General features: G+C 67.9%; 55 protein-coding genes and 4 pseudogenes (2 of these 59 only partly in view). 27 read left to right on the top strand and 32 right to left on the bottom strand.

The features are described from left to right. The 6 genes in view from AB0I54_RS36515 to hsaA are tightly spaced (at most 50 nt apart) and all read right to left on the bottom strand, a layout consistent with a single transcriptional unit that may run on beyond the window. Positions 1–443 carry the beginning of an amidohydrolase family protein gene (locus AB0I54_RS36515; RefSeq protein ID WP_363300566.1) on the bottom strand. 859 nt of this gene lie to the left of the window's left edge, so only the first 443 of its 1302 coding nucleotides appear in the window; the start codon lies at positions 441–443; the stop codon falls past the left edge of the window. Between the two features lie 11 nt (positions 444–454). After that, on the bottom strand, positions 455–1411 hold the full coding sequence (locus tag AB0I54_RS36510) for an amidohydrolase family protein (protein WP_363300565.1): 957 nt from the start codon (positions 1409–1411) through the stop codon (positions 455–457). A 50-nt stretch (positions 1412–1461) separates the two neighbouring features. Next, complete coding sequence (locus tag AB0I54_RS36505) at positions 1462–2400, bottom strand: VOC family protein (RefSeq protein ID WP_363300564.1); 939 nt, start codon at positions 2398–2400, stop codon at positions 1462–1464. Further along, positions 2397–3398 (bottom strand): fumarylacetoacetate hydrolase family protein, encoded by a 1002-nt coding sequence (locus AB0I54_RS36500; RefSeq protein ID WP_363300563.1) that lies wholly within the window; start codon positions 3396–3398, stop codon positions 2397–2399. The genes AB0I54_RS36505 and AB0I54_RS36500 overlap by 4 nt, the downstream gene beginning before the upstream one ends. A gap of 2 nt (positions 3399–3400) precedes the next feature. Then, on the bottom strand, positions 3401–3913 hold the full coding sequence (locus AB0I54_RS36495; protein ID WP_363300562.1) for a flavin reductase family protein: 513 nt from the start codon (positions 3911–3913) through the stop codon (positions 3401–3403). Positions 3914–3959: 46 nt separating this feature from the next. Then, on the bottom strand, positions 3960–5129 hold the full coding sequence (gene hsaA, locus AB0I54_RS36490; protein ID WP_363300561.1) for a 3-hydroxy-9,10-secoandrosta-1,3,5(10)-triene-9,17-dione monooxygenase oxygenase subunit: 1170 nt from the start codon (positions 5127–5129) through the stop codon (positions 3960–3962). 162 nt (positions 5130–5291) lie between these two features. On the opposite strand from hsaA, the gene AB0I54_RS36485 reads away from it, so the two are divergent. Then, complete coding sequence (locus tag AB0I54_RS36485; protein WP_363300560.1) at positions 5292–6140, top strand: IclR family transcriptional regulator; 849 nt, start codon at positions 5292–5294, stop codon at positions 6138–6140. Between the two features lie 30 nt (positions 6141–6170). On the opposite strand, the gene AB0I54_RS36480 is transcribed toward AB0I54_RS36485, so the two are convergent. The 5 genes from AB0I54_RS36480 to AB0I54_RS36460 form a co-directional block, all read right to left on the bottom strand. Further along, positions 6171–6752 carry an NAD(P)H-dependent oxidoreductase gene (locus AB0I54_RS36480; RefSeq protein WP_363300559.1) on the bottom strand — a complete coding sequence of 194 codons (582 nt, stop codon included), beginning with the start codon at positions 6750–6752 and terminating at the stop codon, positions 6171–6173. A 54-nt stretch (positions 6753–6806) separates the two neighbouring features. Then, on the bottom strand, positions 6807–7169 hold the full coding sequence (locus AB0I54_RS36475; protein WP_363300558.1) for a DUF1304 domain-containing protein: 363 nt from the start codon (positions 7167–7169) through the stop codon (positions 6807–6809). A 336-nt stretch (positions 7170–7505) separates the two neighbouring features. Further along, a complete protein-coding gene (locus tag AB0I54_RS36470; RefSeq protein ID WP_363300557.1) occupies positions 7506–8339 on the bottom strand; it encodes an alpha/beta hydrolase in 834 nt (277 codons plus the stop codon). 130 nt (positions 8340–8469) lie between these two features. Continuing rightward, the gene (locus tag AB0I54_RS36465; protein ID WP_363300556.1) at positions 8470–9318 is read right to left on the bottom strand and encodes an alpha/beta hydrolase; all 849 of its coding nucleotides are present in this window, start codon (positions 9316–9318) and stop codon (positions 8470–8472) included. Between the two features lie 192 nt (positions 9319–9510). Continuing rightward, complete coding sequence (locus AB0I54_RS36460; protein WP_363300555.1) at positions 9511–11163, bottom strand: phage/plasmid primase, P4 family; 1653 nt, start codon at positions 11161–11163, stop codon at positions 9511–9513. A gap of 56 nt (positions 11164–11219) precedes the next feature. Here AB0I54_RS36460 and AB0I54_RS36455 point away from each other — a divergent pair, with 56 nt between their 5' ends. Then, a complete protein-coding gene (locus tag AB0I54_RS36455; protein ID WP_363300554.1) occupies positions 11220–11687 on the top strand; it encodes a MarR family winged helix-turn-helix transcriptional regulator in 468 nt (155 codons plus the stop codon). A gap of 44 nt (positions 11688–11731) precedes the next feature. On the opposite strand, the gene AB0I54_RS36450 is transcribed toward AB0I54_RS36455, so the two are convergent. After that, positions 11732–12286, bottom strand: coding sequence for a hypothetical protein (locus AB0I54_RS36450; RefSeq protein WP_363300553.1), 555 nt, complete (start codon positions 12284–12286; stop codon positions 11732–11734). Between the two features lie 221 nt (positions 12287–12507). Here AB0I54_RS36450 and AB0I54_RS36445 point away from each other — a divergent pair, with 221 nt between their 5' ends. Continuing rightward, positions 12508–13389, top strand: coding sequence for an AfsR/SARP family transcriptional regulator (locus AB0I54_RS36445; protein WP_363300552.1), 882 nt, complete (start codon positions 12508–12510; stop codon positions 13387–13389). Here the strand turns inward: AB0I54_RS36445 and AB0I54_RS36440 are convergent. From AB0I54_RS36440 to AB0I54_RS36425, 4 genes are all read right to left on the bottom strand, one after another. Further along, entirely contained in the window at positions 13367–13528 is a 162-nt protein-coding gene (locus tag AB0I54_RS36440) for a hypothetical protein (protein ID WP_363300551.1), read from the bottom strand. The genes AB0I54_RS36445 and AB0I54_RS36440 overlap by 23 nt on opposite strands. A gap of 213 nt (positions 13529–13741) precedes the next feature. Then, positions 13742–14143, bottom strand: coding sequence for a DUF6009 family protein (locus AB0I54_RS36435; RefSeq protein WP_363300550.1), 402 nt, complete (start codon positions 14141–14143; stop codon positions 13742–13744). Continuing rightward, on the bottom strand, positions 14140–15663 hold the full coding sequence (locus tag AB0I54_RS36430; protein WP_363300549.1) for a phage/plasmid primase, P4 family: 1524 nt from the start codon (positions 15661–15663) through the stop codon (positions 14140–14142). The genes AB0I54_RS36435 and AB0I54_RS36430 overlap by 4 nt, the downstream gene beginning before the upstream one ends. After that, positions 15660–16403 (bottom strand): bifunctional DNA primase/polymerase, encoded by a 744-nt coding sequence (locus tag AB0I54_RS36425; RefSeq protein WP_363300579.1) that lies wholly within the window; start codon positions 16401–16403, stop codon positions 15660–15662. Before AB0I54_RS36425 ends, AB0I54_RS36430 begins: the two co-directional genes overlap by 4 nt. A 458-nt stretch (positions 16404–16861) precedes the next feature. Between AB0I54_RS36425 and AB0I54_RS36420 the strand changes: the two genes are divergently transcribed. Beyond that, positions 16862–17449 carry a sigma-70 family RNA polymerase sigma factor gene (locus AB0I54_RS36420; protein ID WP_363300548.1) on the top strand — a complete coding sequence of 196 codons (588 nt, stop codon included), beginning with the start codon at positions 16862–16864 and terminating at the stop codon, positions 17447–17449. Between the two features lie 53 nt (positions 17450–17502). On the opposite strand, the gene AB0I54_RS36415 is transcribed toward AB0I54_RS36420, so the two are convergent. Then, entirely contained in the window at positions 17503–18210 is a 708-nt protein-coding gene (locus AB0I54_RS36415; RefSeq protein ID WP_363300547.1) for an AAA family ATPase, read from the bottom strand. Positions 18211–18282: 72 nt separating this feature from the next. Continuing rightward, positions 18283–18774, bottom strand: coding sequence for a MarR family winged helix-turn-helix transcriptional regulator (locus AB0I54_RS36410; protein WP_363300546.1), 492 nt, complete (start codon positions 18772–18774; stop codon positions 18283–18285). 123 nt (positions 18775–18897) lie between these two features. On the opposite strand from AB0I54_RS36410, the gene AB0I54_RS36405 reads away from it, so the two are divergent. Continuing rightward, entirely contained in the window at positions 18898–20124 is a 1227-nt protein-coding gene (locus tag AB0I54_RS36405) for an amidohydrolase family protein (protein WP_363300545.1), read from the top strand. A gap of 74 nt (positions 20125–20198) precedes the next feature. On the opposite strand, the gene AB0I54_RS36400 is transcribed toward AB0I54_RS36405, so the two are convergent. Continuing rightward, positions 20199–21347 (bottom strand): FAD-dependent monooxygenase, encoded by a 1149-nt coding sequence (locus tag AB0I54_RS36400; protein ID WP_363300544.1) that lies wholly within the window; start codon positions 21345–21347, stop codon positions 20199–20201. Positions 21348–21474: 127 nt separating this feature from the next. On the opposite strand from AB0I54_RS36400, the gene AB0I54_RS36395 reads away from it, so the two are divergent. The 5 genes from AB0I54_RS36395 to AB0I54_RS36375 all read left to right on the top strand — a co-directional run bounded on the left by AB0I54_RS36395 (position 21475) and on the right by AB0I54_RS36375 (position 26427). Then, positions 21475–22380 (top strand): LysR family transcriptional regulator, encoded by a 906-nt coding sequence (locus AB0I54_RS36395; protein WP_363300543.1) that lies wholly within the window; start codon positions 21475–21477, stop codon positions 22378–22380. Positions 22381–22524: 144 nt separating this feature from the next. After that, positions 22525–23463, top strand: coding sequence for a VOC family protein (locus AB0I54_RS36390; protein ID WP_363300542.1), 939 nt, complete (start codon positions 22525–22527; stop codon positions 23461–23463). Between the two features lie 34 nt (positions 23464–23497). Further along, a complete protein-coding gene (locus tag AB0I54_RS36385; protein WP_363300541.1) occupies positions 23498–24439 on the top strand; it encodes an MBL fold metallo-hydrolase in 942 nt (313 codons plus the stop codon). 17 nt (positions 24440–24456) lie between these two features. Beyond that, positions 24457–25272 (top strand): 3-keto-5-aminohexanoate cleavage protein, encoded by an 816-nt coding sequence (locus AB0I54_RS36380; RefSeq protein WP_363300540.1) that lies wholly within the window; start codon positions 24457–24459, stop codon positions 25270–25272. Positions 25273–25281: 9 nt separating this feature from the next. Continuing rightward, complete coding sequence (locus AB0I54_RS36375) at positions 25282–26427, top strand: alpha/beta fold hydrolase (RefSeq protein ID WP_363300539.1); 1146 nt, start codon at positions 25282–25284, stop codon at positions 26425–26427. 399 nt (positions 26428–26826) lie between these two features. Here AB0I54_RS36375 and AB0I54_RS36370 read toward each other — a convergent pair whose 3' ends face one another. Beyond that, positions 26827–27804 (bottom strand): amidohydrolase family protein, encoded by a 978-nt coding sequence (locus AB0I54_RS36370; RefSeq protein ID WP_363300538.1) that lies wholly within the window; start codon positions 27802–27804, stop codon positions 26827–26829. 200 nt (positions 27805–28004) lie between these two features. On the opposite strand from AB0I54_RS36370, the gene AB0I54_RS36365 reads away from it, so the two are divergent. Then, complete coding sequence (locus AB0I54_RS36365; RefSeq protein ID WP_363300537.1) at positions 28005–28940, top strand: MerR family transcriptional regulator; 936 nt, start codon at positions 28005–28007, stop codon at positions 28938–28940. On the opposite strand, the gene AB0I54_RS36360 is transcribed toward AB0I54_RS36365, so the two are convergent. Beyond that, positions 28932–29513 carry a helix-turn-helix domain-containing protein gene (locus tag AB0I54_RS36360; RefSeq protein WP_363300536.1) on the bottom strand — a complete coding sequence of 194 codons (582 nt, stop codon included), beginning with the start codon at positions 29511–29513 and terminating at the stop codon, positions 28932–28934. The two genes, AB0I54_RS36365 and AB0I54_RS36360, sit on opposite strands and share 9 nt — an antisense overlap. A gap of 144 nt (positions 29514–29657) precedes the next feature. Between AB0I54_RS36360 and AB0I54_RS36355 the strand changes: the two genes are divergently transcribed. The 3 genes from AB0I54_RS36355 to AB0I54_RS36345 all read left to right on the top strand — a co-directional run bounded on the left by AB0I54_RS36355 (position 29658) and on the right by AB0I54_RS36345 (position 33499). After that, a complete protein-coding gene (locus AB0I54_RS36355) occupies positions 29658–31235 on the top strand; it encodes an MDR family MFS transporter (protein WP_363300535.1) in 1578 nt (525 codons plus the stop codon). Next, positions 31232–31954, top strand: coding sequence for a hypothetical protein (locus AB0I54_RS36350; protein ID WP_363300534.1), 723 nt, complete (start codon positions 31232–31234; stop codon positions 31952–31954). Before AB0I54_RS36355 ends, AB0I54_RS36350 begins: the two co-directional genes overlap by 4 nt. An 864-nt stretch (positions 31955–32818) precedes the next feature. Then, a complete protein-coding gene (locus AB0I54_RS36345; protein WP_363300533.1) occupies positions 32819–33499 on the top strand; it encodes a 4'-phosphopantetheinyl transferase superfamily protein in 681 nt (226 codons plus the stop codon). Between the two features lie 117 nt (positions 33500–33616). Here AB0I54_RS36345 and AB0I54_RS36340 read toward each other — a convergent pair. Together AB0I54_RS36340 and AB0I54_RS36335 are read right to left on the bottom strand one after the other, a co-directional pair. After that, positions 33617–34033, bottom strand: a pseudogene (locus AB0I54_RS36340) (integrase core domain-containing protein); the annotation flags it as partial. 394 nt (positions 34034–34427) lie between these two features. Continuing rightward, a complete protein-coding gene (locus tag AB0I54_RS36335; RefSeq protein WP_363300532.1) occupies positions 34428–35159 on the bottom strand; it encodes a DUF4232 domain-containing protein in 732 nt (243 codons plus the stop codon). Positions 35160–36116: 957 nt separating this feature from the next. On the opposite strand from AB0I54_RS36335, the gene AB0I54_RS36330 reads away from it, so the two are divergent. The 4 genes from AB0I54_RS36330 (at position 36117) to AB0I54_RS36315 (ending at position 40408) form a co-directional block, all read left to right on the top strand. After that, positions 36117–36425: a CU044_2847 family protein gene (locus AB0I54_RS36330; RefSeq protein ID WP_363300531.1), complete on the top strand. Its 309-nt coding sequence runs from the start codon at positions 36117–36119 to the stop codon at positions 36423–36425. 9 nt (positions 36426–36434) lie between these two features. After that, positions 36435–37385 carry a serine protease gene (locus AB0I54_RS36325; RefSeq protein WP_363300530.1) on the top strand — a complete coding sequence of 317 codons (951 nt, stop codon included), beginning with the start codon at positions 36435–36437 and terminating at the stop codon, positions 37383–37385. Continuing rightward, positions 37382–39442 (top strand): tetratricopeptide repeat protein, encoded by a 2061-nt coding sequence (locus tag AB0I54_RS36320; RefSeq protein ID WP_363300529.1) that lies wholly within the window; start codon positions 37382–37384, stop codon positions 39440–39442. Before AB0I54_RS36325 ends, AB0I54_RS36320 begins: the two co-directional genes overlap by 4 nt. A gap of 417 nt (positions 39443–39859) precedes the next feature. Beyond that, positions 39860–40408 (top strand): carbonic anhydrase, encoded by a 549-nt coding sequence (locus AB0I54_RS36315; protein WP_363300528.1) that lies wholly within the window; start codon positions 39860–39862, stop codon positions 40406–40408. Here the strand turns inward: AB0I54_RS36315 and AB0I54_RS36310 are convergent. The 6 genes and pseudogenes from AB0I54_RS36310 to AB0I54_RS36285 form a co-directional block, all read right to left on the bottom strand. Beyond that, the gene (locus AB0I54_RS36310; protein ID WP_363300527.1) at positions 40337–40849 is read right to left on the bottom strand and encodes a hypothetical protein; all 513 of its coding nucleotides are present in this window, start codon (positions 40847–40849) and stop codon (positions 40337–40339) included. The genes AB0I54_RS36315 and AB0I54_RS36310 overlap by 72 nt on opposite strands. 400 nt (positions 40850–41249) lie before the next feature. Beyond that, positions 41250–41576, bottom strand: coding sequence for a DUF1048 domain-containing protein (locus tag AB0I54_RS36305; protein ID WP_363300526.1), 327 nt, complete (start codon positions 41574–41576; stop codon positions 41250–41252). 1 nt (position 41577) lies between these two features. Next, on the bottom strand, positions 41578–41934 hold the full coding sequence (locus AB0I54_RS36300) for a DUF1048 domain-containing protein (protein WP_363300525.1): 357 nt from the start codon (positions 41932–41934) through the stop codon (positions 41578–41580). Next, the gene (locus AB0I54_RS36295) at positions 41931–42257 is read right to left on the bottom strand and encodes a PadR family transcriptional regulator (RefSeq protein WP_171164436.1); all 327 of its coding nucleotides are present in this window, start codon (positions 42255–42257) and stop codon (positions 41931–41933) included. Before AB0I54_RS36295 ends, AB0I54_RS36300 begins: the two co-directional genes overlap by 4 nt. Positions 42258–42401: 144 nt before the next feature. Further along, positions 42402–42554, bottom strand: a complete 153-nt coding sequence (locus tag AB0I54_RS36290; protein WP_363300524.1) for a hypothetical protein — start codon at positions 42552–42554, stop codon at positions 42402–42404. 83 nt (positions 42555–42637) lie between these two features. After that, positions 42638–42764 (bottom strand): annotated as a pseudogene (locus AB0I54_RS36285) (transposase family protein); the annotation flags it as partial. Between the two features lie 245 nt (positions 42765–43009). Here AB0I54_RS36285 and AB0I54_RS36280 point away from each other — a divergent pair. The 6 genes and pseudogenes from AB0I54_RS36280 to AB0I54_RS36255 all read left to right on the top strand — a co-directional run bounded on the left by AB0I54_RS36280 (position 43010) and on the right by AB0I54_RS36255 (position 52179). Beyond that, on the top strand, positions 43010–43543 hold the full coding sequence (locus tag AB0I54_RS36280) for a SigE family RNA polymerase sigma factor (RefSeq protein WP_363300523.1): 534 nt from the start codon (positions 43010–43012) through the stop codon (positions 43541–43543). Beyond that, positions 43540–44433 carry a hypothetical protein gene (locus tag AB0I54_RS36275; RefSeq protein WP_363300522.1) on the top strand — a complete coding sequence of 298 codons (894 nt, stop codon included), beginning with the start codon at positions 43540–43542 and terminating at the stop codon, positions 44431–44433. Before AB0I54_RS36280 ends, AB0I54_RS36275 begins: the two co-directional genes overlap by 4 nt. A 135-nt stretch (positions 44434–44568) precedes the next feature. Further along, positions 44569–45527: pseudogene (locus AB0I54_RS36270) on the top strand (IS481 family transposase). Positions 45528–46083: 556 nt separating this feature from the next. Further along, positions 46084–46599 carry a hypothetical protein gene (locus AB0I54_RS36265; RefSeq protein WP_363300521.1) on the top strand — a complete coding sequence of 172 codons (516 nt, stop codon included), beginning with the start codon at positions 46084–46086 and terminating at the stop codon, positions 46597–46599. Beyond that, positions 46592–47218: a hypothetical protein gene (locus tag AB0I54_RS36260; protein ID WP_363300520.1), complete on the top strand. Its 627-nt coding sequence runs from the start codon at positions 46592–46594 to the stop codon at positions 47216–47218. The genes AB0I54_RS36265 and AB0I54_RS36260 overlap by 8 nt, the downstream gene beginning before the upstream one ends. A 602-nt stretch (positions 47219–47820) precedes the next feature. Then, the gene (locus AB0I54_RS36255) at positions 47821–52179 is read left to right on the top strand and encodes a Tat pathway signal protein (protein ID WP_363300519.1); all 4359 of its coding nucleotides are present in this window, start codon (positions 47821–47823) and stop codon (positions 52177–52179) included. A 320-nt stretch (positions 52180–52499) separates the two neighbouring features. Here the strand turns inward: AB0I54_RS36255 and AB0I54_RS36250 are convergent, their stop codons facing one another. Beyond that, complete coding sequence (locus tag AB0I54_RS36250; protein ID WP_363300518.1) at positions 52500–53120, bottom strand: SMI1/KNR4 family protein; 621 nt, start codon at positions 53118–53120, stop codon at positions 52500–52502. Between the two features lie 375 nt (positions 53121–53495). Between AB0I54_RS36250 and AB0I54_RS36245 the strand changes: the two are divergent. Continuing rightward, a pseudogene (locus tag AB0I54_RS36245) lies at positions 53496–53653 on the top strand (IS256 family transposase); the annotation flags it as partial. A gap of 7 nt (positions 53654–53660) precedes the next feature. Continuing rightward, positions 53661–54314, top strand: a complete 654-nt coding sequence (locus AB0I54_RS36240; RefSeq protein ID WP_363300517.1) for a class I SAM-dependent methyltransferase — start codon at positions 53661–53663, stop codon at positions 54312–54314. 46 nt (positions 54315–54360) lie between these two features. Here the strand turns inward: AB0I54_RS36240 and AB0I54_RS36235 are convergent, their stop codons facing one another. Together AB0I54_RS36235 and AB0I54_RS36230 are read right to left on the bottom strand one after the other, a co-directional pair. Then, positions 54361–54705, bottom strand: a complete 345-nt coding sequence (locus AB0I54_RS36235; RefSeq protein ID WP_363300516.1) for a hypothetical protein — start codon at positions 54703–54705, stop codon at positions 54361–54363. A gap of 673 nt (positions 54706–55378) precedes the next feature. After that, the gene (locus AB0I54_RS36230; protein WP_363300515.1) at positions 55379–55618 is read right to left on the bottom strand and encodes a hypothetical protein; all 240 of its coding nucleotides are present in this window, start codon (positions 55616–55618) and stop codon (positions 55379–55381) included. Positions 55619–55867: 249 nt separating this feature from the next. Between AB0I54_RS36230 and AB0I54_RS36225 the strand changes: the two genes are divergently transcribed. Then, positions 55868–56121: the start of a hypothetical protein gene (locus tag AB0I54_RS36225; protein WP_363300514.1), read on the top strand. Its footprint extends 742 nt past the window's final position; only the first 254 of its 996 coding nucleotides appear in the window; its start codon is at positions 55868–55870; the stop codon falls past the right edge of the window.

Genomic DNA, 56121 nt, shown 5'->3' with positions numbered 1-56121 from the left:
GATTCCCGCAGTGCCTGGACAGCGGCGTCAGCGTGCTCCGGGGTGTCCTGGATGTTGGAGATGTCCTGGACGGTGGTCACGCCCGCTCCGAGGGCCGCGCGGGCACTGAGGAGGTTTCCCAGATAGACGTCCCTGGGTGTGACTGCCCGCGCGGTCCCCAGGAGAAAGCCGCCGAAGTAGTCTTCGAGCGTGTGATGCGGGGCGAAGCCGCGCATCACCGCCTCCCACATGTGCCGGTGGGTGTCGACGAATCCGGGGATGACGATGCGGCCGGCGCCGTCGATCTCCTCATCGGCATCCGTCACCTCGATCCGGGTTCCGACGGCGCTGATCCGGCTTCCTTCGATCAGGATGTCGCCCTGCTCCAGGTCCCCCACTTCGGGGTCCATGGACAGGATGGTGGCTCCGCGGATGAGCAGCCGTCGCCGCCGGGTGTCGGACATGGTGGGCTCCTTCACTTGATGCCGAGCAGGCGTTCGGCGTTGAGGTGGGCGATCTTTTCGCGGTCCTCGGCGCTGATCGGCGCAGATCGGAGGAACTCGACGGCATCTGCGGTGGACTCGTACGGGTAGTCGACGGCGAACATCACGGCGTCGGCGCCGATGGCGGCGATGGCACCCGTCAGGGCCGCGTGGGACCACACTCCGCTGACCGTGATGTGGACGTTGTCGCCGAAGTACGCGGAAGGCGCACGGAGCAGGGGGCGCTCGCTCTGGCACGCGTAGCGGGAGTCGAGCCGCGCCAGCTGGAAGGGCAGGCCCTCACCCATGTGACCGAGGATGAGCCGGGCTCGCGGATGCCGGTCGAAGACTCCGCCGAGGACCAGCCGCAGCGCGTGCCCCGCGGTCTCGGCGCCCCACGACCACAGTGGTCCGACGAGTTCCGGCCGGCCGGCCAGCACGTTCCAGGAATCGGTCGGCGGGGCGCCAGGATGCAGGTAGAGGGGGACGTTCAGTTCCTCGACCTTGGCCCAGAAGACGTCGTAGCGGGGCTCGTCGTAGTAGTGGCCGTTGGTGTGGTCGTTGACCAGGGCGCCGCTGAAGCCCAGTTCGTCGACCGCCCGGTCGAGTTCGGCGGCGGCCGCCTCGGGATCCTGCAGCGGAACGGCGGCGAATCCCTGGAAGCGGTCCGGATGCCGGGCGATGACGTGGCCGAGGAAGTCGTTGGCGTGGCGGGCCTCGGCCACAGCCTCCGCCGGATCGGTCAGTCCCTGGACGCCGGGCACGGTGAGTGAGAGAACCTGCATGTCGATGCCGTGCTCGTCCATGAGCGGCAGCCGTTCCCGGGTGAAGTCCACCAGGCGGCGGTTCCACAGGTCCAGCCAGTCCTTCCCGGTGGATGTCCTGGTGACCGGCTGCCGGGCGAGGAGCTCCGGCACGGCGAACGCTTCTTCGAGCGCGATGAGTTTCATGGGGGCTCCTGAGCTGGAGGCGGGAGGGAGGGCGCGCGTGCCCGGCGGCGTCAGACGGGAGGGGCGACGAAGACGCCGCGGTCGACGTCGTTGTGCTGCTCCTTGGCTATGACCTCGTTCATCGGGTTGGCCGTGCCCCACTGGTCACTGACGTCCTCGTCCATGAACGTGTAGTTGTGGGGGTGCCAGGTGTCCTCGTCCAGCTCCTCCATCTCGGTGGTGTACTCCACGGTGTTCCCGTGCGGGTCGAGAAAGTAGGAGAAGGTGTTGTCCCCGGCGAGATGCCGGCCAGGCCCCCAGGTCATCCGCGCGCCGGCGCGCAGCAGCCGTCCCGTGCCGCGCATGAACTCGTCCAGCCCGCGCATCTCGAAGGAGATGTGGTGCAGGGAAGTGTGCGGTCCCGCGGAGATGCCGAGAGTGTGGTGCTGCGAGCTGATCCGCATGAAGTTCATGACGTCCCCGGTGCGCGGGGAGCCGATCACGTCGGACAGCGCGAAGCCGAGGTGCTTCTCGTACCAGGCCCGAGTCGCGGCGATGTCCGGGGAGTTGACCACCACGTGCGACAGGCGGACGGGGATGGACTCCTTCTCCTCGATCCGGCGGTGCTCGCGCGCCTCCACATCGGCGGAGATCTCCACCGTGCGGCCGTCGATGTCGAAGAACCGGAAGCCGTAGCCGCCGCCGGGTGTCCGCAGCGTGTCCGGCTCCGACAGCAGGGACACACCCGCGGCGAGCAGGCGCCCGGCGAGGGTGTCGACGTCGGCCCTGGTCGCCGCCGCGAACGAGATCAGGTCCAGGCGCTTGTCCTCGGCCCGACGCAGCCGTACGACGTACTGCTCGGGTGAACCCTCTGCGGCGAGGAAGGAGATCCCCGAGTCCTGGGCCACCGGGACGAGTCCCCAGGTGTCCGAGTAGAAGGCGAACTGGCGGTCGTAGTCGGGGACCGCGAGGTCGACGTGCCGGAGATGGGTCAGCAGGCGGTGCGTCATGCCGGGTTCCTTCCAGTGCCTTCGGCCACGAACCGGGTGCTCTGCACCCCGAGTCCGGTGATGGTGCTTTCGATCACGTCGCCGTCACGAAGCAGTCGGCCCCAGTGGATGCCGTTGCCGGCGGGGCTGCCTGTGAGCAGCAGATCTCCGGGAAGCAGTTGGGTCGTCCGTGAGGCGTAGGAGACCAGCGTGGCGACGTCGAAGATCATGTCCTTGGTCGAGTCGTCCTGCTTCACCTCGCCGTTGAGCCTCAGGGTGACGCGCAGGTCGTCCGGGACACCGATGTGCTCCGCCGGTACGAGAAACGGGCCGAGCGGGGTGAAGCCGGGCGGGTTCTTCGCGCGCCGCCAGTCGACTCCGATGGGACCGAGGTCGTCGCGGAACACGGCGTCGCGGGCGGTGAGGTCGTTGGCGATGGTGTAGGCGGCGACGTGGCCGAGGGCGTCCTCGGGGCTGACGCGGTAGGCGGGCCGGCCGATGACCGCGCACAGTTCCAGTTCCCAGTCGGCCTGCTGGGTCCAGCCGGGCAGCAGGACGTCGTCGTAGGCACCGGTGAGGGCCGAGGGCAGGCCGGTGAAGACGTAGGGCTCACCCTCGGCGGCGCGACGGTCGACCGCGGCCACGGCCTCGGCACGGACGTCCTCGGGGGAGCGGGAGTCCTCCGCCGCCAGGTGAGCCATGGTCAGTTCGATGACATGGCTGCGATAGTTCGCGCCGGCCTGCAGAATCTGCCGTGGCCGCACAGGGGCGTGCACGTGAAGGCATGCGAGGGGCAGCCAGTCGTCCGAGTGGGGCCCCTCGGCGAGGCGGCGCCATTCGGGCAGAGCGCTGTCCCAGTTCTCCAGCAGTGCGAGGGTGGTGGGTGCGCCGGCCGGCGCCGGCAGCGCGCTGAGGTCGCGTACCCGGTCGCCGACGACCAGACCGGGGAAGGGCGCGGATCCTTCGAGGGAGAAGGTGCCGAGGGCGAACGGGCCCGTGAAGGCTGGGTGCTGAGTCATCGTCAGAAGGATCCCTTGCCGTAGGAGCCGCAGTAGAACAGCAGCGGCGCGCCCTCCCTGCGGACCGCGAGGTCGATCACCTCGCCGATGACGACCACGTGGTCGCCGGCCTCGTGGATCGTGCTGATCCGGCAGTCGATGGTGGCCAGTGCGCCGTCGATGTGGACGGCGCCGTGCTCGGAGGTGTGCCAGGGAACGGCGTCGAACTTGTCGGGGTCGCGGCGGCCGAGTGCGGCGCACACGTCCTTCTGCTCCTCGGCGAGGATGCTGACGCCGAACCGGCCGGTGGGCTCGATCTGTCCCCAGCTCGTCGATCCCTTGCCGATGCACACCAGGATCAGCGGCGGGTCGAGGGAGAGGGAGGAGAAGGACTGACAGGCCAGACCGGCCGGCCGGCCGCTCTCGTCGAGGGCGGCCACGACTGTCAGCCCCGAGGCGAAGCGCCCCATGGTGGTACGGAACTGGTGCTGGTCGATCTCGCGACTGGCGGCCGTACCGGTTGTGTGATTGGTCATGATTTTCCTCCTGCGCGGAGATACGCTCGTTGCTCTCGCCGCGGTGTCACAGCATCGGGTCGCTGACGTCGAAGCCGAAGGCCTCCCGGCCGAAGAGCACCAGTGCCTTCTCCGGGTCGTTGGTGATGTGGCCCCGGCCTGTGTGCACGTCGCGCCAGGCACGCTGGAGCACGTTGTCGCCCGTGCGCATGGCACCGCCGCCGGCGTTCTCCATCAGCAGGTCGACGGCCCGCACCGCCCGTTCCGTGGCCAGGACCTGGTCACGGCGCAACCGCGTCCTCAGCCGCATGGGCGGCTGTTCCCCGCGCTTCACACACTCGTAGAGGTCGGCGACGTTCCGGCTCAGCTGCAGCCACGCGGCGTCGATCTCACTGGCGGCCCGTCCGGCGCGGACCTGGGCGAAGGGGTCCTCGGCGACGGGGGCACCGCCCGACGCGCGGATGCGGGTCCGCATGGCGGTCATGTACGCCTCGTAGGCCGCCTCGGCCATTCCGACGATCGGGGTGGTGATGGACGTGGTGAAGACCGAGCCGAGCGGAAGGCGGTACACCGGCTCGGAGTTCACGGCGTGTCCGGGCCGCTTCCACGACGCGATCTGCTCGGCGGCGAGGGTCCGGTGAGCGGGGACGAAGACGTCCTCGACGATGATGTCGTTGCTTCCGGTGCCGCGAAGGCCGACGGTGTCCCAGACCGGGTGGACGCGGTAGTCCGAGGCGGGCAGCAGGAAAGTCCGCATCTCCGCGGGATTGCCGTCGTCGTCACGGACGATGGCGCCGAGCATGGCCCAGCCGGCGTGGTCGCTGCCGGAGGAGAAGCTCCACTTTCCGGACAGCCGGTAGCCGTCGGCAAGACGGGTCACCTTGCCCATCGGCGCCAGCGAGACGCAGATCCTGGTGTCCGGGTCGGGGCCCCAGACGTCTTCTTGGGCCTGCGGCTCGAAGAGGGCCAGCTGCCAGGCGTTGGTCCCGAGCACGCCCGCGACCCAGCCCGTGGAACCGCAGGCACGGCCGAGCTCACGCAGGCAGACGAAGAAGCTGACCGGGTCGGCCCCGAAGCCTCCGAACTGCCGTGGCTGCAGCAGGCGAAAGAATCCCGCCTCCGTCAGCTCCTTGATGGTGGTGTCGGAGACACGGCACCGCGCCTCGGCGTCGTGCGCCCGCTCGCGTATCGCTGGCGCGAGCCGGCGTAGCGATGCGAGTACGTCTTGTTCACTCATGCACCTTCTCCAGGACGTGTGGTGGGGGAATGCCTCGTCGGCGGTGAGCTCTTCGGAGATTACGGATGCACCGGGCGCTCTGAACTGCCTTTCTTCCGCTGAGCGGAAAGGCGCTATTCTTCCGGTGAGCGGGAAGCAGAGTTCTGAACCCAAAGGACGTTCATGCCGTCTCACGCGGGCACGCCGGGACTGCCTCTGCTGGAGAAGGCGGCACGGATCCTGAGCGCCTTCGAAGGCCGGCGTTCCACCCTCACTCTCACCGATGTGGTGCGCCATACCGGGCTGTCGCAGACCACCGTGCACCGTGTGATGGACCAGCTCGTCCAGATCGGGTGGCTCGGAAAGGACGGCCGCAGGTACTACCTGGGGCTGGGGCTGCTGGAACTGGGCGCGTTCGCCTCCCACCACAACCGGCTGCGTCGTGCCGCTCTGCCCCACCTGATCGCCCTGCACCAAGCCACCGGCCAGTGGGCGCACTTGTCGGTACTCGATCATGGTGAGGTTCTCTACCTGGAGCAGATCGGCGACCCCCGGCATTCGACCATGCCGTACCAGGTCGGCGCGCGGCTTCCCGCCCACTGCACCGCGGCGGGCAAGGCTCTGCTGGCCTTCGGTGACACGGCGGTTGTGCAGGACCTCGCCGGGGATCTCGCTCCGCGGACCCGGCGGACCCTCACCAGCGGTGACTCGCTGCACAGCGAGCTGGCCGCGGTGCGCGCCGAGGGTGTGGCCTACGACCGCCAGGAGTGCTTCAGCGGAGTGACCTGCGTGGCGGCACCGTTGAGAGGGTCAGGGCGGGCCCTCGCCGCGATCTCGCTCTCAAGGGCGGGCGAGCACGCGGACCTGAAACGCATGGCCCACCAGGTCGCCCACTGCGCGCGGGCGACCTGGGCCTCGCTGTTCGACTCGAGCCGGCGTTTCGAGGAGGCCCGCCGCGAAGCGGCCGGTCCCGCACCCGAGGGTGACACCGCGACGGTTCTGTCCTGGCTGCGGTTCCATGAGTGGGACTAGGCCCTGTGGCCCGGTCCCGTGGGGCGGTGCTCAGGGCTGTTCCGCCACGGTGGCGGCGCGGCCGGCGGCCAGGGCGGTGCTCCAGGCGATGAGCTCGTCGAGCATGACCATCAGGGCCGGGGCCTGGTGCTCCGCGGGCGTGAACGCCGTACCGAATCCCTCGAAGTCGGTGCGCAGGTTCAGGACGACCTGGGGTGCGACGTCGGCGAGCCGCAGAGCGGCCATGACCGGGCGCAGCGCCTCGACCGCGCGCACGCCCCCCTCCGCACCGTAAGAGACAAAGCCGGCGGCCTTGTCGTTCCACTCGGCCTGAACGCGGTCGAGGGCGTTCTTGAGCACGCCGGGGAAGGAACGGTTGTACTCGGGAGTGACGAACACATATCCGTCGTACGCCGCGACGGTGGCGGCCCACCGCCGGGTCCAGGGATGGGCGTAAAGGCCCGCGGCCGGCGGTACGGGTTCGTCGATCTGCGGCAGATCCACCTCGGCAAGATCGATCAGGTCGAACTCCGCGTCGGTGCGCTGCCGGCTCTGGTCCAGCACCCAGTGGGCGACGGCTTCGCCGGCGCGCCCGGTGCGGGTACTGCCGAGGACTATCGCGATCTTCATCAACGGAGCTCCAAGGTCGATGGGTCGTGAATATTCGCCCGGGCCCGGGAAAGAGCGTCAGTGGGCCGCGAGCACGGCGGCCATCGCCAGTGCCCCGGGCAGCGCCTGGGCGATCAGGATGCGACGGTTGGCGGTGAACCCGCCGTACACGCCGGCGATCAGTACGCACGCGAGAAAGAACACCCGCACCCGGAAGCCGGTCGGATCACCGGCGACCAGTCCCCAGAGCAGCCCCGCGGCCAGAAAGCCGTTGTAGAGGCCTTGGTTCGCGGCCAGCGGTGCGGTGGCCCTGGCCGTGTCGGCGTCGAAACCCGACAGCTTCCGGCCCGGTGCCGCTTCCCAGAGGAACATCTCCAGGACCAAGAAATACACGTGCAGCACAACTACCAGAGCGATCAGCGCACCCGCCGTTGTTTCCATACCGTTCCCGTCTGATCTGGGTTTCACAGCTGAAGGTCTTACGGTTTGCAACCGTTGGCCCAATGTCGCCCGCTCCGGGGGCCGCTCCGGCCGCGTCGTGCCGCCGTACTGTGCATGGCGGCACGACGCAGCGCCCAGCGACCCGGGGGAATTGAGGCTGAGCGCCACGCCGGGCCCCCCGGCGGGGAGTACAGGGGGCTCAGCAGCAGGAACGGCGTGCAGGGGGATTCGGTTCACCGGATGGGCCAGATCCGAAAGTTGGCCGCGTCGGCCGGTCGCAGCGGTGGGCCCGCCCCGCCCGCAGGCGGGGCGGGCGGGGCGGGCGCACCGCTGTGGTCACTTGGCCAGGAAGGTCAGCAGTGCGTCGGTGACTTCCTGGGCGTGGGTCCACAGCAGACCGTGCGGGGCACCGTCGACGACGACGTACTCGGCCTGCGGGAGCGCGCGGTGGAACGGCTCCGCGGTGGCCTCGATGGGCAGGATGCGGTCGGCGGTGCCGTGGAGGATGAGTGCGGGCACGTCGATCCTGGAGACGTCGGCGCGGAAGTCGGTGGTCCAGGTCGCCACGCAGGCGAGCGAGGCGTACCAGGAGGCGCCGGCCGCGACGTTCCAGCTGTTGCGGACGGCTTCCTCGCTGATGCGGGTGCCGAGGTTCTCGTCGAGGTTGTAGAAGTCCTTGTAGAAGGCGGTGAAGTAGGCGTAGCGGTCGTCGGTGACGGCCTGCTCGATGTCCTCGAAGATGCTGCCGTCGACGCCCTCGGGGTTGTCGTCGGTCTTGAGCAGGAAGGGTTCGAGGGAGGCGAGGAAGGCGGCCTTGGCGATGCGGGCTGAGCCGTAGGTGCCGAGGTAGCGGCCGACCTCACCGGTGCCCATGGAGAAGCCGACGAGGACGGCGTCGCTCAGGTCCAGGGTCTCCAGGACGGTGTTGAGGTCTGCGGCGAAGGTGTCGTAGTCGTACCCGGTGGTGGGCTGGCTGGACCGGCCGAACCCGCGGCGGTCGTAGGTGATGACCCGGTAGCCGGCCTTCAGCAGGGCCGCGGACTGCTTCTCCCAGGAGTGGCCGTCGAGCGGGTAGCCGTGGATCAGGACTACCGGCTGCCCGGTGCCGTGGTCCTCGTAGTACAGCTCTATCTCGCTGGAGTTCTCCTGGCCAACGGTGATGAACGGCATGGTCTTCCTTGCCTTTCGGTGTGGGTTTGCGATGAGACGGATGGTCTGGTGAGACGTACGGCGGGACGTGGGTCCGGTGCCGGAGCCGGCCGTGGCCGGCGGCGGGACGGCCGGGTTCGGCGGCACTCGGTCAGCGCACGGTCCGCGCGGCGTCCTCGATGACGCGGGTGACGGCGCCCGGGTGCGAGACGGACACCGCGTGCGAGGCGTCGATCTCGGTGATGTGGGCGTGCGCTCGGGCGGACATGAAGCGCTGTGCGGCCACGGGGATGTTCAGGTCCTCGGTGGTGACCAGTGACCAGGAGGGGATGGTCTTCCAGGCGGCCTGGGTGGACTTCTCCTCCAGCGCGGCCGCCGCTATCGGACGCTGCTCGGCGGCCATGAGCCGCGCCTTGCCGGCCGGTACGTCGGCCGCGAACTGGTGACGGAACTTGTCGGGCTTGATGTAGACGTCGGCACCCTCGGTGCCGTCCGGGAGCGTGTAGTTGACCGACTCGATCGCCTGGCCGAGCGTGCTGCCGGGGAACTTGTTCGTCAGCCCGAGCGAACTCTCGCCGGCATCCGGCAGGAACGCCGCGATGTAGACCAGCGCCTCGACCTTGCCCCCGAGTCGGGCGGCGGCCTGGCTCATCACGGTGCCGCCGTAGGAGTGGCCGACCAGGACCACGGGTCCGTCGACATGGCTGATGACGCTGCGCAGGTAGGCCGCGTCGGACGCCGGACCGCGCAGCGGGTTCGCGGCGGCCACCACGGGATAGCCGGCGCGCTCCAGACGCTGGACCACCCCGTCCCAGCTGGAGGCGTCGGCGAACGCTCCGTGTTCCAGCACAATCGTCGGCCGCTGCCGGTGGCTGCTCGCCGCGCCGGTCGAACCGGGAAGGCCCACGGCCGTGACAGCCGTGACGGACAGCCCGATACCCGCGGTGATGCCGAGGAGGGCGAGCCGTCCCGCCGGCCGGGCGAGGTTCGTGATGCGCATGGTGGAAGTTCCTTCCTTCGACGGGGACTTGGCCCTGTTGGGGTTTGCGTTGGTGGACCCTGTCCCGGTGTGCACGAGAACATAGCGCACAACTTAGTTGTGCACAACTTAATCGAGCGGCCCACGCCGTCCGTGAACCGCCGGGGCAGACTCCTCGTTGGGGCCAGTAACGACCGGTGCGCGCAAGGCCCCTTACCGGTCGTCAGCCCTGCCGGCCGCTGTGGCGGCAGCCGACAGGGCACGGAAAAGATCCTTGTTCGGGGTGTCGGGCTTGGTGTGTGGGCCGTTGGCGGCGGGGTGCCGGCGGTGTTCCCGGGCCCGTGCGGCGAACGCGTGGGCGGACACCACGGGCACCCCCTCCAGCCGGCACCACTGCCGGTAGCACCGGTACAACCCACCCGGCGCACCCTCCCCCGCACCACCCGCCGGGCAGGACTCGGCCAGGAAACGGCCCACATGATCCTCGGTATCGGCGTACGCGGCCGTCGCCCTGCGCACCACTGAAGGCCCCCTCAGATCACGCGACCCGCGCAGGTACCGGCCCGCACCCGCCACCATCCAGTGCAAGATGCCCGGCCCCTCATCCGCCACCAGCACATCCGCAAGATTGGCCACCCGCCCCTCATCGGCCACCGCACGCCGAAGAGGAACCAGCCGTATCCGCCGCCACAACGCCGGCCCACCCACCAGCACCTGCGGCCGGTGATTCCCCACCAGCCACAACTTGTGGGTGGGATCAAAACTGAAAAACCCCCGCCCCATCCGCCGCGCCTTGATCCGGTCCCCACCCGTCAAGAACGCCACCCGCGCCTCATCAAGACGATCCTCGGCCCGCGGCTCCGCACACACCACCAACCGCCGCCCATGCAACTCCGCCAGATCCGCCGGATGCTCCTCGAACGACCGCGTCATCAAAAACCCCGGCGGCGCCGCATCCGCATAATCCCCCAACAACCTCAGCACCACACCCAGCAGCACACTCTTGCCATTGCACCCCGGACCATGCAGAAACGGCAGAACCTGAGCCCCCACATCCCCCGTCAGCGAATAACCCAGCAACCGCTGCACATACCCAATCAGCTCCGCACCCTCCTCCCCCTCCCCGAACACCCCCCGCAAAAACCGCTCCCACCGCGGCACCGGCATCGCACACACCGGCACCGCCGTCGCCCGCGAATGCAGACCACGCCCATCACCCCCGCCCACCCGCCCCGAAACCAGATCCACCACCCCACCCGGCGTGCACAACGCAAACGGAGCCGCATCCAGCACATCAGCCGGCAACACCATCGCCGGCGCAGCCTTCACCTGCTCGAGCATCGCCTTCATCCCCCGCGTCGACAACGTCCACTGCCGATGCCCACGCAACACCGACACCCCGAACCGCCCACGCGGATCCACCTCCGCCAACGCCTCCCCCAACTCCCCCGCCGCCCACAACACCGCCTCCCCCTCATCAACCACCCACCGATAACCCGACCACCGATACCAACCCAGACCCGGAACAAAACGAAACTCATCCCGATAACGCTCCGCAAACAACTTCGCGTTACCACGATCACTCAAACTGTCCGGCACAAGACCCGCATGGGCACGGCCGCGGCCGGCAGGCTCCCGCCCGGACACTCCCACCACCCGGAGACGACCGGATGCCGAGGCGGCCCCGGCCCAGGCCGTGGGAGCCGACGCCTGAGGACGCTCGGCCGGAGCGGTGAGGGCTGCCGCCGCAACAGCCGACAGGGCTGACGACGGCGTGGGCCGCTCGGTTAAGTTGTGCACAACTGAGTTGTGCACTATGTTCTCATGCACACCGGGACGGGCTCCGGTCCGGTTCACCTCCGACATGACATGCATTAGAGCATGCATTTGCTAGATGGGAAACATATACTTATGGTTCTGTCATGACGAACGGCAGAAGTCACGGGCACGGGGGCAGCAACGCGGAGGACGCCATACTGGACGGCATCGGGCCGGCGTTCTTCCGCCTCAGACGACGGACGTCCACTTCCGGCAAGGACCTCACCCGCAACCTGGTGCTCAACGTCGTGGCCGAGCGCACCGGCGAGACGACGGTGGGGACGGTCGCCGAGGAACTCGGTGCCGACCAGTCGGTCGCCAGCCGGATGGTGTCCGACTGCATCCAGCACGGCTATCTGCTGCGGGAGGCGTCCCAACAGGACGGCCGGCGTACCGTGCTGCGGCTGACACCGGAAGGCAAGGATCTGCGCGACCGCTTCGCCCGTGAACAGCGCGAGGCTTTCGAGCACATCACCCGTGACTGGCCCGCGGCCGAACGGATCCAGTTCGCCCGCCTGTTGGTCAAGTACGCCGAAGTCGCGGCCGACCTGCAGCAGCGGGGACGACCATGACGTGCCGCACCACCGGCATCCTTAGTGCCGTAGAGCTCGCGGCGTCACGTGCCCTCATCAATCCGGTCGGCGACCGCCCGCCGAACGACAAGGGCGATCCGGGCGAGCCCGCTCAGATCCGCGAGGGTCGGCCGGACACCCGCGACGCGGCACAACAACTCCAGATCGTGGGTGAACACGGCTTCCCACACGTTGGCGAAGTCCGCCCCCGCCTGCGCCCGCCGCGATTCCGCTACGCCGAACCCGCGCCCGGGTGCCCCACCGTCGGCCACACGCCTGCCGTCCCGCAGGACCACGAGCGAGAACTGGCCGCCGGCATCACAACAGCAGCTGACGGCCAGCGTTCCCGCGGACAGGTCCGGCCGGGCCGCCTCCCTGAAGCCGGTGTCCGCCACGAGGAGTGCGTGGCAGCCGATCGCGAACGCGGCCACAGCGCATTCCCCGCTACCGGCCCGCGCTGTAATGGCGCGTCGCAGATCCCGCCATGTTCCGGTGGTGATCCGGTCGGGGTGGGCACCGGCCCGGCGCAGCGCCTCGTCCTGGGCGACGTCACGGACAACTGCCGCGCAGTAGGCACCGCCCTCCGCCAGTGCGTCCATCCACGAGGCCTCACCATGGCCGTGCCTGGTCACCGGTCGGTCGCTCCGGCGAGCAGCACAACCGGACCCGCTTCCTCAAGCAGGTGATGACGGATGCATTCCTTCATCGTGCCGCTCCACCGCTCCTGGGACGCTCTGTCGACTGGTGAACGGTGGCGGACTGGCGTCGGTTCACCCGACGCCCGAACTCCATTGCCAGTGATACGAAAAGCGCGAGCGCGATGAACAAGCCCGTAGTCGGCCGACACGACCAGGCCGCATCAGCTGTGACCGGGACCCAAGAACGCCCAGCCCCGCGGCACTTGTTCTTCCGCGTGCTCGGCCCCTGCGAGGTGGAGAGCGCCTCGGGGCCGGTCGATCTCGGTCCTCCGCAGCGCCGTGCGCTGCTGCTCTGCCTTCTCCTGGAGGATGAACGCCCCATGAGCGTGGGCCGTCTCGTGGAGCTCTTGTGGGGGGACCGGCCTCCCGCCTCGGCGGCGGCGTCGATCCATGCCCACGTATGCCGGCTGCGCGCGGCGCTGACCGGACCGGGCGTCTCCGGCGAGCCGACCGTGCTGCTCAGCACCGGCCGCGGATACGCTCTGCGCGTACCGCCCCAGCACCGGGACACCGCCCTGTTCGAACAATTTCTGGAACAGGCGCATTGTCTTACGCAACTAGGCCGGCCGACCGCGGCGCGGACGGCTGTGGACAGGGCACTGGCCCTGTGGCGGGGGGAGCCGTTCGCCGAGCTGAGGGGGCATCCCGTAGCTCAGCAAGTGACTTGCTGTCTCGATGAGCTCCGCCGCACCGCGCTCGACCTGCGGGCCGGCCTACTGCTCGCTGAAGGCCGTCCAGTCCAGGCGATGCTGGCCGCGGAAGGACTGGTGGCGGACAGCCCGTTCCGCGAGACGTCCTGGGTGACCCTGCTGAAGGCACTGTGCGCAGCCGGACGTCCGACGGAGGCGCTGGTCCGCTACGAGACGGTCCGCCATCTGTTCGCCGAGGCGCTCGGCACCAGCCCGGGACCCGAGTTGCAACAGGTCCACATGCAGCTGCTGCGCCAAACCGGGAACGAGGTACCCATGACCGCGGCACGGTTCAGGAGCGATGGCGTCCGCTGAGCATGTCCGGCATCTGCTCGTAGCGCCCTTCGGCTGCGGCGTTGCGCTGCCACTTGACGCGCTCCACGAGAATTTCGTGGGCGGCGGGCTCGGATTCGATCAGACTCATCACCTCGCCGAGGAAGTCCTCAAGGGGCATGGCGGCCTCGGAGTTCTCCTGCCCCAAAGCAACGTGGAGGTCGTCGAACTCGTCCCGCCAGCAGTGCGCACCAGCCCTGTTGTGTGTACTGCGGATGCCTTCCAGCCGGCCGGAGTGCCGGCCGCCGATTACGAGCGATCAGTCGGTGCGCCGTTGCCAGGCTCGGACCGACGCCGCACTGTAGCGTCGATTCCCCGAAGAGCCCGCAGGCGATCACAACGGCAGGGTTATGCCCAGTTCCTGCATGGCGGTGGAAGGCGGGCCCCCTTCGGACCGCTCGGTCTTGTACCCCTTGATACGGGGGGCGAGCGTGCGGGGGTCGACGGCCTCGGCGGGCGCCCCCTTGGCGTACAGGCCCTCGGGCTCGGTGTCGCGGTCGTGGGGCAGGAGCCAGAAGACGCGCCGGCGGAAGGTCCCGGAGGAACGGGAGGGCTTCGCGGTGGGTCCCAGCAGGGCGTATCCGACCATGCGGCCATCGCGATGGTAGGCGGGCCTGCCCTTGCGGGTGGGAAGCCGGTCCAGGCTCTGGCGAACGTAGTCGAGGTCTTCTGCGTCTTCCAGCCAGACCAGCTCCGTCTCGTGGCTGATCTCGTCCTCGGTGATCAGGGAGCTCATGGGCGGGCATCCCTTTCCTCGTCAGTGAGCAGTCCGATGCCTGGGTAGTGCTTGCGCTGGTTTGACAGGATCATCTCCTTGGGCGAGGCCAGCCCGACCAGTTCCCTGGTGCGGGCGGCGAACGCCCTGGAGGACATGGCTGGTGCTCCTTCATTCTGGCACCACGCCTGGTAGACGGCGTAGAGGGCGGTCTGTTCGGCGCGCAACTCCGAACCGAGGACACAGCATTCGTCGTAGAAGCGTCCGGTGTGGTCCTCGGTCTCCGCGTAGACGGTGGTGGCGATACGAACACGTTCCGGACCGGTGAGATCACGGCCGCCGGCGAGGTAGCGGCGGGCCCCGTCGATGAGCCAGCCGAGGATGCCGGGCCCCTCCTCGGTGACCAGGATGTCCGCCAGATTGTCGATCTTCCGGTCGTCGGGGACCACACGCTCGAACGGGATCAGTCGCATGCGACGCCAGAAGGCGAAGCCGCCCGTGCCGACTTCGGGCCGGTGGTTGCCCAGCAGCCACAGCTTGTGGGTGGGCTCGAAGCTGAAGAAGTCCTGGCGCATGCGCCGGGCCTTGATGCGGTCGCCACCGGTGAGGAGTTTGACCCGCGCCTCGTCGAACCTGTCCCCGGGCTTGACCTCGGAACAGACGATGACACGCCGTCCATGGAGTTCGGCGAGATCGGTGGGGTGCCCCTCGTAGGGGCGGGCCATCAGGAAGCCGGGCGGCGCGGCGTCGGCGTAGTCGCCGAGGAGCTTCATGAGTACGTCCAGCAGAACGGACTTGCCGTTCTTGCCGGAGCCGAAGAGGAAGGGCAGGACCTGGCCGCCGACATCCCCGGTGACGGAGTACCCGAGCAGAAGCTGCAGGTAGTCGATCATCTCGCGGCCTTCGGCGTCGTCGCCGAAGGTGTCGGCCAGGAAGCGGGCCCAGCGGGGGGTGGGGACATGCTGGGGACCGACCGTCGTCGAGCGTGAGTGGAAGTCCTTGTCGGGATCCGGGGTCTTCACCAGGCCGGTACGCAGATCGACGATGCCGTCCGGCGTGCACAGGCCGTAGGGGTCGGCGTCGAGAAGAACGGCGTTCAGGACCATGCCGGGGGCGGATTTGGCCTGGGTGAGCATCGCGTTGATGCCGGTGGTGGACAGGGCGCGTCGGCGGTGTTGCTGGAGCGTCTGAGTCGCGAAGTGGCCGCGTGGATCGTGGGTCGCGATGTTCTCCGCGAGGTCGCCGGCGGCCCACAGGACCGTGTCGTCCTCGTCGATCTGCCAGCGGGTGGTGTCCCAGCGGTACCAGCCGATGCCGGGCACGTGCCGGTAGTCGTTGGCGTAGAGCTTGACGAACAGTTTGGCGTTGCCCCGGTCGGAAAGGGTGTCGGGCAACAGCCCCGCTTCCGTCGCCTCACTGGTGGGAGCCCGCTTGACATCGGTCTGGGCGGGCAGAGGGACAGGCCTGCCCCGTGCCCGGATCTGGGCGGCCACGACTGCGGGGTCGAATTCGAAGAGCGTCTCCTTGCCCGGCGTCGTCACGGCCGCCCCCTGCGCGTGTACAGGGGGCGCTTCAGACCGGCGGCCAGACCACTGCGAATGATCTGCTCGATGCGGCGCTCCTGCCCGGGGCGGGCCGCGGTCGCGGCTTGCCTCAGTACCTGCTCGGCGTCCTCCTGGGTCAGGCGGCCTGCGGCGACGAGTCCTCCCACGGTGTGAGCGGCCCGGTTGAGGGTGTCGGAGAATCCGGCCCCTTCGGTGACTTGACCACAGGCTTCCACGGGAGCGAGTACGGAGGTGAGCATCCGCTGGGTACGGGCACGACCGCCTCCCGCGGCGAGGACGGCCGGCTCACGGACATCGTCGATCGCGGTGTACGTGCCGTGGACCGTCGTGGTTCCCGGCGCGATGATGTGGCCCCCGTGGGCGCGGACGTCGACCTGCCGGGCCAGTGCCCGGCCTTGACTCGATCCCGAGGAGCACTGCCACCGGCGGTTGTCGGCAGCCCGGTACCAGACGGGAAGGATACGGTCGCGGCCAGGGGGCTGAGCGGGGTGGGCATCGATGTCGACGACCACCAGGCCGGTCGGTCCGCACGCGATACCAACGCCGAAGCCCGGGTGCGATCCCCACCACTGGTTGATGCGGCGCTGGTCGAGGGTGGCGGCGTGGAAGCCGTGACACCAGCGTCCTGCCGGAAGGCACGGGCATTCGGCCGGAGTGTGAGGCGTTGCACGGCAGTCGGCGCAGTTCGCGGCGGGAGTCTTGCGGCCGGCGGCCAGAGGATGGACGGGCCGGCCTCGCCTGGCGCACCAACTGGCGGTGGCCGGTGAGGTCGCACCCGGTGCACCGGGAACGGATCCTTTGGGGTCGCTGCTCGAAACATACAGCTCAGCAGACACCTGCACCCCTGCCAGCGACCGAAGCGACTCAATGACGGACACAGCGTAGCGAACGAGGCCGCCGAGGCCGTGGAGCACATGCGAAACCACCGGGGATGCCGCGTCGATCCACGGTGGGGATCCGGGGCCGGGTGAAAGTCATCTGAGTGGTGTCATCGAGCAGTTGATGCCGAGCGCGACGTTGAACCGGTCATATGACGGCTGTGCGCCGCAGAGCGTCGCCGCACGCGACAAGGAAACGACAAGGTTCCGCCAAGCCTCTGCCGAAAGTGTGTGGTCCACTTCCGCCCCCGGTCGGAGACACGCCACAGATTCACCGGAATACGATTGGCCAGCCCATGAACGGGACCTTGGAAGCGGGGACCGTCGTCCTCACTCTTGGCGGCCCGCCTGCCCGGCGATCTGCGCCGGACACCGACCGCAGCACCCTGGTCCGGACCGTCTACGAAGAGCACGGTCCCCTGTTACTGCGGTACGCGGCACGGATGCTGGACGGCGACTGGCACCAGGCGGAGGACATCCTCCAGGAGACGGCCACACGCGCCTGGAAGAACGCCGAGACTCTGCGGGGCCGGGACGAGCACCTTCGGCCCTGGCTGTTCACTGTGGTCAAGAACCTCGTCATCGACCATCATCGCGCCCGGCAGGTCCGGCCGCTGGAGCTGGTACCGGTCGAAGAACTCGACGACGCCGCGGACAGTCTCGGCATCTTGCTCACCCTCCATGTCGTCCTGGAGGCACTGCAGGAGCTGCCCGAGCAGCAGCAGACCGTCATCAGGCTCGTGTACTACCTGGAATGCAGTGTGGCCCAGGCGGCCGAGTACCTCGGTATCCCGCCCGGCACGGTCAAGAGCCGCGCCTTCTACGCTCTGCGCGCACTGCGCGAGGTGCTGAAGGAGCGGGGGGTGATCCGTGCGGAGCTGTGAGTGCCCGGGCTGAACTCCGCGAGAAGTCAGGCCTTGTCAATGCGGCGTGGCTCTCAGCCGAGGATGTGGCGAAGATACGACTGCGGGTCGGCGAGGTAGCGGCGCCAGTGGTCGACCAGTGCGAGTTCCTCCCACGCCGTGCGGCGCATGCCGTGTTCCCCCACCTCGATGATGTCCGCGCCCGGCAGCGCGGTCAGCAACGGGGAGTGGGTGGCACAGATGACCTGGCCCCCGGTTTTCACCAACTGGTCGACGTGACCGAGCAGTTCCAGGCACGACGCGAAGGAGAGCGCCGCCTCGGGCTCGTCCAGCACGTACAGTCCCGGCTGGAGGAACTTCCCCCGGAACGCGGCAAGGAAGCCCTCGCCGTGGCTGACGGAGTCCGGTGCGAAGCTCTCCCGGACCAACGCGTCCCGGGCTGTCTCGGCGCGCAGGAAGAACCCTTTGCGGGCGGACCAACTGCCCAGCATGCGCCGCCCCTGGGGCGCGGCACCGAAACGTATCCTCTCGCCCAGCACCGATTTGGGGCGGTGACTGGCGTAGCGCCAGTCGTGGGAACCGCCCCAGGAGTCCAGACCGAACCCTTCCGCGAGGGCCTCGACCAAGGTCGATTTTCCGGAGCCGTTCTCACCGACGAGAAAGGTGACCGGCGCGGTGAAACGCAGTCCCTCGGCCACGAGGTCGCGCACGCACGGCATGGACCAGGGCCACTCCCCGGCCTTCGATGAGCCCACATGCACGTAGGCGCGTTCGACAATCACCCTGTGAGTCTCACATGTTCGGCGCCGGCAGGGCCCGTGCGTGGGAGGCATCCCGCGCCGTGGTGGGGGGATTCAGTCCTCCGCGCGGGTGCTTGCGCCGTCCTCCCTGCGGCGGCCCTGCGCCGCGGACCATGCGCCGGCGTCCTGGCTGTAGCGGACCAGCAACTGGGCGAAGCGGATGCGCTCGTCCGGGTCCCATGCCGCGGTGATGCCTTCGAAGGCCTCGCGCTGCATCGCGGCGAAGCGGCGGCGCTCGGCTTCGCCGGCGTCCGTGAGTTCAAGGACGGTGCGCCGGCCGTCCGCCTGGGAAGCGGCTCGCCGCAGCAGCCCGTCGGCGATGCAGGCGGCGACGGTGCGACTGGCTACGGGCTGAGTGACCCCCATCTCGGTAGCCACGCCACCCACGGTCATCTCCCCGGGGGCGTCCGCGACCACGTTCAGGATCAGGTTGCGCGTGAGGTCCCCGCGCCCGCCCGGAGCGCGCCGCCGCAGCCGCGACAACGCGGGCCCGACCTGGTCGAGAAGGGCCCTCGCGGTCTCCTGGGACGATGACAAGCTGCTCATGCAGCCATTCTACGGACTTCTTCCTGGCATGTATATTTTCGACAGCCAGCATATGCATGACCGCATGTGCATGCTCTTGGGTATATAGTTTGGGCTCGGCACCCTCCAGGATCGAGGTAAGCAATGTCCCTGACCGCCATCACCGGAGCCCAGGTCTTCGACGGCGAGAACACACTCGGCGTGACCACCGTGCTCGTCGAGAACGGGTCCATCACCCGCATCGGCTGCGAGGCACCACCCGGGGCACAGATCGTCGACGGCCGGGGGGCGACGCTGCTGCCGGGCCTGATCGACGCCCACGTCCACACCAGCCGGGAGGCCCTGGCCCTGGCCCTGCGGTTCGGTGTGACCACCGAACTCGAGATGCAGGGCACCAACACCCGGGAAAACCGTGCCCACATCAGCGACGACGACACCGTCGCCGACGTGCGCTCCTCCGGCTTCGGCATCACCCCGCCGGGCGGCCACCCCAGCGAGCTGTTCCCCAAGGACTTCCGGCCCGGTCCGCCCGCAGGCGCGAAGCCGACCGGGCCTCCCCCGCTGATGCCGCACTCCACCACCCCGGAAGAAGCAGTCGCGTTCATCCCACAGCTGATCGAACGCGGCTCGGACTACATCAAGTTCATGATCGACGACGGCAGTGTCGAAGGGCACCCCGGCCTCCCCATGCTCGACCAGGCCACCCTGAACGCCGGCGTCGCCGAGGCCAAGAGGCACGGCATGCTCACCGTCGCCCACACCCTGACCGTGGACGCGACCCGCATGGCCATCGAGGCAGGCATAGACGGCCTGGTCCACTTGTTCATGGACCAGCCCCACACCGAAGAGATCATCGGCCTTGTCAAGGACGCCAGGATGTTCGTCGTTCCCTGCGTCGTGCTCAACGCCTCCATGATGGGCATCACCGGCACCGAGCTCGCCGACGACCCGCGTGTCGGCTCACGCCTCGACACCGACTGGGACAAGACCCTGCGCTCCAGCTTCGGCCACTACCCCCAGGGCAAGATCGACGACGTCCTGGCCACCGTGAAGGCCCTCAGCGACGCCGGCGTGGACCTGCTGGCCGGCACCGACGTCTCCATGCCCCTGCCCTTCCTGGGCGGCCTTGCCCACGGCGCCAGCCTCCACCACGAACTGCAGTACCTGGTCCGCGCCGGCCTCACCCCCGCCCAGGCACTGCGGGCCGCCACCGCCACCCCTGCCCGCCGCTTCGGCCTCGGCGACCGCGGACGCATCGCCGAGGGCCTGCGCGCCGACCTCCTCCTCGTCGACGGAGACCCGACCACCACCATCACCGACACCCTCAACACCCGCGCCGTCTGGCGTCGCGGCACCCGCCTCACCGTGTGAACCGTTCCGCCATGTGTGTGAGGCCGCCCACCCCGTCGGCCTCACACACTTTCCGACGGGCCCTCGCTCCTCGGTCAGCAGGGCTGGTTGAGCAGTCCCTCGACCTCCTTGAGCTGCCCGGGCAGCGCTTCGCGCATGTGCGCGGCGGCACCGGGCAGATCCGCCGCCGTGATGGCCATCTCGCTGAAGAGGATCTGGTGGGACACGTCCTGAACGAGCTTGACCCGGTTGTAGCGGCGCTGCATGAAGGCTTCCAGTGACGCCTCGACCGCGCGGTCGGGGACGGCGAGTTCCTCGGCGAGCACGACGGCGTCCTCGAGCGCCATTCCGGCGCCCTGAGTGAGGTGGGGCGCGCAGGCGTGGGCGGCGTCGCCGAGCACGATGGTCCGTTTCCTGAACCAGGGTGAGGGCAGCAGGACTTCGCTGAGGGGGCTGTAGCTGATGGTGTCGGAGTCGCTGACGCATTCGCGCAGTTCACCGACGAGCCCGCCGTAGCCCGCGAGACGTTCGGTGAGCAGGCCGGCCCTTCGCTCGGGGGGCATGTGGGGATTGCCGGGCTCGGCGGTGACATGCAGGAGGTACATGCTGTCCCGGCTCAGCGGGATGACCCCGGCCTTCGTACCGTCGCCCTGGAAGACCATCGTGCAGGCGACCTCCGCCGGCCGGGGCATCATCAGGCGCCACACCGAATAGCCCGTGAACACAGGCTCGTACCCGGTGCCGAAGAGCCGTCGCCGCAGCGGTGAACCCAGCCCGTCGAAGCCGATGACGAGGTCGTACGTCTCCGTCTTGCCGTCGGTGAGAGTGACGTGCACCCGGTCGCCGGTGTCCTCGATGTCCCGCGCGGTCGTGCCGTAGGTGACCTTGGCGCCCGCTCGTTCGGCCGCGCCCGTCAGGATTCTGTGCAGATCGCGCCGGGACAGGGCGGTGTTGGCGGGCACGTCACCGCCGAGGACGGATGGACAGTCGACGATCAGAGAGCCCTGCCAGTCGTAGAAGGTGGTGCGGTCGAACGGGAAGCCCGCCGCGAGCACCTCGTCCAGTACGCCGAGCGTGCGCAAGGCCCGAAGGGAATTGGCGGGTTGGTTGATCCCCACGCCCAGGACACCGGAGTCGGGACGCAGTTCCACGACGTCCACGTCAACTCCGCGCCGGGCCAGGGCAGTAGCGGCACCGAGCCCGCCTATACCCGCCCCGATGAGCAGAACCCGTCTGACCTGCATGGCCACCACCTCACGTCGCTGCCGTCGAACGACGGTGACGGTATGGCACGTATCACAATGTTCAAAGCGATTACTATCGATATCTGTGATCGATGGTATCGATGCTCTATCGGGAAGAAGGCGGAGTATGAGCCTCGGTGGAGTGGACCTGAATCTCCTGCTGGCCCTGGACGCCCTGCTCGGCGAGCGCAACGTGACCCGGGCGGCCGAGCGCATGTCCGTGGGCCAGCCCGCGATGAGCGCGTCGCTGGCACGGCTGCGCAAGCACTTCGGCGATCCGCTGCTGGTCCGCGAGGGCCGGACCCTGGTCCCCACTCCCCTGGCCCTTTCCCTCGTCCCGCTGGTCCGCGAGGCGGTGACGGCGGCCGAGGCGGTGTTCGGCCGGCCGCGGGGTTTCGACCCGCTGGCGGACCGCCGGACGTTCACGATCATGGCCAGTGACTACGTGACCCTCATCCTCCTGCGGCCCCTGGTGGCCCGCCTGGCGCAAGAAGCGCCGTTGCAGCGGGTGAACGTCGTGCCGGTGCTGAGCGACTTCGCCGAGCAGCTGCACGCGGGCAGGGTCGATCTGCTGGTGCTGCCGACGGAACTGGCGGGGTCCCGGTTCACCTTTCCGCACCGTCATCTCTTCAACGACCGCTATGTCCTGGTGACCGACCCGGACAATGACGCGGTCGGCTCCGCGCTCACCGCGCAGGAGTTCAGCCGGCTGCCCTACGTCGCCTACAGTGGCGGCCCGTTGCCGTCGATCGCCGACGCCCAGCTCGACTCCCTCGGGATCCCCCGGAAGGTGGAGATGAGCACGCAGAGCTTCGTCGTCGTCCCCTTCCTGGTGAGCGGCACCCCCTTCGTATCGCTCGTGCACGAGCGGCTGGCCCGTCACGTCGCCGGACAGACCCGCTTGAGGATCCTCGAGGCGCCCGTGCCGCTGCGACCCATCAGCGAGGCGCTGTTCTGGAGTCCGCGACACACCGACGACCCCGCCTACGCCTGGCTGCGGGAGCAGATCGCGGAGCTCGCCGCGGAGCTGTGAATCGACGCGGTCGCGGAACATGAATCACTGTGATTGATCCAAGTTATCACTATCAATCATTTCCGGTATTGAAAGCGGTCTGCGTAGCGTTCGCGCTGCGCCCGCATGGAGGCGAGGCGCACGTCACACGCTGGAGCAGCCGACATGAACCTCTCCACGACCACACGCTCTCCGATCACCCATCTGCGATACGTGGCGATCGCCGTGCCGGACTACGAGCCGGCGGTGGAGTTCAACCGCGGAGTGTGGGGCCTTGCACCGATCGCCGATGACAGGGACGTCTCCTTCTTCGCCGCGCAGGCCAGCCCGGAGCAGTACATCCTGCGGGTGCGGCGTGCTGCGGAAAAGCGTCTGGACCTCATCGCCTTCGGCGCCGAGAGTGCCGCCTCCGTCGACGCCCTGGCCGAGCAGCTCATCGCCGCCGGCGTCCTCATCGAACGCGAACCGGCCGGGCTGGACTCCCCCGGCGGCGGTTACGGCTTCCGCTTCTTCGATCCCGAGGGCCGCCTCATCGAAGTCTCCAGCGATGTGGCGCAGCGTGCCGCCCGGCCGCTGGAACCGGGTGAGTCGATCCCCCAGCAGCTCAGCCACGTGGTGATCAACAGCACGGACATCATGAACACCAAGGCGTTCTACGAACAGCACCTGGGATTCAGGCTGTCGGACTGGCTGGAGGACCAGATGTGCTTCATGCGCACCCGGGTCGACCACCACATCCTGGCCATCCACTCCGGCCCGCATGTGGCGCTCAACCACATCTCCTTCGAGATGCGCGGCATCGACGAGTACATGCGCGGCTCCGGCCGGCTGATCCGCCACGGCAACAAGCCGCTGTGGGGGCCCGGCCGGCACGGCGCCGGCGACAACACCTTCACCTACTTCCTCGACCCCAACGGCAACGTCGTGGAGTACACGACCGAGTTGGAGAAGATCCCCGAGGACGGGGAGTGGGTACCGCGCCGGTTCGAGGCCACGGCCGAGGCGGCCGATCAGTGGGGCACCGCCGGGCTGATCACCGACGCGATGATCCCGGCGATGTTCAACGAGCCCGACAAGGGGCTGTGGACCCGCTCGCCGATCTGAGCAGACCACCCCTCCCCGCGCGTCAGGAGCCCAAGTGAGTACCGTCCATCACGATGTCAGCCGTCTCGCCCCACCCCGGCTCGAGGAGGTCGGCGAGGGCGTTTTCGCCTACATACAGCCCGACGGGAGCTGGTGGATCAACAACACCGGCTTTCTCGTCAGCCGGCGCGGAGTGATCAGCGTGGACGCCTGCTCCACGATCCGCCGCACCCGGGCCTACCTGGATGCCATCGCCACCGTCACCCCGCAGCCGGTGCGGACGCTGATCAACACCCATCACCACGGTGACCACACCTTCGGCAACCATCTCTTCGACGGCGCCACCATCGTCGGGCACGAGGCCACCCGCGCGGCCATCCGCGACTGGGGCCTGCCGAAGTCGGCGCCATACTGGACGGAGGTCGACTGGGGTGACGTCGTCCTGGAACCACCGTTCCTCACCTACACCGACTCGGTGACCTTGTGGAGCGACGACCTGCGTGCCGACATACGCCATGTCGGCGTGGCCGCCCACACGACGAACGACTCGATCGTCTGGCTGCCCGAACGCGGGCTGCTCTTCAGCGGTGACCTGCTGTTCAACGGCGGCACCCCGTTCCTCGTCCAGGGCTCGGTGGCCGGTGCCGTCCAGGTGCTGGAGGAGGTCGTCAAACCGCTGGGAGCGACCACCATCGTCTGCGGGCACGGCGCCGTCGCCGGCCCCGGACTCATCGACGACACCCTCGGCTACCTGCGCTTCGTGCAGATCGCCGCCCGCGATGGACGCGCCGCGGGGCTGTCGCCCCTGGAAACGGCTCGTGAACTGGACCTCGGTGCCTACCGAGACCTCCTCGACCCCGAACGCATCGTCGGCAACCTGCACCGCGCGTATGCCGAGTTGGAGGGCGGCCCGCTCGGCCGGACCATCGACGTGGGCGCCGCGCTCACCGACATGGTCGCCTACAACGGCGGTCGCCCTCTCACCTGCCTGGCCTGAGACCGATCGGAGCCATCATGACCGCCATCATCACCGTCGCACCGACCGGCCCGATCGCCACCAAAGCGGACAATCCGGCGCTGCCCACACAGCCGGAGGAGATCGCCGCCGCGGTCACCGAGGCATATGAGGCCGGGGCCTCCATCGCTCACATCCATTTGCGCGACGAGCAGCACCGGCCGACGGCGGACCCGGACATCGCCCGCCGCACCATGGACCTGATCGGTGAACGCTGCCCCGTCCTCATTCAGCTCTCCACCGGCGTCGGGCTGAGCGTTCCCTTCGAGGAGCGCGAGGCGCTGGTCGAGCTGAGGCCCCGGATGGCCACCCTGAACCCGTGCTCGATGAGCTTTGGCGACGGGGAGTTCCACAACCCGCCGACCGCGGTCCGCCGTCTGGCCGGGCGGATGCGTGACCTCGGCGTGAAGCCGGAACTGGAGATCTACGACACCGGTCACCTCGACGCCTGCCTGCGCCTCCTCGACGAGGGACTGCTCGCCGAGCCACTGCAGTTCAGCATCGTGCTCGGCGTACGCGGCGGCATGGCGGCCACCCCGCAGAACCTCATGACGATGGTCGACCGGCTCCCCGAGGGCGCCGCCTGGCAGGTGATCGCGATCGGCCGGGCCAATCTCCGGCTGACCGCGATAGGCCTCGCCCTCGGCGGAAACGCCCGCGCCGGTCTGGAGGACAGCCTCCATCTTCGTAAAGGGGAACTGGCCCCCGGCAACACCCCGCTGGTCAGCCGCGCCGTGCACCTCGCACGTGCGCTGGACCGCCCGGTGGCCGACACCGAGCAAGCCGCCGCCCAGCTCGGTCTGAGCCCACTGTAAGGAGCACCCGTGTTCGAGATCTTCCCCGACAACTACGTCTGGAACCTGTCCGTCAACATCGCGCTGAACACCGGGGCGCACATCGCCGAGGTCGCCGAAGCCTGCGCGCCGGTCCTGGAGGCTTCCCGCAAGGGCGAGGACTCCGGCACGGAGCTGTTCTTCAAGTCCTGGACGGCTCTGGCCGACCGCCTGGTGTCCCTGGCGCAGGAGGACGAGGCCGCCGGTCACCCGCTCACGGCGGGCGCCCGGTACTACCGGGCCTCGGTGTACTACCTCACGGCCGAGAGGTTGCAGAGCCGCCACTACGCACCCCGCCGGGACGCCTACCGGAAGATGCTCGACTCCTTCGAGAAGGGCATCCGTCTCGGCCGGCAGAACTGCGTCAGGGTCGAGATCCCCTACGAGGACACCAGCCTGCCCGCTCTGTTCGTCCAGGCCGAAGAAGTGGACGCCGGCGGGGCGCCCTGCATGGTCCACTACAACGGCCTGGACAGCACCAAGGAGATGATCTACGGCTCAGGCATCGCCCACGAACTGGCCCGCCGCGGCATCTCCACTCTCATCGTCGACCACCCCGGCAGCGGCGAGGCGCTCCGGCTGCGCGACCTGACCGGACGGCACGACAGCGAACACTGGTCGTCCGCGTGCGTCGACTGGCTCGAAACGCGTGACGACGTCGACCCGGCCCGCATCGGCGTCATGGCCTGGTCGCTGGGCGGTTACTACGCCCCGCGTGCCGCCGCCTTCGAAAAGCGCTTCGGTCTCTGCGTCGCCTGGGGCGCCAACTACAACTGGGGTGAACTCCAAAAGCGCCGTCTGGCCCGGGAGGGCGACCGGCCTGTCCCCCACTACTGGGACCACGTCCAATGGGTCTTCGGCAAGGACACCCTTGAGGAGTTCATGGCCTTCGCCCCGAGCATGAGTCTCGTCGGTGTCACCGAACGCATCACGGTACCGTTCCTGATCACCCACGGTGCGAACGACCGGCAGATTCCCCGCGAGTACGCCGTCGCCCAGTACGAGACCGCCATGAACAGTCCCAAGCGCGAGCTGAAGTGGTTCGGTTCGCGCGAAGGCGGAGTGGAACACGTCAGTGCCGACAACATGCCCGCGGCCACCGGTTTCATCGCCGACTGGATCGCCGACACCATCTGAACCGCGTTCTGCTCGGCGGCTGTCACAGCGGGGGCCTCTGCTGCCCGAGCCCAGGCCAGCAGCTCGCGCACCGCGGTGTCGAACTCCGGCCGTGGCAGCACGACGAACTCGTGACCCGGTCTTCGGTCTCCGCGCGACACAGGATGGGCCGCATCGTCTCCTGGGCCCACGCCCACACCGACTGGGCGGTGACTGAAGTAGAGCGACTGGGCGGATCTTCAGTCGCTGTCCGGTGTCAGCGCAAAACCGCAGTTCAGGGGCGCTCACGGAGCGACTCAGCGACTGAAGCGACTCAAGACTGTCATATATGAAGCCACTCCTGTGCGCGTGTGCGCTTTCCAAGAGCAGAAGCCTTCAGTCGCTTCGGTCGCTGTTCAGGTCTACGTGTCCCCTCATTGCTCAGTCACCGATGAGACACGCGGATACCGGTTCGGACAAGCGGGGGAAGATCCGGAGGGCGTTGCCGTGCTCGACGGCCTCCAGGTCGCTTCCGGCAAGGGTGTTGGTGAGCTGTTCGACCGCACGGTCGATCGTGGGCTGCGGGGCGGCGGCGGCATCGGTGCCGAAGAGGATGTGATCGATGCCGGTGACCTGGAGGGCGGGCAGCATGGAGTGAGGGCCGCCGGCCATGGCGGTGTCGTAGTACAGGCCGCGCAGCACCCGGCTGACGTGTTCCGGAGTGATGGAGGCGTCGTGGGGGCCGGGGAGGGTGGTGCACTCGGCGATGCGCCAGGCGAGCGCGGGCAGTGGCCCGCCCAGGTGCGGAAGGATCAGCCGGAGGTCCGGGTGGCGCAGGAACACTCCGCTGTAAATGGCGTTGGTGATGTTGCGGGCGGTGTCGAAGGGGAACTCGATCACCGAGGGATGCCGGCCCAGGGCGAGTTCTGCGGCGTGGGCGCAGTGGGTGGGGTGGATGAAGACGGGGGTCCGGCGGCGGTTCAGCTCGGCCAGCACCGGTTCGAGCAGCGGTGAGCCGAGGTAATGACCGGCGACGTTGGACGTCAGGCCGATGCCGTCCAGGTGCAGGGTATCCAGGGCGTAGGCGATTTCCTCGAGCATGAGCTCAGGGTTGTCCCCGGGGAGGGTCGCGAAGGCGCCGAACCGTCCGGGGTGACGTTCGATCAGCTCCGCGCACTCTTCGTTCATACGGCGGCTCAGTTTCTGCGCGAAGTCCTCCTTGTGTCCGCGAGAGGTGGGCATGAACGGTACGGAGAGGATCTGCGTGGCCACCCGGTGGCGGTCCATCGCGGCCAGCGTTTCTTCAGGTGTCCAGGGCCGCTGCCGAGGACGGGACGCCGGCCGCCCGGACGCTTTCGTGAACTCGGCCACGCTTCCGCCGAAGTAGTGGGCGTGCACGTCCACGCGACAAGCAGTCATGCGGCCTCCTGACGATCGAGAAGGGGACCCTGCGGCATCCATCCGGCCCTGCGGGTCCGCTAAATGCATAGCAAAAGATATACACATGCATTACATCACAGATGTGCAGGGAGGAACAACCTGGGGCGCAAGGCTCGGCCGCCCTGCGCCGGGGAAAAGCCGCTTGAGTCTCCAGTGGTGGGAAGGTGCACAGTTCAGGGGTGATCAACGACGACGAACCCCTGCTCACCATCGGGCAGCTCGCCCGCCGGACGGCCGTCAACGTACGCAGGATCCGTTACTGGTCGGACATCGGCGTGCTCGCCCCGCGACGGCGTTCGGCGGGCGGCTACCGCCTGTACGGAGGCGACGCGGTCGTCCGGCTCGACCTCGTGCGCAGCCTTCAGCAACTGGGGCTGAGCCTGGAGGAGGTGCGGCGGGTCCTGCGTGGCGAGATGACGGTCGCACAGGTGGCTGCAAAGCATATCGCCGCGGTGGACGCACAGATGCGTGCCCTCGTGGTGAACCGGGCGGTTCTGTCGGTGATCGCCGACCGCGGATCCACCGCCGAGGAGACGGCAATGGTGAACAAGCTGGCACGGCTTTCGACCGACGAACGCCGAAGGATCACCGAGGACTTCATGAGGGAAGTGTCCGGCGGACTGAAGGGGGCCCACGACCTCGATCGGCGTCTTAGGCGCTCACCCCTGGAGCTGCCCGACGACCCGTCCGCCGAGCAGGTGAACGCCTGGCTGGAGCTGGCCGAGCTCCTTCAGGACCCGGAATTCCGCACGCGTACGCGGACGATGCTCGAACTGAACGCCCCTGGCCGGCCCGGCAGTTCCATCTGGTTCACCAGGCAGGTCGTGCAGGTCGTGGGCGAGGCCCGGGCGCGAGGCGTGGAGCCGGCCGGCCCGGAAGCCCGGGCCGTGCTGGCCGAACTGTTCCACGACGCCGACAGGACGGATGTCCTGGCGGCTCTGCGGGCAGGGCTCGCGGCGGACACCCGCCGCTTCCGGCTGCTGCTGTCCCTCGTCAGAGGCCACCAGCCGCTCCCCGCCCGGGAGGAGGACCACCTGTGGCTGGAGCAGGCGCTACGGGCGTCTCTCGGCGAGCAGGCCCGGGACGGTGGACCGGGCGCGAAGACCTCAGCGTGAGCCGTCCCGCCAGCCGCGTTCGAGCAGGTCGAAGATCTGCTCCAGAGCACGCCGAGGATCGTCGTGCCCGCGGACCAGAGCGGGGCTTTCCATGACGAAGCGCGCCAGTGCGGCGACGCGCACATCGTCCTCGGGAACGCCGCTGGCGTCGGCGATCGCCGCGGCAAGGGCGGCCTGGTGCCGCAGCCACATGCGGTGCATGTACTCCTGCAGGGCAGGTGTCTCGTCCACCAGCCTCCGCAGGGCGGTGAATTCCGGGCTGTCGTCGCGGAACTCCATGCGCGTGTCCTGAAGGTGCTTGCGAAGGGCGACGAGGACCGACTGGCCGGGCCCGCGGTCGCGTACGGCTGTGACCAGGGCGGCTTCCCGGCCCTCGTCGTCGTCGAAGACGAGGGCCTCCTTGCTCGGGAAGTGCTTGAAGAGGGTGGTCACGGCCACATCCGCCCTTTCGGCCACGTCCCTCACGCCGACCCGGTCGTAGCCGCGCTCGGTGAACAACTGCATGGCGGCGTCCGCCAGCGCCTTGCGGGTCTGGGCCTTCTTGCGCTCGCGGCGTCCCGTCGTCTCGGTCATGCCCGCCAGTCTAGCCGTTGACGCAACCGACTGCGTAAGGCTAGCGGTTGCACTTTTGAATCCGATTGTGCTTCTCTGGCGGGGCAAGAGCGGACGAGCTTCCGCTACGACTTCCTCAACCACCCCGCGAAGGAGTGGTAGGCCATGTCCACCAACCCGCCAATGCCTCCGGCAGGCGAACCCGCCGCATCGCCGAAGCACATCCGGTCCACAATGCTCGGTGTCATGCTGGCGATGCTGCTGGCAATGCTCGACAACGCCATCGTGGGCACCTCGATGCCGACGATCGTCGGTGACCTGGGCGGCATGGCCCACATGTCGTGGGTGGTCACTGCGTACACCCTGGCCACCGCCGCCTCCACCCCGGTCTGGGGAAAGTTCGGCGATCTCTTCGGTCGCAAGCACGTCTTCCTCGCGTCCATCGGCGTCTTCCTGACGGGCTCGGTCTTGTGCGGGAGCGCGCGCTCGATGCCCCAACTCATCGGCTTCCGGGCCGTCCAGGGCCTGGGCGCCGGCGGCATCGCGACGCTCGCGTTCGCACTGATCGGCACCCTGGTGCCGCCGCGCGAGCGGGGCCGCTACCAGGGCATGAACTCGGCGCTCGTCGCCGTCGGCACCGTCGGCGGCCCGCTGCTGGGCGGAGTGATCGCCGATCACCTGGGCTGGCACTGGGCCTTCTACATCAACATCCCGCTCGGTCTGACCGCCCTGGTCTGGTGCGCGGCGCTGCTGAAGCTGCCTGCCACCCGGGCCAAGGCCAGGATCGACTGGCCGGGCATCGCCCTGATGACCACGACCATCGTCGCGCTGGTGCTGGCGACCACCTGGGCTGGCAGCAAGTACCCCTGGTGCTCCTGGCAGATCCTGTCCCTGTTCCTGGTCGCAACCATCGCTCTGGGGGGTTTCGTCGTCTCGCAGAAGCGGGCCGCCGAACCGGTCCTTCCGCCGCGCGTCTTTCGGGACCGCAACTTCGTCCTCAGCTCCCTGATGCTCTTCGGAGCCGGAGCGGTCATGCTCGGCAACACTCTCTACCTGCCACTGTTCCAGCAGAGCGTCCAAGGCGCCTCGGCCACCAACTCCGGCCTGCTGCTGATGCCGATGATGGTCCCGATCGCCCTGGTCTCCGTCGTCGCCGGCAAGGTCATGTCGCGCACCGGCAAGTACAAGGTCTTCCCGGTCGTGGGCTCCGGCTTTCTCACCGCCGGCACCGCCCTGCTCGCCACCATGGACACCGGCACCTCCCGTGCCGTGGCCGGCGTCTATATGACACTGGTGGGCATAGGCCTCGGCCTCCTGCTGCAGGTGACGACGACCATCGCGCAGAACAGCGTCGAGATGCGCGACATGGGTGCCGCCTCCGCCGGTGTCACCCTCTTCCGTACCATCGGCGGTTCCCTCGGCGTCGCGGTCTTCGGCTCCCTGTTCTCCCACGCGACGGCCGGCCACCTGCCCGCAACCACCGACCCCGGTGAGGCGACGCGGATCAGCGCCTCCGCCCTGGCCGGGCTGCCTGGTCCGGCCAAGGACGCCTACCTGCGGGCCGTCGCCTCCGGCACCCAGCACATCTTCACGCTCGCCGCGGGCCTGTGCACAGTCGCCTTCGCCGCCGCGCTCCTGGTCAAGGAGATCCCGCTGCGAGGAAAGCCCCGGGGCCAAACGCCGGCGGCGTCCCGACCCGTTGATGCCCATGCCCTCGCCCAGGACGGACTCGGCAGCGCATGACATCCGGCCAAGCGGAAAAGGACGGGCGTGGCACCGGACTCACAGTGACCACCGCCGCGTTCGTCTTTCTCGTACTGCGGCTGTTCGCGGTGTCCGGCTACGACTGGCATACCGCTTTCGCGGTCCTGCACACTGTCGATCCGAAGGACGCCATCGGCCTTGTTCTCGGCACCGTGATGGCCGACTCGCTCGCCTCGCTACTGTTCCTCACGCTCCTGGCGCCGATCGCCGTCCTCCGGCTGCTCATGGAGGTTCGGACCATACAGAAAGCCAAGGGCCATGCGCCGGCACAGGGGCAGCGGCCCGAGCAGCCCGGCCTGACGGGCGCGATGGCACTGCTGGTCTCGCTCGTCGCTGTCGTCGCGTACATCAACACCTTCCACCGGTGGTGGCTGCTCCTGCTCGTAGCCGCCGTCGGTGGGCTGATGCTGGTCATCGCCCACAGCATCCAGGCGGGCGGAAGACTGATGTGGGCCGCGGTCTGGGCCGCTCGGCACCTCGGGCTGCTGGCCGCTGCGGCCATGCTGTTCGGCGCGGCGACGGTAAGGACACCATGGGTTCCGCTGGAACGGATCGAACTGCGGGGCGGGACCGACATGCACGGGTACGTCCTGCAGGCCGAACCCGGATTCCTCAAGGTGCTCACCGAGCACCGACGACATCTCCTCATCCTGCCGGACCGGGATGTCAGCGCGAGACGGGAGATTGCCGAGCACTGAGAGCAAGCCGCCCCACCGCTCGCTGCCGGACCCAGCAGATGAATAGCAGGCCCGCGTACAGGGTTCCATCCGTGTCGGAGCGTCGGGTCCGGCGGCGGGGGCGGGCGTCCTCTTCGACGTCCTGTCGCCGGCCCCGTAAACCTCGGTGACACGTCGAGTCCGGTGCCACGCACGGTGATCAGCGAGCAACGTTGGACACAGCCTGTCAACGGCTCCACTCAGGTCATGGAACGACCGGGGCAAGTGAGGCTTTCGGGGCGGTTGCCCGGCCCGGCAGCGACCGAAACAGCGACCGAAGGCTGCGGGCAGCGACTGAAACGACTGAAGGCTTCTACATATGAAGCACACACGCATGCATGCATGCATGCTTCACCTACCCGGACCTTGAGTCGCTTCAGTCGCTACAACCCTCCGAAAATGCCCCTGCCCTGCGGTTTCTTCAGCTCCTCAAGCAGCGACCGAACAGTCGCTGAGTCGCTTTTCTTCAGTCGCTGCCCCAGCGGATACACAGGCCGCAAGCGACTGAAGCTACCGAAGCGACGGGGCGGGAGGACCCCGCGCCGGTGCCCGCAGCCCCCGGGCTACTGGGCGCGGGGTGGGGTGCGCGCCAGCCGTCCTGGTCCTCATGCGGTCGTAGGGCGCTGACCGTCAGGAAGCTGTGCCGCCGCATGTCTGTTCGGCTGGTACGGTCCGCTCAGCGTCCCAATGCGGTGGTCAACACCCGGCTAGTGACTGACTGTGGTCGCCCCTGGCGCAAAGGAATCCACTTCGAGGAGGTGTCGGTCGAATATCCGCGCGAGTGGCGCGGATATCCGCAACCGCCGCGACAGCTGTGCCGCAATCTGCCCAGGGAGGACAGGCCCGTTGATCGAGGAACTGCTGCCGGAGTGCGTGGTCAGCGTCGAAGCGTACGGCGACGACGAGCCCGGGAACACGGCCCTGTACCCCGAGGAGGAGGCGCTCCTCGCCCAGGCGGTCGCCAAGCGTCGCCGCGAGTTCGCCGTCGTACGCTCCTGCGCCCGCCGCGCCATGGAGAAGCTCGGCGTGCCGCCGCAGCCGATCCTGCCCGGCGAGCGCGGCGCACCCGCCTGGCCGGACGGGCTGGTCGGCAGCATGACCCACTGCGACGGCTACTGTGCCGCCTCCCTGGTCCGCGCCGCCGACCTGGCGTCACTCGGCATCGACGCCGAACCCCACCAGCCGCTCCCGGACGGCATCCTGGAGGCGGTCTCCCTGCCCACGGAGGCAGAGCGGCTGCGCCGCCTGGCCCTCGACCATCCGGACGTCCACTGGGACCGGCTCCTGTTCAGCGCCAAGGAGTCCGTCTACAAGGCGTGGTACCCCCTCACCGGCAAGTGGCTGGACTTCACCGAGGCCGACATCAACGTCGTCGCCAACCCCAACGGGCAGCACAGCGGCCGCTTCCGCGCCCGGCTCCTCGTCCCCGGCCCGTCGGTGGGTGACCGGCGGCTCGACTTCTTCGAGGGCCGATGGGCCGTCCAGCAGGGACTGGTGACGACAGCGGTCAGCGTGCCGCACACCTGACCCCCGAGACTTCCGAAATGTGTGCCAGCAGCCGTGCGTAGGCCACACCAGCGCGCGTGTGCACGGACGGCAACGAAGACACCAGCGCCGCTCCGTCACCACCGGGAGCGAGTCGCTGATTCCGGTGTGGGGTCGATGGTAGTTGTACCAGTCCAGCCAGTCAGGAAACGCTGCTTGGCGTTGGGTTTCTGAGGTGTAGGGCTGCTGGTAGGCCCACTCGTCGAGCAGGGCGCGGTGGAAGCGTTCGACTTTGCCGTTGGTCTGCGGCCGCCAGGGCCTGGTCCAGCGCGGGCTGATGCCCAGCTGGCGGCAGGTCTCACGCCAGGTGTTCTTAGGGTGAGTGATGCGGGCGGCTGGAGCGGTCATACATGCCGGCCCATCCCAGCAGGCGGTAGCGGTCGGCCCACCGTTTGGCGGTGGTGTGGCTGACCTGGAACCGCTCAGCCGCCCGCCGTAACGGCCAGCCGTCCTCGACCACACACCAGCCAGACGCAGTCTGCCGGTCGGCGTCAGCGGGGCATTACGGTGGCACATGAGGGCCTCCTGCAGATCGGCGGACGATGTCGCAATCCCCACCGAATCCAGAAGGCCTTCACCCATGCAAGAGCACAGTGCCGTCACCAACGTGCCCGAACAGCACACCTAGTACGTATACGGCTGTGGCCCCGAACACGCAGGTGTTCGGGGCCACAGCCGCTCAAGCGGGCAGGTTCAGCCGACGTTGGGATCCCGGCCGGCCAACTGCGTCAGCAGCTCGACGATCTGCGCCTGATTGCGGTCCATCGTCTCGGCGATGTCACTCGGCTGTGCCTGGAGGTTGCCCACCTTCTGATCAAGGGCCGGTGATCGGCCGTCCGGTCTCCGAGGCGCGCAGTAGGACGGTGATGTCGTTGCGCACCGCCGGGTGTCGGGGTCCGGATCGGCGTTGCTACGACGCGCTCCCCGCGCCTGGCTGGACGGAGCCGACGCTCAGGATGCCGACCGTCCCGGCGCAGGCAGTCGAGCTGTAGGCGACGTAGATCGGGGTTGTCTGACCCGGCGGGTAGACCTGCAGGTATTGCGCGGCAGTCGGGTGGCACTGCTCCGCGGGGTAGTTGCCGGCGTTTGTGATCCGTAGCAGCGCGTTGCCGGTGGCCCCCGGCGCCAGCGTCACCAGCGTGGGGGGTGTGGTGGTGTTGCGGGTGGCGGCCGGGCCGATCTGACTGACGGGGCTGCCCCCGGCGAGCGACACCCCGGGGTAGCCGTACAGGGTGCAGGAGGTCTTGGAGATGTTGGTGAAGTCGATCACCTGGTAGACGCTGCCGGCGGCGCCCTGGCTGACACCCGGTCTGGCCTTCAGATAGCGGGTTGGGCAGGCGGCGGTACCCCTGTGCGTGGTGCCGGTCGGCGCCTCGGTGCCGGTGCCCGCACCGCTGGCCCGAGCTGTGGCCGCCGCGGCAGGCGCAGTCGTAGCCGGTGCGCCCGAAGTAGCCGGTGCGCCAGGCGTCGTCGTAGCCGGTGCGCCAGGCGTCGTCGTAGCCGGTGCGTCGGAAACCGCCGCTGCGGCGGTGCCACCGGAGGAGGAGCCGGCCGAGCCCGCGCTGCAGCCGGTGGCGATCGCCGCGATGCAGGCGAGTGCGGTGGCGGGGAGTACTCGCCGGAGTATGAGTGGAGCTGACAACGCGGTTGCCCTTCTGCTGCGCGGAGCGACTCATTGGCCGTGTGACACTCATGACGCCACGCGTGCGGCGCCGGTTCTACCAGACACGTCCCGGCAGTTTCACTGTTGTGTCCCGGCCGCTCGGCGCCCAGACCGGCCTGCCGGACATGGCAGGTCCGGTGTTCCGGCCGGCCGGGTCCCGTCCGGCGAGGCTGGCAGCTGCTGGATCGCTCGTGTGCCCTTGCGGACAGGCAGTGCCCCTCGCCCTTCAGGCGGTTCAGGGTCCACTGGACCGTTCGGATGGATCGAGCAGTCCGTCGCGTCCGGGACGGAGCCAGATGGCCGGCCGTGACGAACACCCAGCAGAGGGCGTCTGCACCCCTCGGGCTCGGGCCCGTCACTGGCCGCCACGTCGGCACGTCCGGGACCACCCCCCAACGCCACCCTGGCCGCCGACCCACTGGGCGCCACCAGCAGGCTCCTGGCCGTGTACACCGCTGCCCACACCGCCCCGACGGACGCCTCGGACGCCCCGAGGCCGGTGGGCGGCACGGGACCGAGAAGAACGCTGGGCAGCAAGCGACACGTGGCCCCAGTCGCCCTGGGACGTGCGGACCTTCAAAGCCGCCAGCCGCATCCCAATCACAGACAACGCCGACGAGGGATCAGACGGGTACATCACCTTCACGCCCCCGCCGCACGAGCGGGCACCTGCTCCACACAGGCGGTGGCGCAATCCTCCGGACATCTCGCATCGCGGTGGTGGCCTGGACCGGGGGCGGCATGCTCCTCGCCTCAGCAGCCGGTACGGCGCTTCTCCTACGGGCCCGGACCCGCCGCCGCCTGAACTCCGCCTGAACGCTGGGCAGGACGAGAAGAGGCAGGAGCTGCCGGCTCTGGCAGCCTAGAAAATGTCACCGGGAAGGCCGGCCCTGGCTACTCTAGGAGCGCTGCTGAAGAACCAGGCCGGGGGGCTAGATGACGGATGCGGTGGTACGGGTCGAGACGGTCGAACTGGACGGCCAGGGACGACGGCAGATAGCCGCCCGGGCGGCCCGCCGGACCGTGCCACTGGCGGAGCGCTCGGCCGAGCTGCGCGAGGCCATCGTCTCGGCGTCCGCCATCGCCCAGGACTCGCTGGCCGAGATCGAGCCGCGCAACGGATGGCGAGTCAGCAGCGTGCAGGTGGTCTTCGGGGTGACACTCGCCGCGGAGGCCGGCGTCATCTTGTCCAAGGCGTCCGCGGAGGCATCCTTCGAGGTGACGCTCACCGTGGACAGAGGCTGAGGCGCGCGCGTGCCCGGCCGGGACTACGCCGTCGATCTGTGGCAGGGCCCGACCGCCCTGGGTGCTGGGTTTCTCATCGCGCCCTGTTACCTCCTGACCGCGGACCACTGCCTCCGCGCGCTGGCGGCGGACGACGACCTGGTCCGTGCGGTGTTCGCCGACGGGCACGCGGTCGACGGCCGGGTATGCCAGCGGGTAGCAGCCGCCGATCTGGCGCTGGTCCAGGTGCTGCAGCCCGAACTGGTGCCGCCGACCGTGCCGTTCCCGGACCTGCCGGTGCCTGGCGATCCGTGGAACGGGCTGTACCAGCCCTCGTACACCGATCCGCAGTTGAGCGGGCAGGTGAACCACGCTTCGGTGCCATACGACACGGAGGGCGGCGGCCGTATCGAGGCGGTGCAGCTCCAGACCGAGCAGCTGCTGGGGGACTACTCCGGCTACTCGGGAAGCCCGGTCGAACGCACTACCCCCGGCAAGGAACTCGCCGTCCTCGGCATCCTCGTTGAGCAGTATCCCGACCGAGCAAACCCGGACCGATACGCCAATGTGCTGTTCGCAGCCACGATCCGTGAGGCAATCACCCGCTTCGCTCAATTCCGGACCGGCCACCTGCTGCGCGTTCTGGAGGCGCGCGAGGAGGGCATCCTCGCGCGAGGCCCCGTGGCGGCTGGTGCCAAGCCCACCGTGGCAGCCACCGTGGGCAGCAGTCCTTCCCCCAGTACCGCCGTCTCTTCACCTGCGGCCACGCTCACCGAAGTGACCGGAGCCGCCGGTGCCGCACCCGGTGTCGACGGTGCCGCACCCGGTGTCGACGGAGCCGTCGCCACCGGCCACTCGCTGCTCGCGGCGATCAAGGAGTGGTCCGCCCAGGGCCTCATCGACCCGTCGAACGTGTCCGAGTTGCAGGTGCACGTGGCAAAGAGTGTGATCGAGGTCGCGCTGCGTGGGGGTACGGCATGACAGGCGCTCTCGACCAGGCCGTGGCGCAGGCTGAACGGCAGGTCCTGGCCGCGGCCTCCGGCAAGAACGAGCCGCCGCTCACCCAGGCACAACTGTCTCAGGCCTCCGGCTCCGCCTCCCCGGAGGCGGTGGATCGGGTCTGCTACCTGGCGGCGCTCCTGGCGCGGCTGGGACGGCACGAGGATGCAGTACGCCTTCTGCGGACCGTTGCCTCCGCCCTCGCCACATACACGAATTCCGCCCCCCACTCCACCTCCACCGCGCTCAACCACCTGGCGGTGAGCCTCACTTCCATCGGCGCATGGGAGCCCGCCCGGACCCTGCTCCAAGCCGTGGTTGAGCAGGCACCCGAGTCGCAACCGCTGCTGCGCGCACGTGCCTGCGCCAATCTCGCTGCAGTGGAGATCAGAGCCGCCCACCTCGCCGAGGCGCACAGTGCGGTCGTCCAGGCGCGTGGCCTCCTCGTCGGCCAGGATTCCGCAGCTACCCGGGACATCGTCGCACTGCTGGACAGCGTCGACCTCGCTTTGGCCCGAGCCGGGGCCGGAGCGGCGTCGGTTGGCGAGGCGGAAGCAGCCGTACGTGCCGTAGATCCGCCTGACGACGACTCGGCCGCTTCTCTGGCCGCCCTCACCGGTCGGGCCGTCCTCGCTTTCGAGGAGGCCCTGAGAGACCCGGATCCCCGACGGCTGCGGGAGCTCACCAATGTCCTGAACATCGTCGTCTGCCGCGCGGCGGCGGCCCTCGGGGCTGCGCATCCGCAGACCGTCGTCGCCCGGGTCAACCTGGTCTGCGCTGAGTTCGAGTCGGCCCGGCGGGCCGGCGATCAGCGCCGCATGGCGGTCTGTGTCGAACGTATGCGGACCACGGCTGTCGAGGCGGCGAACGTGCTGGGCGCCTCGCATCCCGTGGCGGTCACCGCACTCACGAACCAGGCCCACGCCGGCTTGGAGTCCGCGCGAGCCCAGCGGTCCGAGGAACAGCTGGCCGAAGCCGCGCGCCAGCTCGACCGGGCGGCGGAGCGCTCACAGGCGGCACTGGGTGCAAGCCACCCGCTGACGGTCCTGGCCACGGGCACGGCACGTGCCGGACGCCGGCTCAGCGCGGCCGCATCCGGCCCTTCCGAGCCGGAAGGCCGCGGGGGAGTGATGACCCTGACCAGGACTACCGTCGCAGTCGCCGACCCTTGGCATCCCGGTGAGGCCTTGATGTCTCCTCGGTCCGCCACCCTGGCACTCGCCCCCGACCGGGCCCTTCAGGAGCTTCGGGAGCGGCGTCAGCTGGCCTCGCGGATCGGAGCTGGGGGCAACGCGTCCGCCGCGCTGGAACTGTTCGTCCGGCTGGAGGCGGACTGCCAGGACCAGTTGTCCGACGACTCTCCCTTTACGCTCGGTGTCCGTCATGGCGTGGCTTACTGGACGGGCGTGTGTGGGCGGGCCCCGCACGCGAGGCAACTGTCGCTGCGGCTGATGGATGTCTACGCGAGCCTTTACACCGACCAGGACCGGGTGATGCGGGTCCTGCGAGACGACCTCGCCCGCTGGACCGGCGAGTCGGGCGAACCCGGGGATGCGGTTCGGCAGTACCGGGAGCTGCGCCACGACACCGAACAGCTGCTGGGTGCAGACCACCCGGAAACCCTCGTCTCCCGCCACAACACCGCCTACTGGATCGCCGTCCGCGGGGATCGCCTAGCCGCACTGCACCATTTCCAGATGCTGCTGGCCGACGTGCTGCGGATCAACGGCCCCCACCATCGCCACACCCTCGCGGTACGGCACAACATCGCCTACTGGACCGATGCGAAGGGCGATCCACACGAGGCGCTCCGCCTCTTCACCGATCTCCTCCAGGACCGCACCCGCGTGCTGGGCGGGGAGCACCCCCACTCCCTCCTCAACGCCTTCCACGTCGCCCGGCTGACGCGTCATCACCGGGACGCGTCAGCCGGGGCCGCAGAACTCGCTCGACTACTGCCCGTATTCGTGCGCGTGTTCAGCGAAGACCACCCGTGGACCCGGCGCCTGCACCTCGAACTCGCGCAGACTTCCGAATAGCGATCCGTCATCCCAGCGGCCGACGTCTCTGGCCAGGGCCGTCGGCACTCCATTCGGGCAGGGCGGGGTCTCGGCTCAGACGCTCTCGCCGCCGCCCGAGCCGGTCTTTGGGCTATCTGTGGCAACGTAACGCCCGCCCCCTTGCGCCTGCTCCATGCCACCCACACCACGCTGAACAATTGCCCTGGTCAAGACGCAGGGACGTGTCTGAGCGGCCGAGGGGAACGACCGATGGACAGCGCAGGACGTCTGGTCCGTAGAGCACTGCTCGCCGGCGGACTTGCGGGCGCCACCGCCGCGCTCTCAGGGTGCTCATCAACGAGAGCCTCCCCGGCGGCGGCCAGCGCTTCGCCGAGCCCGCGCCCGACCACACCCTCCGGGGCGTTCACGAGACTGATGGAAGGCAACGAGCGCTGGGTGAGCGGAGACCTTCGACACCCCGACCGGGACCCGAACCGGCGTCAGCTCGTGGCCCAGGAGCAAGAGCCGTTTGGGGCGATCCTCTCGTGCATCGACTCCCGGGTGCCGCCTGAACTCCTCTTCGACACCGGGCTGGGTGATCTTTACGTGATGCGTACGGGCGGGGCGACGGTCGGCCCGGTGGTGACCGGTTCCGTCGAGTACGGGCCCATGACCAGTGGCACCCCGCTCGTCGTGGTCCTCGGGCATCAGCGCTGCGGCGCCGTCAAGGCGGCGTACAAGTCCCTTCGTGACGGCAAACCGCTGCCCGGCAACCTGCAGGCGATCGTCAAGGCTCTGCAGCCGGCATACGATCAGGCCGCCCAGGAAGGCGGCACCGACCCGGTCGAGACCATGGCCCGTGCCCAGGTCAAGTTGACCGCTACCGATCTGCGTTCCAACCAGGACCTCGCCCCCCTCGTGGGAAAGGGCGCCCTAGCCGTGGTCGGCGCCTATTACTCGCTCGACACCGGCAAGGTGGAAGTCCTGGCCGGCGCGCCTTCCTGAACATTCCGTCCCGGCTGCGGTGGCCGAGTGCCTCGAAACGCGGTCGAAGTGCTGTCCGTTCTCGTGGAAGAAGCCAGCTGTCGCTCGTGGCCGATCGCGGTTCGACCAGGTGCCAGGAGGTGCCGGTGAAGGGTCGTTGCCCGGTGACCATCTGGTGGTGATGTCGTGTCGGGCGTCGCTGCTCTTGGTGATGCCGAAGTCGACGACCGTTGCCTCGCCGTCGTCCGCGACGACGATGCTGGACGGCTTGATGTCCCGGGGGTCAGGCCCGCCTTGTGCGGCCTCCAGGGCGTCGGCGACGCAGGCCGCCGTGTACATGGCCTTCGACAAGGGAAGCCGCCCGGACTCGAGGACAGCGCTGAGCGACTTGCCGAGCAGGAGCTGCATCACCAGGTCGGCGTGCAGGCGCCCGTCGTGCATCGCGGAGCCGAAGTCGTGCACGGTGACGATGTTCGGGTGGGACAGCCCGCCGGCGACCGCGGCCTCGCGGGCGAAACGGGGCTACCTGCCGATCGTGGTCCGCGCTGCCGTCGCCGGCGAGGACCTTGACCGCCACCTGCCGGCCGACCTGGGGATCGTGCGCCTTCCAGACCTGACCGAAGCCGCCCAAACCGATCGGTTGGATCAACCGGTAGCGGCCGTCCAGCACGGTCCCTGCCTGCACGACTCCCCCCTCTTTTCTGGCGCTCAGCGCTCGCCGAAGATGCGCTGCGCCGTCTCCGGGTCCGCGGACGTGATCAGCGTCGTCTCGCCCGCGCATCAGCTCGCCCGCGGCGGCGGCCCGCAGCTCGACAATCTCCTGCTCGGGCGGGCTACGCCCGCCGGCATGGGGCGGCGGGCGTCACTTCTCGTCCGCGCCGGGTTCCGCGCTGATGGATGCCTGGTAGACATCCGCGTAGGTAGGGGAGTCCTTGACCAGGTCGTCGCAGAACGCGGCGACGTCGGTGCCGATTAGTTCCAAGACGCCCTTGCCTGCGGCGACGCCCTCCTCGAAGAAGTCGACGATCCCGGGGAGCAGGGGCCCGTCAGGCAGGCTGATCGGTCCGACCTTGAACAGGTACCTCTGCATCTCCTTGTAGACGATCTGGTAGTCCGGCGGGAGAGCCTTGACCCGAGCCATGTGCGCCCGCCATTGCTTCTTGCCCTCGATGATGTCTTGGATGCTCACGTCAGCCTCCCAGTCGGCTCAATTTCCTTGCGACGTTCCTGTTCAACTGCTCGCGCCACCGGTCGCGATAGGTTCGAGCCCCTTCTCCACCGGCAAGCGCGGTGCAGAAGCCTCGGATGTCCTCGCCGAGCACCTCGTGGATGCTCTGCCCGTCCGCCGCTGCTACTTCGAGCAACCCCAGGGCGGCGTCGAGGATCGGCATCAGGTTGCGGCCGGTGAAGTCCCCGTAGGGGAAGAGGTAGGTGATGATCTGTCCCCACGCCGCCCGGTAGTCGTCCGGCAGGGTCTCGGCCCGGGCTTCGAACGCCTTCCATTCCCTGGTGAGATCGCTGCCTGTGACCTTCTCCCAGAAGTTCATCTCCCGCCCTCCTTGAGCCTGTCGATGCGTGATGAGAGGTACTGCCATTTCGCCCAGAACTTCGCGAGTTCCTCGCGTCCGGCGTCGTTGAGCGCGTAGAACTTGCGCGGCGGACCGACCCCGGATGGTCGTTTCGTCACCTGGACGAGCCCGTTCCTCTCCAACCGCAGCAAGATGGTGTACACCGTCCCCTCGATGACGTCGGCGAAGCCGAGCTCGTTCAGCTGGCGGGTGATGGCGTACCCGTAGGTTTCCTCGCTGCCGATGATTTCGAGCACGCACCCTTCGAGCGTCCCCTTCAGCATCTCCGTCAGGTCGTCCATCGCGGGTGCTCCTCAGCCCTGGTCAGTACTACGTGGTACCGAGTACTGCTATACGGTATCACCGAGTAGTGAAACGGCAACGTCTCCGGCAGGCGCAAACCCGGGACCGATCGGCGAGGACCCGGGCTCCACAGTGGCGGCCACTCATCGGCCCGGCTCTGCAGTCAGTGGGGGCTCGTAGGTCATCACCGCAACGTCCCGATCCTCGATCTCCCCAGGCTGCTTGTAGGACGGCTTGCGCATGTCGCCGTCGTGGATGCGCAGCGCCACCTGGTCGCCGTGGAGGACGTCGAGCACGTCGAGGATGTGCCCGGTACCGCGTACGAGGCGCGTTCTCCGCGATGGACCTCACCGCCCGGCACCCGCGCAGCGGCGAGCTGCTGTTCGGCCGCGGACTTCGAGATGCCGCAGAGTGGCGCGAGTTGGTGCATCGTCAAATGCGTGCGCCAGTAGGCCGGCACGAAGCAGTACCCGGTCCTCCAGCGGAAGGGACCACGGCCGGACCTTGCCGTCCCCACGTGATCACGTTTGGTCTGCCCCCGCAGTCGCGGAAAAGCCCTGACGGCGTAGACCGTGTGGTGCGGGCCGCCCGGACACCTCCACTGACGAAACCCGCATGGGCAACGCACGTTCGCTCGCGGCCGCTGCAACCCCGGGCGGCCCGGGTTCCGTGTAGGGCGTAGGGAAAGGCGGATCTGGGTCGACCTGGATCCGACGCAGGCGACGTCTGGACACGTGAGACGAGGAAGAGCGTGACCGATCATCCCCGCGAGACCGACTTCCGTACCTGGGTACTTGAGCACCGGACACGCCTGCGTACGACGGCATTTCTGCTCTGCGGTGACTGGTACCTCGCCGATGACCTCGTCCAGGACGCGCTCGGTCGGCTCTACTCCAGGTGGGGCAAGGTGGTGGCGTCCGGTGATCCGCGCGCGTACGTCCGTCGGATCCTGTGCAATCTCCACACCGACTACCGGCGTCGGCCGGCCCGACGTGAGATCAGCGAGGCGGACGTGGCCACGCTGCACGCACACCCGCACACCCGCATCGAGGAGCGCGACGACGATTTGATCGCCGCCCTGCTGACGATCCCCTCCGGGCAGCGGACCGTGCTCGTCCTGCGCTTCTTCGAGGACCTGTCCATCGAGCAGACCGCCGCCCTGCTCAAGACGAGTCCGGGCAACGTCAAGAGCCAGACGAGCCGCGGCCTGGACGCCCTGCGCTCCGCGCTCCGAACGCACCCGACCAAGAACATGCGACCGACCAGGATCGAAGGAGCATCGTGAACCCCGACCAGACGCCGGAGGAACTGGCCGCGCGCATTGCGTCCCTCAGCATCAGCGCTCCCGCCGACCACATCGACATCGACGAAGCGGTCCGCGCGGGGACGAGGCTGCGTCGGCGTCGGCGGCTCGCCGTCGCCGGCGCGTTTGCCTGTGTCGTGGCCCTCGCCGGATCGGTGGCCGTCGCAACACAGGCGGATCACGGCAGGAGCAACACCATGGCCTCTCCCATCTTCGGCACCTCATCCCTGACCGCCGAAAGCCTGGGCGGGCGGTGGATCGCCGTCCGGATCGACGGTCGCGACGTTTCGTCGTGGCGCGACGTCAGCGGCATTCCGGCGAACCTCATCATCGGCGCCGACGGGGCAACGAACGGCTGGCAGGTGAACAGTGCCTGCGGCCCGCAGGCCGGCGGCAGCTTCACTCTGGGAACGGACGGCTCGTTCACTGCCACATTGCCGTCACGACAGTTCCAGTCCTGCCCCGTGCTCACCACGCCGGCCCCCGATCTCCTGGACGCGGTCGCGCGTACCGCCTACGTCACCGTGGACGAGCCCGACGGCTCGGCCGCCCGAACGCTGCGGTTCCTGGACAGCCACAAACGGGTCGTTGCCCTGTGGCGCGAGGACACCACGATCGGCTCGCGTGCCTCCATGACCGCCGTGTGCAAGAAGGCGCTCGGACACGCGTCCACCTCCGACGGCACCTTCACCACCGTCGAGCACGTCCGTGCGAAGCACCTGGCTGCGACGAACGCCAAGCCCGAAAACGTTCTGCCCGACGTTCCCGGCGGCACCGTCGCCGTCTACTGCTCGGCCACCGAAAAGGGTACGCCCGGCAGGTACGCGGTCACGGCCAACGGTGACAAGGTGCAGCTCCGCCCGGTCGAGTAAGCGACCGCGCGAGTGCCGCCCACTAAGTTGTGCTGTTCGGGCACGTTGGTGACGGCACTGTGGTCTTGCATGGGTGAGGGCCTTCTGGATTCGGTGGGTATTGCCACATCGCCTGCCGATCTGCAGGAGGCCCTCATGTGCCACCGTAATGCCCCCGCTGACGCCGACCGGCAGACTGCGTCTGGCCTGGTGTGTGGTCGAGGACGGCTGGCCGTTACGGCTAGGCTGAGCGGTTCCAGGTCAGCCACACCACCGCCAAACGGCGGGCCAACCGCTACCGCCTGCTGGGATGGGCCGGCATGTATGACCGCTCCAGCCGCCCGCATCACTCACCCCGTAAGACCTCGGCTCAGGTCGAAGAGCAGGTGGTGCGCCTGCGGCAAGAGCACCGGATCGGACCGCTCAGGCTGACCGTGCGCGCCGGTGTGGCCGCCTCCACCGCCCCCCGCATCCTGCGTGATCATCACCTGCCCCCCTCTGGCCATACAAGACCGGGCCATCGGCCGACCGGTCCGCCGCTATGAACGCGCCGAGCCGGGCGAGCTGATGCACATCGACGTCAAAAAGCTCGGCCGGATCCCCGACGGAGGCGGCCACAAGGCACTCGGCCGGGCCGCCGGCCGCAGCAACCAGGCCCGTGCCGGCCACGGTTTTCTGTACCTGCACACCGCTCTGGACGACCACTCCCGCCTTGCCTACACCGAGCATCTGCCCGATGAACGGCCCCGACCTGCGCGGCCTTCCTGGTTCGAGCCACCGCGTGGTTCGCCGCCCGGGGCGTCACCATCGAGCGGGTACTGACCGACAACGCCTGGGCCTACACCAAGAACACCTGGCGTGAGACCTGCCGCCAGCTGGGCATCAGCCCGCACTGGACCAGGCCCTGGCGGCCGCAGACCAACGGCAAAGTCGAACCCTTCCACCGCACCCTGCTCGACGAGTGGGCCTACCAGCAGCCCTACACCTCAGAAACCCAACGCCAAGCAGCGTCTCCTGACTGGCTGGACCGGTACAACTACCATCGACCCCACACCGGAATCAGCGGCCAAACCCCAGCCAGCCGCGTCACCAACGTGTCCAAACGGCACACCTAGTCGCCGTCGTGCTCATGAGATGCACGACCGAATGGATAGCCTTCCCCCGGTCGCTACTTCTCCGAAGCCAGCATGGCCGTCATCTCTGCCGACGTGCGGCTACGCCAACGCAACGGGTGAATGAACGATTACAGCATCAGGCGGGATGTCATCGCCGCCCTGGCCAGGCTCACGGCCCAGCTCCTGGATACCAGTGAGGCTTGTGTTTGCGTCATTTACGGTCACTGTGCGTTCCATTCCGCTTTGTCGATTGCCGAATAGTTCTGGCCAGGTCTCACCCTTTTCTTGACGATCTCTTGAAGATTCCTTTCATTGACGACTTCTGGCCAAGTGTCTGCACGTTGCCGGATTAATTTGTGTCGGTTGATGCGGGTGGCAACTACGTTGGCATGTGCGCTCCAAGTGATCGATCGGCCCTTGCAGGGCCCGGACTGTCTCGACAGTCCGTATCCGGCTTGCAGCGCGCTGCCAGCGTGGGACGGGGGGCCAACGCAGGTTCGATACCGCCCCACCGACCTTCGACGTACGTGTCGTATTACGGGGAGTTTTGACGTCCATGTTGACGCCCAGAGCAAGCCTGCGTGCCGCCACTGCTGTTGCGGTCCTGGCCACTGTGGCGGTGGCTGTGCCGCATGCGGCGGCCGCCGACCGACCTGCTGTCTCGGTCTCGAAGAGAGCCGATGTCACCACGCGGTCCTTAGTCCAGACCGACCCTGGAGCTGCGGCGGCAGCGGCCACTGTGTGCGGGTCCGGATACAAGTTGTTCCGAGCCGTTCCGCTTCCGGAAGGTACGGACCCCAACCAGCGGCTGGCCACGCTGTTCTCCTACGAGAACAACGGGAAGGGCTGCGCGATCCTCGACAACAATGTCGGGGTGTCTCAGTACATGTACCTGAATGTGTGCAAGGTGGACGGTACAGACTGCGACAAGGACTCCGGGAACTTCACCAGCTACGCCGGCCCTGTCCGTGTGTCCAAGAGTGTTTGTGCGCCCGTAACCGCGAAGATGGGCAAGAGCTCCAGCAACTTGTACATCAACTTCAAATCTGAGTACATGTTCGCCTGTGACTAAGAACCTGCCCGGCACAGCCCGGGCATCCGCGCGCCTCCTGTTAGTGACGACGGCCGCAGGCTCCCTTCTGTTGACAGCCTGTGGCAGCCAGGGAAGCCAAAACACCGGCAGCTCTTCCGCACCGCCATCTGCCGCTGTCAGTCGTCAGACCAAGCCGCATGCCACGGCGGCGCCCAAGCCGTCCGGCACGGACGGTGCCCTCAGCAAAGCAGCTCAAGAGGCGGCTGCTCAGCGTGCAGCCGGCGCCCCCAGTGGGGATCCCGTCCACCCGACGAACACAGCCATACCCAGCCCTGAAGGCTACGGATTCGGGAAAGCCACGGCCACGGCAGCGCATGGCGAGGTCCTTGCCTACACACCACGCAGGCAGTCGGGACGGGTTGTTGTGCCGCTGACCATTCACAACGCCAGTGACAAGCGTGTGGATTACACGGTCACCGTCACGGTGGTGGGTGGCAAGTCTCCGCTTTCGGTGACTGTGAAGGCTGGCAACGTCTGGCCGGGCACCACGGTGCCGAGTGAGGCGGACGTCACTGCGTCCGGCTCAACGGCGGGTTCGAGCCCCTTGAAGATCAGCTTGAAGGTGGTCAGGGACTACCCGTTCGGCGACGCTGGCTGACCTCAACTGACGCTTGTACGTGGCAGGTTGTCCGGACTTGCTCCACCCGCTCGGCCAGTCGCCCTCTGACAGTTGGGCGGCTGGCCAACCGGTTCAGCCGCCCGGCGCTGACCCAGCCCAGTCGATCCCGCAGAACACGGTCAATCCTTTCCCTCTCATCATGCGTCTGTGCAGGTGACAGGCCTGTGCGGGCCACGCGGCAACCTGATCCCGGGACTCGACGGTCCGCCATCTCACCAGCCGTTCGCGGCACCAGCGCACCCGCGCGAGCTCCGGTATCGACCAGAGCTCGATCGCCTCGTGGAGTTGGAAGGAAGGCACCGTGCGACGGCCCGTACCACGACGAGCAACGCCCGGCACAGGCCGGTGAGTTTCGCAGCGGCCCGAAGACACCGGGCACCACCGCTCTTTCAGAAGGTCTCACGGGACCGGGAACCAACAGGAGTCAGCCCGGTGCCCACGAGCCGCCACGAACCCCACCTCATCGACCGTCCGGACGGGCCCCTGCCAGGGCCAGCCGGAGCCACTACTCAAGGATTAGGACAGATCGGCACATCATGCGCTCTTTATCACGGGGAAGAAGGAGGAGACGGTCATCCGCTGTGGTCATCACCGCAGCAACCGCGTTGATCGCTTCCACTTTCACCGCCAGCGCCGCACAGGCGCCGATACCCAAACCGCCCAAGGACTCGGTACAGAAGCAGACCAGCACACCACAGGAGAAGTCCGCATCGTCGTCGGCGGTTCCGCTGAGGGACCGTGACACGGTTCTTGGGAAGGGCTGGAAGTCCTCTGCCGACCGGGCCGTGATATCCGCCGCCGACAGCGACGGAGTCCATCTCCTGGTCGCCGACAGCACAACCGGTTACGCCTGGAAGACCGTCACGGTGCTGAGTGAGCCTCAGCTTCCGGCCGACACCTGGATCGGCAACAGCTGCGTCATAGACGATCACCACGCGGCCGTCGCCTACGCTCCCCGCACCTTCACCAACAAGCCGGACCTGATGATGGGTGGCGCGTTCACAGCGATCGTGAACCTCGATGACGGCAGCGTCACCAAGCTGCCCTTCACGGCATCGCTGGCCTACTTCGACCCGACATGCAATCCGGCCATGCACACCGCTGTCTTCACCGCGCTCCGCGACACCAAGACGCGCCTGGTCACGGTGAATGCCAAGGGCGTCACCGTGGCGGACACCACGGCGAAGGGCGAGATCACCTCTGCCGTTCCCACCAAGGACGGTGTGATCGGCGCCGCCGGAAACCGGCTCGTCCACGTCGACCGCAGAGGCAGGACAACCAAGCTCGCCGCCACGACGCACGCCCCGTACGGCATCCGTGTGACCGGCGACGGCACGGTCAGCTACATCGACCGGACCGGCGACACCGACGGCAACGTACAGACCTACGCGCACGGCATGAAGACGACCGTCGCGAGCGGCAAACTCACCGCGATGAACCTGCGCCAGGGCACGGACAGCACCGTCTACCTCACCGGAAAGGCCAGCCACGGCAAGGGCTTTACGGCCAGCGGTATCAGAGCGCTGAACGTCTCACCCGACGCGGAGGTCTCCACCCGCGGACGTCTGGCCGCCGACCCGGTTCTCTCCCCGGCCGTGCAGGCGGGCGTTGACCACATCACGAACGCCGGGCGCGGCTTTACCAAGACCGCGTCCAAGGAACCCGCAGCCGAGAGAACGCCGGGCCGCATCAGCCACGCGCTAACCATCACCGGCACGGTTCCGAGCACGGGCAAGCACACAAAGCAGAAGGCCGCCGAACCCGGCGCCACCGCAGGCGGCACACCATCGCCGGCCCTGACCGGCTCCTCGAGGCCGCAGATGTCAACGATGAGCATGGTGACAGCGCCCACCGACGATCCCAGGGCACACGACCCGGTGGACACCGACCGCTGGTGCTCCGTGCCCCGCAACGATGTCAAGACCCAGGCCCTCCAGCCGACCCCGAACCAGGTCGAATGGGCCGTGGACATGGCCGTCCGCGGCAACCTGCGCTCCGGCTACCTCACCCAGGGCGGCTGGCGCTCACAGACGGGGCTCTCCACCATCGACCCGCAGGGCATGTTTCCCCGCCCGGAACTGACCACCGGCGGACGCATCCCCGCACAGGTCCAGTTGGGCATCCTCGCCCAGGAATCCAACCTGTGGCAGGCCGAATCCGGTTCCATCCCCGGCCAGATGGGCAGCCCTCTCGCGGCCGTCGACGGCTACTACGGACACAAGTCCGGCGGAACCCTCGCCGACTTCTGGACCATCCACTGGGACAAGTCCGACTGCGGCTACGGCGTCGGCCAGGTCACCGACGGCATGCGCAAGGCCGGATACGAGAAGGAGGGCGAAACCTCCCTCCCGGTCAGCACACAGCGCGCGATCGCCATCGACTACGCCACCAACATCGCCGCGTCGCTGTACATCCTCGCCGACAAGTGGAACGAGGTCCACAAGCCCGGCCAGACGATCGCCGTGAACAACGACGACCCGGCCAAACCCGAGAACTGGTTCACCGCCGTGTGGAACTACAACCTCGGCTTCAACAAGAAGGCGGACGAGGGAACCAACGGCAACTGGGGCCTTGGCTGGTACAACAACCCCGCCAACCCCGTCTATCCCGCCTCCCGCAAGGCGTTCATGAACACCGACATTGACCCGTTGGCCAACAAGGACGCCGCGCATCCGCAGTACTGGCCGTACGAGGAGAAGGTGATGGGCTGGGCCTCCTGGTCCATCGACACCGGCCACTCCTACGCCACCTCCGGCCGCCAGGACTGGCCCGGCGAGTCCGGGTTCTCCTCCGCCGGCTTCTACCCCGCCTACTGGAACGGCACGAACCTGCCCTACACGATCGAGGGCAGCGCGCGATACAACCGGGCGCACGCCACGCCGCCGCTCGACACGTTCTGCAACACCAAGAACAACTGCGACACGGCCAACCCGCCCGACTGCCCGAACGCTGCCTGCTACACGAAGTACTGGTGGAACGCGCCCAACGTCACCTGGAAGTCCAACTGTGCCACCACCTGCGGCTTCGAGCACATCAAGTACCAGAGCCTGATCAACGAGCCCGGACGCGGCTACCGTCTGCAGCACGGCACACCCGTCTGCTCCGGAGCGCCCTCGGGCGCAAAGGTCGTCGAATCCGTGCCAGCAGGAACCGACACCTGGAGCGACTGCGGCACCACCACAACAGACGGCTCGTTCCAGTTCACCTTCTACCCCGACCCGAACGCGACCGGACCAGGCCTGGGGCAATACGACGCGAAGGCCGACCTGCACCAGATCGGCGGCGGCTACCAGGGACACTTCTGGTACACGCACGCACGCGACGCCGACCACCTCGGCGGCAACGAGGGACGCATGACCATCCTCGGAGACTGGAAGCTGAACTCGGCCATCTCCGGTAGCCAGGCTAAGGTCTACGTGCACATCCCTGACACCGGCGCGCAGATCCCCAACGCCTCCTACAAGATCATCACACCGTTCGGCGCAGAGACCAAGACCATCGACCAAGGCGCCCACGAGTCCAACCAGTGGGTGTCCCTCGGCGCCTACAACTTCAAGGACCAGGCGCCAGAGGTGCAGTTGACCAACTCCACACCGGACGGCGCAGCCGACAAGGATGTGGCCTGGGACGCTGTTGCGTTCGTGCCCGGCGACTACTCAGGTATGCCGAGCATCGCCTTCGGCGACCCTAGCGTCAACGCACCCGAACCCGGCGACATCACCGCTCCGCAGGACATGACCCCCGACGGGATAGCCCAGGGGGAGGAGCCCATCCCATCCATCCAGCAGGAGTTCTCCGACCCCAAGAACACATACGTCCCCTGGTGCGCAGCCAAGCCCTTCGGATTCGGCACCAGCCGCAAAATCTGGACCAACCGCACCGAAGCCTGCATCAAAGGCCAGTTCGGATTCATCAAGTCGGTCAACGGAGAAGTCACCGGCACCGCCACCTTCGACTTCCAGGCCGAGATGAAGCTGCACTCCGACGAGGTCAGCTGGAGCACCGCATTCAAGTTCAAGCTGGTCGACGCAAGCGGCGAAGCGATGAGCGAACCCCTCTACGTCACCGTCGATGACACCTGCTCCCTGGACTGCAAGAAGAACGGCCCACGTTCCGAAGCGGGGAACCTGTGGTGGGAGTACGGTCTGGGCGACAAGCACACGTACTCCATGTCGCAGATATGGAACTGGGGTGAATCCCGCCCCTCCGACCTACTCTTCCCCAAATGGGCGATGAAGGGCGAGCTCGGCGGCATCTGGACTGCCGACAACACAGACGTCACTACCGACGGCGCCAAGGCGCAGATCCGCTGCGACTCCATAGTCCCGAATTCCTATCCAGGCTGCGTATTCGATCAATACAAGCCGACCTACGTCATGAACTCGAAGAAGTTTCCAGCCGCAGCCGCCCACGCCTGGCTCATCCAGAACAAGCTTCCGGGCCACTACGGCAGCAAGACCAACGGTACTCCGCTCACCTACCTTGGCAGCAACGTGATGTCGCGGAGCGACCCCACCAAGAAACAAAGCACCGAAAACCGCGATGTTATCTGCCCCCGCTCCTGGAATCGCAACCAGGACGCCACCCTCTCGCCGGAATTGGATGAAGGAAACCAGCCCGACAGACAGTCCTGTGACGAATTCGCCTTCGCCGCCAGCTATAACAGCGCGGGAATGTCCCAGCTTGCGGGCGGATACAACCCGGTCAGCTCCGGTGACGACTGCCTGCAAACCTACGCCCAAAAGGGCAGCGACGGCGTCTGGCACCTCCTGCCCGACCTCCGCTACCCGCTCCCCACATGGAACGAGAAGTGCGGACGGGCCACCATATCCAACAACCAGAACACCCAGTCCATGCGGCCCTTCGGCCAGTTCATCGTCCGGAACAAGCTGATGGACAAGGACGAATATTGGCTTGACCTCGACGGTTTCGCTCCGTAACCGCGAACCGCTGAACAGCACTGTGGCCCGGAAGCCTCCCGCTTCCGGGCCACAACGTTATACAGGGGGAATGGCCGAGGCTGTCACAAATTTCGGTGTTCACCGTTCGGTTGGCGAAGAGGTTGCTTATTGATTGATCGGCCTCCACACATCTGGCTGTGAGGCGTCCGTCGCTGGCGATATCATCATCGCACGCCCAGCAGCGTCATCACTTCCGGCGCATCGGTCAAACTGGCCCTCTCAGCGGCCAGTTACCTGCTGCCTACTGCCGCAATCTCACCGAACGAGAACGCATTGGCCCTGGTGCAGGGGGCGTGTACCTACCAGCAGATCAGGCCTTCGCGCACCGTAGGCAGGTGCGGCGACTGACGGCCCATGACCGTGAACGGGCGGACCCCTTCCAGGGCATCTCCCACCGTGCTCAGGTAGTCAGCCAAAGACGAGAAGGCCAACTCCGGGAAGCTTTCCTCCTCGTACGCGTACACCGGCGCAGGGTCCTGTCCGCCGGATACGTCAAGGAACAGTCCGCAGTGCACCTCCTTCTTCCGGAAGACTGGAATCCAGCCCTCCTTCCAGTACTCGTAGCGGGAACCCGGCTCCTGCATGGCAATGCTCGCCTTTCGGTTGCCTACATACAGGGAGCAAATGAGCTCCACGTCGCAAAATACGTAGTCGGAAGGAAACGGAGAATAATCGCCGCCGCCCCGTGCGTCGTAGAAGGAGTTTCCGGTCAGGGAGCGATGCTTGGCCGTGCTGCCGTTGTTCATCATCAGGATCTGCCGCAACTCGGCAGGCAGACTCACCCCCATCTCCGACTCGGCCTGCGCAATCTGCTCTTCGGAGGCGGGCGGGTTCAGGGCGTCGGTGTGAGCAGGGGTGTTTTCGGTCAACCAGCGGAAAATGCGGGTCCATGCCTCAATTGCGCTGCTCAATGCGGTCACCTTCCTCACCTAAAATTCCCTACCTGATACGTACCCTACCGAACACACCACTCACATATCAGAGCGATCGTCAGGACCCCAGCGTCCTACCAGGTTGTCCGGGTTTGGCACCATCAGTAATGCGGGTCGCCGGGAAGACCAGGTCCACCTGGTCTTGCCCACCGCGGCCATGGCCCATCACCCGTCAGGAGTCGCTTACTCCTGTCGTACTGGGGCAGCGAGGCCATCTACTGGCAGCACTGCGAGAACGACCACGCCATGGACCACAGGCTCCGCGGGCCAGCGGCCGTCGCCGAAAGCACACGGCGGCTCTCGGCGACGGCCGGCCCGCAAGCCCGATGCTAGGAACAGCGCTTCCAGGTCTGGTAGAACTTGTCGACGTTGTCCACCGTCCGGTTGCGGACCAAGGTCACCGCGGGGCCGGCTCCCGCACCGCCGCCCTGGCCATGGTCTTCAAGCTCGTCGAGTCCGCCCAGCAGCGGTGGCGGGCCGTGAACGCACCCCACCTCGTCGCCCTCCTCGTACGCGCCGGAGTCTGCCATGTCCGACCTCGACAGCCAGGTTCCCTACTGGGATGTCGCCGCGGCCACGAAGACGTTCACCCACCCGCTCCACCTGCCCTGGCTCGACGGCATCAGCAGGCACGCCGCGATCCTCGACTACGGATGCGGATACGGCCGCATCATGAAGGAGCTCAAACAGCGCGGCTTCGGCAACCTCACGGGTGTCGACGCCTCACCAGGAATGATCAGTCGGGCACGCCACCTGCACCCCACCATGCGCTTCGCCGCCCTGGACGCACCACCGGCCTCGCCCTGTCCCAACGCAGGCTTCGACGCCGTTCTGCTCTTCGCCGTGCTGACCTGCATCCCCGGCGACGCAGCGCAGCACCAGCTGATCACCGAACTGAACCGCATCCTCAAGCCCGGCAGAATGCTCTACATCAGCGATCTTCTGCTGCAAGACGACGAACGCAACCGCAACCGTTACGGCCGCCATGCTGATCACTACGGCAGCTATGGCGTGTTCGAAACCGGCGACGGTGCAGTCTGCCGCCACCACCCCCGCGAGTGGTTCTCCACCCTGCTCGCCGGGTTCCAGACCATCGACACCCGGACCATCACGGTGCCCACCATGAACGGTCACGAGTCAACCGGGATCCAAATCCTCGCCCGCAAGCCCACATCGCCATGAGCGCAGCTCAGATCCACACAGCAGGGCCCGCGGAAGCCAGAACAACTTAGCTTCGACGGGACCTGCCGACAACGGGATACTGGAAGCTGGCGGCGAGACGGCGCCTGGCAGGCGCGAAGGCGTCGATCGGCCCGGCGCCCTCACCAGGCGTGTCGTTCCATCCTTGTATGCGGGCGGCGCGACGCTTCAAACGGGGATCTCCGGGCGTGACAGGGGACTGTTTCACCGGCTTCAGGTCTCCTCCCCACGCCACGACGCCCTCGCAGTCGGCGAGGATGTCCCCGACGACGATCCGTTCGGTCTCGCTCATGCCGGTGTTCTTGACGTCGGCGCCGAGCGGGTAGTGCGTGGTACAGATCGCTGCGGCCTGCGCAGGTTCGGCAGTTGCCATGGTGATTGCTGCCCCGGCTCCTGTGCCGAGGCCGAGGGCCCGTCTACGCTTTCAGCTCGTTGTCGCGAAGAGCCTTTCTGTCGCTGTAGCGGTTGATGAGAAGCAGGGCGGAGCAGACGACAGAGCAGGCCAGCCCTGCGTACAGCAGAAACGGGGCCCAGAACCAGCCTCTTCGGTGCTGTGGCCGCTGGCCCAATGGCAGGTGATGGACGGAGGAAAGCTGTCCACGCTCACCGATGTCAGGCTGTAGTCCCGTCCGGCATCCATGTACACGCCGTCACCGGTTTGGTCTCCGCATATGTCAGGCGGGTTCGTGAAGGCGAGCCCGTAGACGGTTGCGGCCCCGTAGGCAGCGATTGCTGCGGCGATCCCGATCACAGCCCAGCGGGCCGGCCGCGAGGGCTTCCTCCTGGTCACCCACAACGCGTACGGGAACGCCCCAACGGCAAAGAGGAGGAGTGTGATCGCGGGCGGGCCGAATAATGCGAACAGAGACACCATGCACCTTGACGTTACTTCGAGCGGAGGAATCGTTGCTGGTTCGCCTGGTACTCAGCCCGTCGGATCCCTTCCGTGGAGGTGTGCTGAACCAGATTGTCGCCGAACGCGTTGCACCAGTCGTCGAAGAATCGTTGATTCAGGTAGTCCCGGCAGTGTCACGGCTGGGTCGGGTTCACTTCTCGGGCTTCTGGTCCGGCTCTGTGTGCTCGGTGTGGGGTGTCTCGGTGTTCTGGCTCAGAGTGCTCCACTTCTCGGCGAGTTGCTTTCCGATGTGGCCGGAGTGTTCGAGGGGGGTGTCCCACACGCTGTCCTTGAGTGATCGGGAGTAGAAGCCGAAGGGGTGGTCAGGTTTTTCGCCCGTCCTGGTCTCCTTGGGTTCCTCGGGTTCCTCGGGCCGGCTCCTGGACATCATTTCCTGGCTCCCCTCTCCGCCTTTCAGTTCTCCTCGCCAGAACCACGATGGGTCACCCGTCGGCTCAGCTGGAGAGCCTGCGGGCGCTCGGGGCCGACTTCGCCACGTCCACGGCGTGCCGCAGCCGACATGGCGCAGTCGTTCTGAGGTTGGGGAGGGCACGGCAGGAGGTGCGGGGTGGGTGAGGGGGCGGCGAGCATCGGGCGCGGGTCCACTGGCCCTTGCCAGCCGTCTCCTTGAGGAGGAGTCATGAAGACCGGACGTCTCGGCGTCTACCTGACCGTCGCGGTGACCGCTCTCGGTGCCGCTCTGATCCCCCAGGCGGCATCGGCTGCGGCGGACTGCACTTACACCTACAGCGGGCAGGTGGCGCTGGACGACCTGGGCACGGGTACGTACAACGGTCTGACGGGCGGCCTGTACCCGGGTGGCAGCAATGTCCGGCCGGCCGCGCACACGGACGCCGGGGTGAGCATCGCGCAGAACCAGGTGCTGCCGCGCAA

It is taken from the genome of Streptomyces sp. NPDC050625, assembly GCF_040654755.1.
Taxonomy (GTDB): domain Bacteria; phylum Actinomycetota; class Actinomycetes; order Streptomycetales; family Streptomycetaceae; genus Streptomyces.
The sequence above is the reverse complement of the archived record's forward strand: the minus strand, read 5'-3'. Positions and strand labels throughout refer to the sequence as shown.

Excerpts from the sequence above, each read along its gene's own strand:
- AB0I54_RS36440 (WP_363300551.1), bottom strand. The coding sequence starts at position 13,528 with ATGCCCCTTGAGGACTTCCTCGGCGAGGTGATGAGTCTGATCGAATCC.
- AB0I54_RS36320 (WP_363300529.1), top strand. The coding sequence starts at position 37,382 with ATGACAGGCGCTCTCGACCAGGCCGTGGCGCAGGCTGAACGGCAGGTC.
- AB0I54_RS36495 (WP_363300562.1), bottom strand. The coding sequence starts at position 3,913 with ATGACCAATCACACAACCGGTACGGCCGCCAGTCGCGAGATCGACCAG.
- AB0I54_RS36405 (WP_363300545.1), top strand. The coding sequence starts at position 18,898 with ATGTCCCTGACCGCCATCACCGGAGCCCAGGTCTTCGACGGCGAGAAC.
- AB0I54_RS36370 (WP_363300538.1), bottom strand. The coding sequence starts at position 27,804 with ATGACTGCTTGTCGCGTGGACGTGCACGCCCACTACTTCGGCGGAAGC.
- AB0I54_RS36460 (WP_363300555.1), bottom strand. The coding sequence starts at position 11,163 with ATGTCGGAGGTGAACCGGACCGGAGCCCGTCCCGGTGTGCATGAGAAC.
- AB0I54_RS36455 (WP_363300554.1), top strand. The coding sequence starts at position 11,220 with ATGACGAACGGCAGAAGTCACGGGCACGGGGGCAGCAACGCGGAGGAC.
- AB0I54_RS36500 (WP_363300563.1), bottom strand. The coding sequence starts at position 3,398 with ATGACTCAGCACCCAGCCTTCACGGGCCCGTTCGCCCTCGGCACCTTC.
- AB0I54_RS36445 (WP_363300552.1), top strand. The coding sequence starts at position 12,508 with ATGAACAAGCCCGTAGTCGGCCGACACGACCAGGCCGCATCAGCTGTG.
- AB0I54_RS36395 (WP_363300543.1), top strand. The coding sequence starts at position 21,475 with ATGAGCCTCGGTGGAGTGGACCTGAATCTCCTGCTGGCCCTGGACGCC.
- AB0I54_RS36410 (WP_363300546.1), bottom strand. The coding sequence starts at position 18,774 with ATGAGCAGCTTGTCATCGTCCCAGGAGACCGCGAGGGCCCTTCTCGAC.
- AB0I54_RS36230 (WP_363300515.1), bottom strand. The coding sequence starts at position 55,618 with ATGATGTCCAGGAGCCGGCCCGAGGAACCCGAGGAACCCAAGGAGACC.
- AB0I54_RS36450 (WP_363300553.1), bottom strand. The coding sequence starts at position 12,286 with ATGGACGCACTGGCGGAGGGCGGTGCCTACTGCGCGGCAGTTGTCCGT.
- AB0I54_RS36510 (WP_363300565.1), bottom strand. The coding sequence starts at position 1,411 with ATGAAACTCATCGCGCTCGAAGAAGCGTTCGCCGTGCCGGAGCTCCTC.
- AB0I54_RS36435 (WP_363300550.1), bottom strand. The coding sequence starts at position 14,143 with ATGAGCTCCCTGATCACCGAGGACGAGATCAGCCACGAGACGGAGCTG.
- AB0I54_RS36235 (WP_363300516.1), bottom strand. The coding sequence starts at position 54,705 with ATGGCAACTGCCGAACCTGCGCAGGCCGCAGCGATCTGTACCACGCAC.
- AB0I54_RS36465 (WP_363300556.1), bottom strand. The coding sequence starts at position 9,318 with ATGCGCATCACGAACCTCGCCCGGCCGGCGGGACGGCTCGCCCTCCTC.
- AB0I54_RS36330 (WP_363300531.1), top strand. The coding sequence starts at position 36,117 with ATGACGGATGCGGTGGTACGGGTCGAGACGGTCGAACTGGACGGCCAG.
- AB0I54_RS36485 (WP_363300560.1), top strand. The coding sequence starts at position 5,292 with ATGCCGTCTCACGCGGGCACGCCGGGACTGCCTCTGCTGGAGAAGGCG.
- AB0I54_RS36420 (WP_363300548.1), top strand. The coding sequence starts at position 16,862 with ATGAACGGGACCTTGGAAGCGGGGACCGTCGTCCTCACTCTTGGCGGC.
- AB0I54_RS36360 (WP_363300536.1), bottom strand. The coding sequence starts at position 29,513 with ATGACCGAGACGACGGGACGCCGCGAGCGCAAGAAGGCCCAGACCCGC.
- hsaA (WP_363300561.1), bottom strand. The coding sequence starts at position 5,129 with ATGAGTGAACAAGACGTACTCGCATCGCTACGCCGGCTCGCGCCAGCG.
- AB0I54_RS36400 (WP_363300544.1), bottom strand. The coding sequence starts at position 21,347 with ATGCAGGTCAGACGGGTTCTGCTCATCGGGGCGGGTATAGGCGGGCTC.
- AB0I54_RS36475 (WP_363300558.1), bottom strand. The coding sequence starts at position 7,169 with ATGGAAACAACGGCGGGTGCGCTGATCGCTCTGGTAGTTGTGCTGCAC.
- AB0I54_RS36295 (WP_171164436.1), bottom strand. The coding sequence starts at position 42,257 with ATGGACGACCTGACGGAGATGCTGAAGGGGACGCTCGAAGGGTGCGTG.
- AB0I54_RS36265 (WP_363300521.1), top strand. The coding sequence starts at position 46,084 with ATGTTGACGCCCAGAGCAAGCCTGCGTGCCGCCACTGCTGTTGCGGTC.
- AB0I54_RS36390 (WP_363300542.1), top strand. The coding sequence starts at position 22,525 with ATGAACCTCTCCACGACCACACGCTCTCCGATCACCCATCTGCGATAC.
- AB0I54_RS36470 (WP_363300557.1), bottom strand. The coding sequence starts at position 8,339 with ATGCCGTTCATCACCGTTGGCCAGGAGAACTCCAGCGAGATAGAGCTG.
- AB0I54_RS36380 (WP_363300540.1), top strand. The coding sequence starts at position 24,457 with ATGACCGCCATCATCACCGTCGCACCGACCGGCCCGATCGCCACCAAA.
- AB0I54_RS36505 (WP_363300564.1), bottom strand. The coding sequence starts at position 2,400 with ATGACGCACCGCCTGCTGACCCATCTCCGGCACGTCGACCTCGCGGTC.
- AB0I54_RS36300 (WP_363300525.1), bottom strand. The coding sequence starts at position 41,934 with ATGAACTTCTGGGAGAAGGTCACAGGCAGCGATCTCACCAGGGAATGG.
- AB0I54_RS36240 (WP_363300517.1), top strand. The coding sequence starts at position 53,661 with ATGTCCGACCTCGACAGCCAGGTTCCCTACTGGGATGTCGCCGCGGCC.
- AB0I54_RS36355 (WP_363300535.1), top strand. The coding sequence starts at position 29,658 with ATGTCCACCAACCCGCCAATGCCTCCGGCAGGCGAACCCGCCGCATCG.
- AB0I54_RS36350 (WP_363300534.1), top strand. The coding sequence starts at position 31,232 with ATGACATCCGGCCAAGCGGAAAAGGACGGGCGTGGCACCGGACTCACA.